We start from the raw sequence: 56,241 nt of genomic DNA, 5'->3' as shown, positions 1-56,241 counted from the left end.
CACCGCGCGAAAGACGCGCAGCGCCGTGAGCGACACATCGGTGAAGTCCATGACGATTGCGCATACTAGCGGTGCCGGACTTTCGTTGGACTCATGCCAGGTGGGTTTCTAGCGTGGCCTGCATGAATGCTTCGCGAATCGCCCTCGTCACGGGCGCCAACCAGGGGCTCGGCCGTGCGCTCGTCGAAGGGCTTGCGGCCCGTATGGGCCCCGACGACCTGGTGCTGCTCACCGGCCGCAGCCCGCAGCGCGTGGCCGAGGCCGCCGACGAGGTGGCCCGACTGCCCGGCACCCGCAGCCAGGTCCGGGGCCGGGTCCTGGACGTCACCGACACCGTCGCCATCGATCACCTGGCAGGCGAACTCCACAGGCAGTACGGCGGGGTCGACGTGGTGATCTCCAACGCGGTCGCCCGGGTACTGCCCGAGGAGTCGCAGGCCGAGCGCGCCGACGAGTTCATCGACGTCTCCAACACGGCCACGCACGCGGTCCTGCGCTCCTTCGGGCCTGTCCTGCGCCCGGGCGGCCGGCTGCTCGTGGTGGCCAGCAGCCTGGGCACCCTCGGCCATCTGGATCCGCGGCTGCACCACCTGTTCGACGGCGCGAGCCTGGAGCAGGTGGAGTACGCCGTCGAGTCCTGGCGCGGCGCCGTCCACAACGGGACCGCGGAGGATGCGGGCTGGCCTCGCTGGCTGAACGTGCCCTCCAAGGTGGCTCAGGTCGCCGCCGTCCGCGCGGTCGCCGCCGAGCGCCGCGAACACGACCTCACCACCCACACCCTGATCGCCGCCGTCTGCCCCGGCATGGTGGACACGGCCACCTCCCGCCCCTGGTTCAGCGACTACAGCCAGGCCCAGTCGCCCGCCGAGGCCGCCCGCGCAGTGCTCGACGTGGTGTTCACCGACGGCGTGGATCCCGCGCTCTACGGCGAACTGGCTCGCTTCGGCAAGCCCCTGCCCTGGTACGGCGGCACGCCCCCGGTGGAGCAGGACCGGATGCTCAGGCCCTGAAGGCGGGGTCATGACTGAAGCCCCGCCCACCGGATCGGGACCGGGCCGGGTGAGTCAGGGTTCGCGGTGCTCGTGTGCCGCCTGCTCCAGTGCCTCGGCCTCGGCCTCGGCCACGCGTGTCTCCGCCTCCACGTCGATCTTGCGCGTCAGCCACCAGTACAGCGCCGCGGAGACCGGCAGTCCGACGAACAGGGAGATGTCCGCTCCGCCGAGCGCCTTGGCGGCGGGGCCGACGTACAGGGTCCCGACGGAGAAGAACGGGACCATGGCGGCGAAGCCCACCAGGTACGCGATAATGCCGTGCCAGCCCCAACGCCCGTAGATGCCGTTCGGATTGAAGATCTCGGCGATGGCGTAGTGCCCGCGGCGCACGACGTAGTAGTCCATGAGGTTGACCGCGGTCCACGGGATGAACAGGTAGAGGACCAGCAGCAGGAAGCTCTCGAAGCTGTTCAGGAAGTTGGAGGTCGCGGCCAGCGCGCCGACCAGGGAGAGCGCCGCGGTCAGGCCGATGGTCACGAGGCGTACGCCCAGCGTCGGCCGCACCCGCTTGAACGAGTCGATGCCGCTGATGAGGGTCAGTGAACCGCCGTACATGTTCAGCGCCGTGACGGACACCAGGCCCAGTGCGGAGAAGAGCAGAACGATCGCGCCGAATCCGTCGAACACCTTGTCGCCCGCGGCGTTGATCGACGCGATCGTGTCGAAGTTCTTGCCGGCCCAGGCGGCCAGCAGCGCGCCGAGCACCATCAGCCAGATGCCGCCGAGCGCGGAGCCGAAGTACGTCCAGTAGAAGGTCTTGCGGACGGTCACGTCCGGCGGGAGGTAGCGCGAGTAGTCCGAGACGTAGATGGCCCAGCTGATCTGGTAGCCGGCGACCACGCCGAACTGGGCGAGGAACGGGGTCCATTTGAAGGCGCCGAGGTCGAAGGAGCCGGGCGGGTAGTGCAGGGTGAGCAGGACGCCGACGGTGAAGATCCCGAAGATGACGAGGAAGGTGTAGGTCAGGATGCGCTCGGCCTTGTGGATGATGTCGTAGCCCACCAGTGCGATGACCAGCGCGATCACGGTGACCACGATCACCCACAGTTTGACGCTGCCGTGCACCGTGGTGTGCAGGGCGTCGGCGGCGAGGATGCTGTTGAAGACGTTGAATCCCGCGTACTGCACATAGGCGAAGAGCCACACCAGGAGGGCGCCGACATAGCCGAACTGCGGCCGCGACTGGATCATCTGCGGCAGGCCCAGCTGGGGGCCCTGGGCCGAGTGGAAGGCCATGAAGAAGGTGCCGATGAGGGTGCCGGCGACGATGGCCAGCAGTGACCAGATGAGGTTGCCGCCCTCGGTGATGCTGACGAGCCCCACCGCCAGGGTGGCGATCTGGGCGTTGGACATGAACCACAGCGGGCCCAGATGCCAGAGCTTGCCGTGTCGTTCGTCCAGGGGAACGTAGTCGATGGACCGGACCTCAAGGCCGGACACCCTCGGCTCCGCTGATGTGCTCATGACGCCTCCCGAGCCCGGTGTGCCTCTCTGGTCACATTGTCCCCCCGTGGCTGCGACTGGGCCGCAGATGTGCAAGGGGTGATTTCCTGACCGGGCATCCCCCGGTCTGTCGAGCGGGAGCGTCGTCGGAACGCCCGGCGCCGGGCGCCGGCCATGGTCGTCCCCTGAGGAGCCGTACCGGTGTCACGTCGCGCGAGGATCGGTCACGTTCGGTTTCTGTCGTTCTGCTCACATTTCAGGCCCAAAGGGGTCCGCCGTGGCACCGGTCACTTCGCGGCGCGGGTGTTTTGTTTACGTTCGCAGTTCTGTGTCCCCTGTCCCCGAACTGCCGAGGCCCCTCACGATGGCGTACCGAACCCGCCCCTTGTCGCACCCGCGAAGCCCGGGACGGCGCGGCCCCCGGCGCAGGCGCGCGGCGGTCTGCGGCCTGCTCGCGGCCGCGGTGTCGACGCTGCTCGGGGCCGGCGCCATGAGCCCCGTGCCGGCGGCCGCGGCGTCGACGCCGTCCGGCTCCAGCGCGGCGGGCTTCCTCGCGTCGGTGCAGGCGAAGGGCAAGGAGCGGGTGACGGCCGCCGTGCTCGACCTGGACGGCACGGGCCGCATACCCGCGGTGTACGGCGACGACATGCCCTACGACACGGCGAGCATCATCAAGGTCGACATCCTCGCCTCGATGCTGCTCCAGGCACAGGATTCCCGCCACGCCCTCACCGCGCCGGAGCGCGCCCAGGCGGAGGCCATGATCGAGCACAGCGACAACGCGGCGGCCAACGCCCTCTGGCGGCGCATCGGTCTCGCGCCGGGCCTCCAGGCGGCGAACAAGCGGCTGGGGCTCACGTCCACCAAGGGCGGCCCGGGTGCCAAGTGGGGTCTGACCAGGACCACGGCGAGCGACCAGATCCGGCTCCTTGGCGCGGTGTTCGGCACCGGGCAGGCCCCGAAGGCGGACTCCACGCCGGCGCTGAGCGACACGTCCCGCACCTACATCCGCACGCTGATGAGCCGTGTCGCCGCCGACCAGTCCTGGGGCGTCTCGGCGGCCGCCGGCTCCGGGTCGGCGCTGAAGAACGGCTGGCTGCAGCGCAACACGACCGGGCTGTGGGACGTCAACAGCGTCGGCCGCATCACGACGGGCGGACACCAGTACCTCGTCGCGGTCCTCTCCGACGGCAACACGTCGATGAAGGACGGCGTCGCGCTGGTGGAACGCGCGGCCCGAGCCGCCGTGTCCGCCACGCCGGCCCACTGACGGAGCCGTCAGGTCCGCCACGCCGGCCCGCTGACGGCACGCGTCGGGGGTGCCGCCCCCGGCGCTCGGCGGGGGCGGCGTGCTCCAGGGGCAGGGGGCAGGGGTCAGGAGGGCTTCGCCGCCGAGACCGCCGTGGCGGTGACCGTGTCGTCGCACTCGGCGACCTCACCGTCCGACAGCGCGACCTGATGAGCCCCCGACCCGGGCAGGCCGACCACCAGCGTCGGGTACACGACGGGGTTGGCGCCGGACTTGCAGTAGCCGTCGGCCTCGCCCTGCACCTGTACGAAGGTCAGCTTCACCCATGCCTTGCGGCCCGGCGCGAGCCGCACGCTCGACGCGGATCCCGTGGGGGTCACCGACAGCGGGCGGTTGTGCTCGGGGGAGCCGTTGCCCGCCCCGGCCACGGACGGGTGGCCCTTGAGCGTGCACGCCTTCCCGGAGGTGTTGGTGAACTCGACGATCGCCGCGCCGGTGCCGGTGCCGGCCGGACGGTTGGCTGCCTGGTACGCCGACGCCTCCAGGGACGTGCCCGGACACGTCGGCGCGGTGCCGCCCGAGGTGTCGGACGCCGGGGAGGCCGGGGCACCCGTAGGGGTCGACGTTCCGCCCGTGGAGGGCCGCGAGGTCTCGGTGGCCGGGGCCGTGGGAGAGCTCGCCGTGGGGGAAGCGGCGGCCTTCGTCGGTGCCTTGGACGACGCCTCGGCCGCCGGTTCGCCGCCTGCCTGGCAGGCCGTGAGCGACAGCGCGGCCGCGATCGCGGCCATCGCCGACGCGGTGACGCGGATGGTGTTTCGGTGCTGCATGGGTCCCCCGATGTCGGAAGTGCGTTGGGTCGACCGGCTTCGAGCCGGTGCTCACGAATGGAGACAGAGCCATCTGACCAGGGGTTCCGCTGTGGATCACCTGTGACGTGCCCGTGACCGGAACCGGGCCGGATCGGCACGGAAGCCCGCGGCGGGGCCGGGCGACGAGCCCCCGCGGCGTGGCTGCGGGGCGCAGACTGGGTTCCTGGTGAGGATGGCACTCCGGGCGAGCCGGCTGGGAGGCGGATATGACGGTGAACCGTGTCGGCCTGGTCGTTCACGGCGGACGGGCGGAGGCCGTCGCTGCCGCCGGCGCCGTACGTGAGTGGTGCGCCGAGCACGCCGTGGGGTGTACGGACATCGACGTGTGGCAGGAGGGCGAGCGGCACAGCGCCCGGGAGGAGCTCGACGCCGGCGGCGATCCGGACCTCATCGTCACCCTGGGCGGCGACGGAACCTTCCTGCGCGGTGCCCGGCTGGCGGCCGAGAACGACGCCCTGGTCCTCGGTGTCGACCTCGGACGGGTCGGCTTCCTGACGGAAGTACCCGCCACGGCGGTGCGTGCGGCGCTGGACGCCGTACGGGAGGAGCGGATCACCGTCGAGAGCCGGATGCTCCTCACCCTGCGGGCGTCGTGCCGACTGGAGGTGCCCGAGCACATGGAGTCGCTGATGCGCTACGGGCGCGGACCGCTCCTGCCGCCGCCCCGCGTGCGCATGGAGTGCGAGGTCGGCAACGACTGGGGTGTCGCCCTGAACGTCACCGCGCTGAACGACGTCGTGGTGGAGAAGCTGGCCCGGGACCGGCAGGTGTCGGTCGGCGTCTATCTGGCCGGACGGCTCCTGGCGTCGTACTCCGCCGACGCGCTGCTGGTGGCCACGCCCACGGGCTCGACCGCCTACAGCTTCGCGGCCGGCGGTCCGGTCGTCTCGCCCCGCGCGGAAGGCCTGGTCTTCACGCCGGTCGCCCCCCACATGACGTTCAACCGGTCGGTCGTGGCCGCCCCGGACGAGCCCATCGCATTCCGTGTGCTCGAACGTTCGGGGCAGGCCGCCGTCAGCATCGACGGCCAGGTGCGCGGTGTGCTCAACCCCGGGGACTGGATCGGCGTCTACGCCGCTCCGCGCCGGCTCAAGGCGGTCCGGCTGGGACCCATGGACTTCTACGGCCGGCTGCGCGAGCGCATGAACCTCACCGACGCGCCGGCCGCGCTCGCCGACGGCGAGGCCGCTCCGCTGTGGCCGGTGACCACGTCCCCGCCCGGCGATCTCGCACACCTCGCTCTGCCCACCGCACCGCGGGACGCGCCCCGTCTGCCCTGAGATCCGCCGGAAGGGCCGTCGCGGGTTTCGTAACGCGCCCTGATTCATCGCTCGTCCGAGCGATCCCGTGGAGCGTCGCACGCGCCATGGTCGCTGCATGACTGACACCCCCCACCACAACGCCACGGACCCGCACCGCGCTCCCGAGCCGGCCGTCGGTCCGGCGGGCACGACGCGCAGATCCGTCATAGCCACCCTGGGCGGCGCCACGCTCGGCGTGGCCGCACTGGGCCTCGCTGCCACGCAGGCCGCGGCCGCGGGTCCGCACACCGTGGGCCGGCCCGGGCTCGCCGCCGCCTGCGTTCTCACGCCCGAGCAGACCGAGGGGCCGTACTACCTGGACCTGGAGACGGTCCGCAAGAACATCACCGAGGGCAAGGCCGGCGTTCCGCTCACCCTCCGCGTCACGGTGGTGGACAGCACCACCTGCGCCGTGCTGCCCAACACGGCGGTCGACGTCTGGCACTGTGACGCGCTCGGGGTCTACTCCGGTTACGTCGCCGGCGGTTCCACCCCGGACACGACCTTCCTGCGCGGTGTGCAGCTGACCGACGCCTCCGGGGTCGCGGAGTTCACCACCGTCTACCCGGGCTGGTACGTCGGCCGGGCCCTCCACATCCACGTCAAGACGCATGCGGGCGGCGCCGTCTCCAACGGGAAGTACCACGGAGGCCATGTCTCCCACACGGGCCAGCTCTACTTCCCGGAGACGTACAACACCAAGGTCGCCGCCCTGTCCCCCTACCGGACCAACACGACCACGCGCACGCTCAACGCGAGGGACGGCATCTACCGCAACGGCGGATCCTCGACCCTGTTGACCATCACCCAGGTGGGCAGCGACCTGGCCAAGGGGGTGACCGGAACCGTCGTGCTCGGGATCGACCCCACCGCCACCCCCTGACGCTCGTCCGAGAGCGGTGGCCGGAACCCCCGCGACGGTTCCGGTCACCGCTCGCACAGTGCGACCGCCCACTCCCGTCGCATGGTTTCGTCGCGGGAACGGGCGGCCAGGAAACGGGGATGAGCCGGAGTCGAACGTGTGAGGTATGCGGTGCGGCGCTGATCACGAGACCGCACGGCGGTCGGCCCGCTCGGTACTGTTCCAACGCCTGCAGACAACGGGCGCTCAGGCTGCGGACTGCGGCACGGCACGCCATCGGGGCGCAGGGAGCCCCGTCGGGTGCCTCCCCGACCGCGTCGTCCGCCACCTCGACGGCGGCGGCCCGGTCCCGCGTCCTGCCGCCGGCGCTCGACTCCTTCGTCGGCCGGCAGCAGGAGATGTCGCGCCTGCGCACCCTGCTCAGGAGCACCCGTCTGCTCACGCTGACCGGTGCCGGCGGTGTGGGCAAGACGCGGCTGGCGCTGGAGTTCGCCCGGGGGTTACCCAACCGGTACGCCCCGGTCGACCTCGTGGAGCTCGACTCACTGCAGGACGGCTCGCTGCTGACGCAGTCCGTGGCCGCCGCGCTGGGCGTGGGCGAACGCGCGGGTCGCACCGGCGTCGACGTTCTGGTCCGGGCGATCGGCGACGCCTCCCGGCTGCTGGTCCTGGACAACTGCGAGCACCTGGCCGAGCCGTGCGCCCGGCTGGTGGTGACCCTGCTGGGCCGCTGCCCCCGGCTGCGGATCCTCACCACGGGCCGCGAGGCTCTGCGGGTGCCCGGAGAGACCGTGTTCCGGGTCGGCGAACTGTCCCTGCCGCCGATCGATGCCGGAGACGACGTGACGGCCCTCCTGCGGGCGGACGCCGTACGGCTGTTCGTCGAACGCGCCGCACACCGCTCACCCGGATTCGCGCTCGACCGGGGCAACGGCCCCCTGGTCGCCGAGATCTGCCGCCGGCTGGACGGCCTGACCCTCGCCGTCGAACTCGCGGCCCGCCACGTCGGCACCCTCGCGCCGAGTGACATCCTGGCGGGACTGGACGACCAGCTGTCCCAGCTGGACCTCCTGACCGGCGGAAGCAGAACCGGCCCCGGGCGCCACAGCGGGCTCGCCGCCGCCGTCGACTGGAGCCACCGGCTGCTGGATCCGGCGGAGCAGGCCGTCTTCCGGCGCCTCGCGGTCCTGGTCGGCGGGTTCGACGTGGCCGCGGCGCGGACGGTGTGTGCCGGCGACGGCATCGGAGCACGTCAGGTCTTTCCCCTGCTGTGCGCCCTGGAGGCCAAGTCACTGATCGTACGGCTGCCGGGGGATTCGTCGCCCGCACGCTTCAGGCAGCTCAGTGCCATCCGCGCCTACGCCACGGAACGTCTGCACACAGCCGGCGAGCTGGACGCCACCCTGGGACGAGCCCTCGCGTGGCTCGACGCCTTGGCCGAGCGAGGCCGGGGGGAAGTGTTCGCCGACCAGGCGAGCAGCCCGCTGGCGGCGGAACGGGACAACCTCGCGTCGGTCCTGGCCTGCGCCACCGGCCACGACAAGGCCGCGTACACCCGGCTGACACTGGAACTGGCCCGGGTGCACTACCAGCAGGAGCAGCCGTCGGCCGCGCGCGCACTGCTGACCGGACTGCTGCGGGAAGCCGACGGCCACGCCCGCGGCGGGGAGGTGCCCGCGCTCGCCGCTCGGGTGGCCTGCCAGCAGGCCGACCCGCACCGAGCGCTGTCCCTGGGCGAGCAGGCGGTGAACCTGGAGCGGATGCGGCACCAGCCCGCCGGACTCGCCAACGCACTCGACGCCCGGGCGGCAGCGCGGCTGTGCCGCGGTGAGTTCGCCGAGGCCGTCCTGGATCTGCGCGAGTGCCTGGAGGTCGTCGCCCCGCTCGGAACTCCCCAGGACGTCGCGTGGTGCACCCATCACCTGGCCTGGGCACTGCTCCAGGCGGGCGGGGAGCGGGAGGCCGACGAACTGATGGCACGGTGCCTTCCAGTGCTCAGGAAGCACGCGCCCTGGCCCCGTACCGCGGCCGCGCTGCACACCGCCGGGGCCGTACGACTGGCTCTGGGGCATCTGGAGAGCGCCGAGGCGTTGTTCGCCGAAGTGCTGCACATCGCCCCCGGGGCGAGTTTCCACGCGTTGTACCCCGTGGAGGGCCTGGCTCTGGTGGCCGCCGAGAGCGGCGACATGCAGCGCGCCCTGCGGTTGTACGAGGCGAGCGCGCAGGCACGGCGCCGGCTGGACACCGAGCCCGAGGCACCCTGGCGGCGCAGGATGGAGCAGGCGGCGGCCCGCGCGAGGACCGTGCTCTCGGCGGCGGCGCGGGAGGCCGCCGTCGTCGGCGCACACCGGCTGCGCGGGGACCGGCTCGTCGCATACGCCCTCCGAACGAGGAGCGGTGACGGCGTCCGGAGGAGGGCGGGCTCCGTAGGGGCCGTCGACGCGCGGTGGCGGCTGACGGCCCGGGAGTTCATGGTGGTCGAGCTCGTCGCGGCGGGGTTGACCAACCGGCAGATCGCGGGGGAACTCGGACTTTCGGTGCATACGGTCGCCACGCACCTGGACAAGGTCCGCGACAAGCTGGGCCTTCGCTCGCGCACACAGATCGCCCTGTGGGCCGCCGACGAGAACCGGAGGGTTTGGTTCCGTGACATCCATCACGCCGCCTCCGACGGCTGAGCGTGCCGAATAGTAGATACCGCTCTGACGACATATGGGATTTGTCCGTCTTGGCGCAGACATCTGCCACGTCCGGCATGACGACATTCCATCGGCCCGGCATTTTCGCCCGTTCTCTCGCCGCCGAAGGGTTTCTGACGGGGCGACAGCACTCGCTACGGGCTGCGCGAGCCGGGCCAGCACGCTCCCCCGCCCTTGGCAAGGGCCGTGCGGATCTACGAAGCAAAGTAGTACGAAGGGGCTTTGCACTCACTGTGAAGCCCTTCTAAGAATGACGACCCACAGGAAGTCTCCGCAGCTCAGGAGCGGAGTCCCCGCAGAGCATGCCGCGACGGGCGGCGCTCGGCGACTACCGGTGAGGTCACGCATGGCGAAGCATCGCAAGAAGCAGCACTACCGGCGGTTGGTCATGGCCGCTGTGGTCCTGAGCGCCGTGGGCGTACCCACCGTCGCCATGGCCTGCGGCGACTGGCAGGACAGTGGAGCGAACCAGGCCGAGGGCCCCGGGACCTACGCGACCCCGGACTGGCAGCAGTACGCGAATGCGAACGCCACGGTCAGCGCGAACGGCAACGCCAACGCCAACGCCAACGCCAACGCCAACGCCAACGGTGATCATCACCGGACTCACCACCGGAAGCACCACCGCGTTCACCACTGGGCTCACCACTGGAAGAACGACGGGAACAGCGAGCCCGCTCCCGTGCCGTCGAAGACGCCGACCGGATCTCCGAGCGCGCACCGGATCACCCCGCCGAAGCCCAGTGTCACGGCATCCCACAGCGCTCCCGGGGCGACCGCCCCCGCCTCCGCGACTCCCGCCGCGCCGAGCACCCCGAAGGCCACCGCCACCGCGTCCGGCGTCACCGCCCGCATCGTGGCGCTCGTCAACGTCGAGCGCGCCAAGGTCGGTTGCTCGGCCGTGACCCTGAACGCGACCCTGACCAAGGTGGCGCAGGCACACAGCCAGGACATGGCGGACCACCAGAACATGTCGCACACGGGGTCCGACGGTTCCTCTCCCGGCGACCGGATCACCCGCGCCGGCTACACCTGGAGCACCTACGGCGAGAACGTCGCCTACGGCTACTCCACTCCCGAGCAGGTCATGGCGGGCTGGATGTCCAGCCCCGGCCACCGGGCCAACATCCTCAACTGCGCTTTCAAGGAGATAGGCGTCGGCCTGGCCCAGCCCAACAGCTACTGGACCCAGGACTTCGGGACCGCTCGCTAGGCCTCGATTCGAGGCGCATGCCGGACACAAACGTATGCACCCCACCCCCATCCCGGTAGGCCCGGGACGGGGGTGGCTCCGTTACTGGCCAGAGAGGTGCGGCCGTCCGGCTGGACCACCTGGCGCTCCCGTGACTGTCGCCATCAGGACGGCCTCCGTCATGACGGCCTCAGCGATCTGCACTCGGCTCGGCAGTGCCGCCTGAGGCCGTTTCGGGTTTCATGGAGAGGACTTCGCGGGCCTGCTCCGCGGCGCGGGTGATGCTCTCGCTGATGAAGTCGCTGAAGCGTGCGATGTTCTCGAGGCGGGCGCCGGCCGGGGTGTCGCGGCCGAGGATGCCGACGCCCTGCCGCGCGGTCTCGGCGACCTGGGCGACGCCGCGGGCGCCGGCGATGGTCGACTGGAACAACGGATGGCTCGCCGTCGCCTGGTGCCTGGGCCTTGCGGTGCTCGGCTACCTCTGGTCGACCTCGAAGTTCAACCGCGACCCGAAATAACCGCCACGACAGCGGACGACCTCCCGCAGCGCGTTCCACCCCGGGCGGCGTACACCGACACCCCGTCGGCGTACGCCGCCCCGTTCGTGTGCGGGGCCTACGCGAGTCCCCGGGCGCGCGTTGCCGCCCCGGCCGGTCTCCGTTCAGTTGTCGGAGTCGGGCTTGCCGCGCGCCGCCGTGTACGCCTGGGCCGGTGTCATGGCGACCCCGTGGAGAGAGACCGTCTTGTAGGGGCTGACCTTGGCGCAGGTCTTGGCCTCGTCGGCGGTCTGGGCGTGGGCGTTGGAGACGGCGGCCGCGGTGTCGGTGGGCGTGGGCGAGGACGTGCCGCCCGGGTAGCTGGTGCCGCTCGGCCAGTCGCTGCCGATCACCAGGGTGAGGCCGCTGCCGGTGCCCTGCTTCAGATGCGCGGCGGACAGGCCGAGCGCCTTGACCACGGTCTTGGCCTCGGCCTTCTGCCCGGTGCCGTAGGTGAGTGTGGTGGTGGTCGCGGGGCTCGGGGCGTTGGCCGTGGTCGTAGCGGAACTGAAGCCCTTGTCGGTGAGCGCGGTGGCGACGGCGTAGGCGCGGCCGCTGACGGCGGTGCCGTTCTCGACCGTGACGGCGATCTGCGAGGCGGGCACGGCCGCCGCGGTGGCCGTGGCCTTCGCGGTCGCGGAGGCCGCCGCCGACTTCTTGCCCGAGCCGGTCGTCAGCGACTGGTCCTGGACGATGGTGGAGAAGAGCGTCCTGGCGCCGGCGCCCACCACCACACGGTCGCTGTTGTTCGGATCGGGCGCCGTCTGCATCGTCGTGAACGTCATCCGCTTCGTGGGCACCTTGTTCAGATCGTCCGCGAGCCCGATCAGCTTCTTCACGCTGCCCAGGCCGTCGTCGACGGTCAGCGCCCTGGTGGCGGCGTCCGCGAGACCGTAGACGGCGGTGGGATCGGTGAGCGTGCCCGCGCTCTTGAACTTGCGGATCATCGCGCTGAGGAAGATGTGCTGGGAGATGGTACGGCCGAGGTCACTGCCGTCGCCGAAACCGTGCCGGGAGCGCACGAACTCCAGGGCCGCCACGCCCTTGAGGGTGTGGGTGCCCCTGGACAGCTTCAGGTGCGAATAGGTGTCGTAGACGTCGTCGCTGACGCACACGGAGACGCCGCCGACCGCGTCGGACATCTTGACCACGCCGGAGAAGTCGAGCTTGACGAAGTGGTCGATGGGGATGCCGGTGAGCTGGTGGACGGTGGCCACCTGGCAGGCGGGGCCGTACTGCAGGGCGCTGTTGATCTGGCCGTAGTAGCCGGGCGTGGACTGGCCGCTCGCCCGGTCCTTGCAGGCCGGAACCCGGGTCATGGTGTCGCGGGGGAGGCTCATCACGGTGGCGTTCGAACGGTCGGCGGATATGTGCACCACCATCTGCACGTCCGCGTTGCTGCCGGTCTGCACGCCGGTCCTGGAGCAGCCGCCGCCCAGCTTGCAGTCCGCCTTGCTGGTGCGGCCGTCCGATCCCATCACCAGGATGTTGATCGGGGTCCGGCCGAAGGCGTCGGCCTTCTCCGTGCCGCCCTTGCCGTCGAGCGAGACGCTTTGGATGTTGCCGTTGAGGTGCTGGTAGAACCACCAGCCGACCCCCGCGGTGACCACGACGATCAGGGACAGGCTGATAGCGACGATCTTCAGCACTCGCCTGCCGCGGCCCACCGGGCGGGCCCGGCGCCTCGACCGCGTGCCACCGCCCGAGCGGGAGGCGGCCCTTGCCGCGGCCCGGCTGCCCGCGGGGCGCGCTACGTCGGGCTCGGCCACACGCTGTCCGGGCACCCGGGCCCCGCGGCTGCGCGTGGCCTGGCCGCCCCGGCCGTCCCACGGGTCGCTCATCTCCCACTCCCATGAACGGTCGGGCTCGACAGGCCCGGCCATTGGGTGTGCGGCCGGGCGTGCGCAGCGGTATACGGGCGGCCCGACGAGCGCGGGCTCCACCCGGGTTGCGTAGTTGCGCAATCTAACAAACCCATGGCCCGAACAGTCCAGATCCTGTGGCAATTCACAGGTGAGCGATGTCATGGAACCGAGCCGACCTCGGGAAGCAACCTCCGGTGCCGCCCCACCGCCGGGCGGCGGCACCGAGCGGGGATCCCACGAGGGCCCGGCAAAAGCAAGGGGAAAGGCAAGGACATCAAGGACATGGAGAAGGGCAGGCGCGGCAAAGGCTGTGGCCTGGCTCGCGGTGACGGTCGTATCGCACTCGCGATCGCCGCCACTGCGGTCGTCGCCGTCCGGACCACCCCGGCCGCCCTGTCGCCGGTCGTACCCGGCAAGGGCAAGCCGGGCGTGGCCGGCGTCTCCCTCACGCTGCGCAGGGGCACGATCCTCGCGCTCGTCGGCGGCTCCTACGACGACCTGCTGCACGCGGGCGGCACCTGCGCCGAACTCCTGGAGCTTTCACATGATCGCTGAACGACGGGCGCCGGGGCTTTTCGATCGTGGCAAAAGGGGCACGCGGTCCGGGTACGCATTCCGACCGGAGGGGCGGTGCCGCGATGGCCGAGTACGAACGTTCCCGCACGATGCCCGCACAGCCCGAACATGTCTTCGATCAGGCAGCGAACATCCACCAGCTCGACGCCTGGCTGCCGGACGAGCTGCATGTCCAGGCCGAGGATCCGCCGGCCGTCACCGTCCACGAGGACGACACTGACCAGGACACCGCCGCCCTGCTGCGCGCCGAGAACGACCAGATGCGGATCGAGTGGGGCACCCGCGAGCAGGGCAGTTACGCGGGCTGGCTCCAGGTGGCGGGAATCGGCAGCGGCGCCAGCGAGGTGACCGTGCACCTGTCCTTCTTCGACGAGAGCCACGACCCGGGTGAGCAGAAGGTCTGCGACGCCCTCGACCACAGCCTGCGGCGTCTGGAGGAGCAGGTGCGGCTGCGCGCCGACAACCCGGCCGGCTGAGTTCCCGCGAGCGGTGGTGCGCCCTCGGTACGCCTGACCGGGACCCCGGCCAAGAAGTCGGCGGCCCGGTCAGTCACTGCGCGGCGGTGGAGCCAGCGCCCAGCGGATGGTCCCGATGAGCAGGTGACCCGCTGGGCGCACCGTGAGGTTTTCCACGAGCGGGACATGGGGCAGCCGCAACAGGCTCCGGGCCCAGGACGGCAGAAGCGTCACGGCGTTGGCAGCCAGGGCTCCGTACAGGGGACGGACCGGCAGCGGCAACGGGGGTTCGAAGAGCAGGAAGCGTGTTGCGGCCCGAGCCTCGGGGGTAGCCCTGAGTTCGGGCCGGTACTCGGCCAGCCGCTCGGACAGAGCACGGCGATCGCGGGGCGGATCGGTGACCCCCAGAGCCTCGGCGACCCGCGCGGTGTCGGCGACGTAGCCGTCATAGCCGGCAGGGTCCAGCGGGTGGGCACCGTAACGCTCGTGGGCGCCCAGGAAGCACGCCGTCTCGGCCGCGTGCACCCAGCCGAGCAGGTGGGGATCAGCGGCGTGATACGGCTCTCCGTCCGGCGTGGTCCCGCGCACCTTCTCGTGCATGCCCCGGACCCGATCCACGGCCGCCTGGGCGTCGGCCGCCGTGCCGTAGGTCGTCACCGCCAGGAACGTGCTGGTGCGCTGCAGCCGTCCCCAGGGGTCCCCTCGGTAACCGGAGTGCGCGGCCACGGCCGCCATGGCGAGGGGATGCAGGGATTGCAGCAGGAGGGCGCTCACCCCGCCGACGAACATGGAGGCGTCGCCGTGGACGACACGGATGGCACGGTCGGGCCCGAACCATCGCGCGCCGGGTGTGTCATGGATCCGCGCGCGCACGGCCCGCGCGTCGGGGCCCGCCACCCGACGGAGGAGCAGGGCGCCCAGGTGGGCGCGTACGTCCGGCAGCACGGTTCCTCCCGTCCGTCGCCCCACCCGCGCTTCAGCGGCGGGCGGGCGCGTCCTCACGTTCCCGGTCGGACTGCGGCCACACGTACGGCAGGTCGTCCGGTGTTCCGGGGAACGCGTCGGCGTAGGCGTCGCGGTCCTTGCGGACGAGCGCGGACCGGTGGCTTCGGTGGAAGGCCTCGTCACCGAGCCAGGGCGGAAGTTCTCCGGCGGCCGCGAGGGCGGGCTGGCCGCGTACGGGAGCGCCCGGGTGGGCGCCGGCGAATCCGGCGACGAGCGAGGCGGCACAGCTGTCCTGGTGCCCCTGCTCCCGCCAGACCCGGCAGATCTCCAGGCCGTAGCGGACGAGCGCCTCCTCGTACCCGGTCCACATGCGCACGGCGGGATGCCGCCGCCACCCGTATCCCGGCACGGTCAGACCGCGCAGGACCTGGAGCGCCTCGACGCGCTGTTTGCCGAGGCGTCGGCGGTCCAGGAGCAGGGCGGAGCGCCGGAAGTCGGGATCCGGCAGGAACGTCTGCATGGCGGCCTTCCTGGAGATCGGTGTGTGTGCTGTCCGTTCACTTCCTGCGCAGGGCCGACGGTTTGTGGACCGCCGACCTGCCGGACTTCGCGCTGCGGACCTCGTACTGCGAGTCGTCGGGCGCGGCGTCCACCGTGCGTCCGGCGGCCTTCGTGCGTTGGGTGATCTTCCGCTCGACCTGCCCCTCCGTGCGGGTTCCGTGCCTCTTCCAGGCCACCTTGTCGCGCTTGGACAACCGCTGGCCGGAACCACCCGGCTCCTTCCTGGCCATGATCATCGGTTTTCCTTCCGGAGGTCTTTCGGCATCGGGGGTGCTCCGAGCTCACCGGTGGCGCCCGGTCGCCGCACGGTCTGCCTCGCCCCCCGCGCCCAGCAGTCCCGTGGGGAGGAAGGGCTCCTCGGCCTGAAGGCGGGGCAGCTCGCGACGGGACACCCGCAGGACCACAGCGGGCAGGGCCGCGCGGACCGGCTGGACCAGCCGCAGCCAGGGCGGCGCGTACACGGCCGTGCGACGGCGTTCCAAGCCGCGGACGACCTGGGCGGCGACCACGCCGACGGGGTGGACCCGGCGGCCGGGCGAGGGCATGTGCGCGCGGAGTTCCCGCAGGACGGCGTGCCGGTCGGCGTCGCGCACCATGTCGGTATCCGTCCAGTTGAGATAGGCGATGCCCACGCCGACGCGCTGGTGGGCCACTTCGGCCCGCAGTGCGTGCGCGAAGGCTTCCACCCCTGCTTTCGAGGCGCAGTAGGCGCTCATCAGGGGCGCGGAACCGAGGGCCGCCAGGGAGGCGATCTGCAGGTAGTAGCCGGCCGTGACGACCAGATCCGGCAGGAAGGCCCGGGCCGTCTGGGCGCTGCCGGTGAGGTTCACGTCGATCACGCGGCGCCAGTCCGCGGGATCCGAGGAGGCGAACGGACCGCCCTCGGCGATACCGGCGTTCGCGATGACGGCGGACGGAGGCCCCAGACGTCGGCGTACCTCGCACGCGGCGGTCCGCAGGGCCGAGGCATCGGTGACGTCGACCCCGACCGCCAGTGCCGGTCCCGGCACGCGGGCGGCGACCTCCTCCAGCAGGTCCGGCTCGTGTCCCAGGAGCGCCGGCCTGCCACCGCGCCGGGCGATCTCGTACGCGAGTGCGGCGCCCACTCCGCGTGCGGCACCGGTCACCACGACCGTCCGGCCCTTCAGAGGGCTGCTGCGCACCGGGTCCCTCCCTCCTGCCGGTGGTGATGGATTCCTTGGGAACCGTTTCTTTCCGGGGCCCGGATCAGGGGCTTGCCGTGTGGTCGGGGTGCCCGCGGGTGCGGCGGGCCTCCTTCATCTCGGCCTCGTACAAGTGGTCGCGTCCCTGCGCCAGTTCGCTCACCGCACTCTTCTCGAGCTGTTGGAACGGCTGGTAGTAGGTGCGGTCGTAGGCCTCGACGATCTGGAAGGTCCAGTGCCCGGGGATGACGTTGCGGCCCAGGATCTCCGTCTCGACCTTGTCGGCCCATTCCGGATGGCCGGCCTCCCTCAGGAGGCGCACCGCTCGGTCGAGTTGGAGGTCGGCGCCACCGGTCAACTGGTGGAAGTCGTAGAGGCGGCCACGTGCCCGTTCGGTCGTCTCCAGCGCTTTGGACAGTGCTCCGAGGGCCTCGACGGTCTTGTCGTCGACGCCCTCGGGGCGTCGGTGCCGGCGGTCGGGGCCGTCCTGGTACTCGCTCATGCCGCTCCCTGTCGTGCTCGCCGGGTGCCCGGACCCGGCACGGCGGGTGCCCTTGCTCCGGGCTCTTCGCTGTCTTCGGCCTCGTGTCGCTGTCTTCGGTCTCGTGCTCCCGGTTCTCTCTCCTCGGTCTCCGGTTTTGTCGGTCTCCGGTCTTCTCGGTCTCCGGTCGTCGCGTTCGCTGGTCTCTTCTCGATCCTGCGGGTGTCCGGATGCAGTCGTCGGCCGGCGGGCTGGTCAGCGCTTGCGACCGGTCCGGTCGCGACGGGTGAGGACGCGCTGAGCGCGCGCCAGGCCCGGGACCCGCCGACCGCGCAGCGCGGCCCGCGCGGCGTTCGCACCTGGTGCGCCGTGCACACCGCCGCCGGGGTGGGCGCCGGCGGAGGCCAGGAAAAGACCGCGCACGCACGGGGGTCCGGGCGCCCGGTTCCGGGTTTCGGCGCAAGACGAGCTGCTGGTGGACGGCGGTCGTGCCACCGTGGATGGCGCCGTCGAGAGGTTGCCGTCGAGCGCTTGCAGGGTGGGGGCGCCAGGATGCGCCGACCGCGGATGCGGGACCGGAAACCGGGCGCGAAGTGCTCGACCTGACTTTCGACACGGTCGGCCACGCGTTCCCGTCCGCAGGGCCCCAGCCCCCGGTGATGCCTTCGGCGCGGCCGGGCCGGCTTTGATCAGTCGATGCCGAACCGCCACGGGCGCCTCCCGGGTGCTGGGTCCTCGCTTGCGTCATCCGTCATCGCCGAGTGCCCTGGCCGGCAGCCGCCCAACCGCGCGACAGATCGTCCCAGGGGCGTCAGGAGGTAACGCGCCGTGCTCGGATGCGCCCGCGGCCGATCCGGCAGACCCTGGAGCCATGACCGGCAAGCGCCCCGTGATCGTGCACCTGCCCTGCCCGACCGGTGGCCGGCGGGTGCGGGTGGACGGTGAGATCCTCGGTTTGGCGCACAGCGTGCGCGACCTGGTCGAGTTCCTGCGCCGGGCCGGGCTGGAGATCGAGCCGGAGGAAGTGGCCGACTCGCCGCTCATCGACTGGCGCGGCGTGGGACCCGACCGGTGGGAGGCGGAGACGCGGACCTGAGGGAACCCTCCGCATCTCGGCGAAGCGTTCGGGAGCCTCAGTGGCCGCCTCCGCCGTGCGGCTCGTCCGGGCCGTCAGCGGCCGGCCGGCACAGCACGGGCAGGTCGGCGGGCCGTACCCGGACCGTCACCGGCAACGTGGCCTCCACCTCGCCGTCGGCTCCGTAGGGGACCGGTCGGGACGCCTCGATGCGGAGTTCCTTCCCGCGCAGGACCCGCACTTGGGGCCGGTGGACGTGGGCGCCCGTCTTCAGCTCGTTCATCAGGGCGAAGAAGAGCCGGCGCGGCGCCTCCCGGATCATGACCACGTCGAGCAGTCCGTCGTCGACCCGTGCGCCGGGGGCGATGAGCCGGCCGGAGCCGTAGTAGGGGGAGTTGGCGACCACGACGGTGTAGCCGCGGTGTGCGTGTTCCTCACCGTCGACGGTGACCCGGTAGTCCGCCGGCCGCCAGGTGGTCACGGCGCGCAGGCCGCCCGCGTAGTAGGAGGCGGCTCCGCGCAGCAGCCGGGCATGGTTGGCGTGCCGGTTGGCCAGCGCGTCGACCCCCGCGTAGACGCTGCCCAGGACCACGGTGCCGCGGTGGACGGCCGACTCGACCTCGATGGTGTCGACCTGCCGGGGCTCGGCGTGCAGCAGGATGTCTGCGAGTGCGGCGGGCTCGCCGGGCAGGTCCAGCGCCCTGGCGAAGTCGTTGCCGCGTCCGGCGGGTACCAGGCCGAGGACGGTCCCGGTGCCGCTGAGCGCTCCGCCGATGCCGCCGGCCATGCCGTCGCCGCCGACCGCCAGCACCACCCGGCCGCGTTCCCCGGCCTGCCGGGCGATGTCCTGGGCGTGCGCGAGGCTGTTGCTGTACTCCGTCTCCAGCTCGGCCCCGGCCTCGCGGAGCAGGCGGGCCACGTGGAGCAGTGTCGCCGCCCCGGTCGAGTCGCCCGCGGTCGGGTTGACGACGGCGGTGAACTGTCGCATCGGTGTGCCTCCGGGCGGTGACGGTAGGGGCGGAACGGCCGGGTGGGGTGGGTCAGTCGGTGGGCAGCAGGACGCCGGGGTTGAGGAGGCCGTCGGGGTCCAGCCGCCGCTTGACGGCTCGCAGGGTTTCCACGCCGAGCGGTCCGGCCTCCCTGACGTACCAGTCGCGGTGGTCGGTGCCCACCCCGTGGTGGTGGGTGATGGTTCCGCCGGCGGCGAGTACGGCGTCGTTGGCGGCGTGCTTGGCCGGTGTCCAGTGTGCGACGGGGTCGTCGCCCTGGGCGCTGACGACGGTGAAGTAGAGCGAGGCACCGTTCTCGTACACGTGGGAGATGTGGCACATCACCAGGGGCGGGGTGCCGGTCCGGGTGAGGGTGTCGGTGAGGGCGGCGCGGACCGCGGTGTACAGGTCGGGGATGCGGGACCAGAAGGCGGCGGTCTCCAGTGTTTCGGCGAAGGCTCCCACATCGAGCAGGGCGTCGCGCAGGTAGGGCGCGGAGTAGCGGCCGTGGGCCCAGCGCTCGCCGGGTTCGGCTCCGGCCAGGGTGCCACCGCAGGCGCTCAGTACGGCCGCCGCCCGCTCACGACGCTGCGCGGTGTCCTCGGCCGTGCCCTCGTAGCCGGTGATCGCAAGGCAGCCGGCGTCGCTCTGCGCCAACCCTGCGCCGATGGCCTCGGGCTGGGCGAGGCCGATGAGCGTCTCGGTCTCGTCGGACAGGCGCAGCACGGTCGGCCGTGGTCCGTCCTGGGCGAGCCGGCGCAGGGCCGCGGCTCCCTCCTCGAACGAGGCGAACCGCCAGCCTTCGTAGACGCGTACCTCCGGCAGCGGGCGGATGCGTACGGTGACGGAGGTGATGACACCGAAGGCGCCCTCGGAGCCGAGGATCAGTTGACGCAGGTCGGGTCCGGCGGCGGAACGGGGAGCGCGGCCCGTCTCGATGGTTCCCTCGGGGGTGGCGAGGGTGAGGCCGAGGACCATCTCGTCGAAGCGGCCGTATCCGGCCGAGGCCTGTCCGCTGGATCGGGCGGCGGCGAAGCCGCCGATGGTGGCCCACTCGTAGGACTGCGGGAAGTGGCCGAGGGTGAAGCCCTGTCGGGCGAGCAGGGCTTCGGCGTCGGGGGCGCGCAGGCCAGGCTGGAGGACGGCGGTGCGGGAGACCGGGTCGAGGTCGAGCAGGCCGTTCATGCGGCGCAGGTCCAGGGCGACGAAGGCGCTCCGTTCGGGGGCGAGTCCGCCCACGACGGAGGTGCCGCCGCCGAAGGGCACGGCGGCCAGAGCGTGCGCGGCGCAGGCCTTCAGTACGGCGATGACCTCGTCGTGGGAGGCGGGCAGGACCACGGCCTGCGGGACGTCCGAGACGTCTCCGGCGCGCAGGCGCAGCAGGTCGGGCGTGGACTTGCCGCGGGTGTGCCGGATGCGGCTCTCCGCGTCCGTACGGACGTGTTCGTCGCCGCCGACGGCCTGGGCGAGCGCCTTCAGGGCGGCGGGGTCGGCCGTGGGCTCGGGCAGGCGGATGTCCTCCAGGGCGAGCGCCGGCGTGGTGCGGGGTTTGACGCCGAGCAGGTCGCGCAGCAGTCCGGTCACCGTGTCGGGCAGCGGTGCCGCCTTGGCCGGGTCGCCCCAGCCGTTCCACAGCATGTCCATCGAAGGGTCGTCCTCACAGGTCGGTGTGCTCGGTTCGCGCGGCGTCGTCTCCGCCCGGCCCCCGGGGCGTTACACTGTGACACATGACGCCTATTCGTCACAACGGCTCGGACAGCGATCACGTACTCGACGCGGTGCGCGACTGTGTGCTGGCCGTCGGGGTCCGCCGCACCACCCTCGCCGACGTGGCCCGCCGCGCCGGCGTCTCCCGGATGACCCTGTACCGGCGCTGGCCCGACCTGCGCACCCTTGTGGGCGACCTGATGACCCGCGAGTGGATCGACGTGGCCACCCGCGCCATACCGGAGCCCGCCTCCGGGACGGACACGCGCACCCGGATCGTGGAGGGCCTGGTGGCGGGGGTGGAGGCGTTCCGCGCACACCCCCTCTTCCGCAAGATCGTCGACGTCGATCCCGAACTGCTGCTGCCCTACGTGCTCGACCGGCGCGGGGCGAGCCAGCAGGCGCTGCTGGCGCTGCTGACCGACGCGCTGCGCGAGGGCCACGCGGACGGCTCGGTGCGTACCGCCCACACCGAGCGGCAGGCCCGCGCGCTGCTGCTGATCGTGCAGTCCTTCACCCTGTCCCTGCGCACGATGACCGACGAGGACGACCCTGAACTGGACTCCTCGGCCTTCCTCGGCGAGCTGCGCACCCTTCTGGAGAGGACCCTGACGCCATGAGCCACACCGAGGCAGTACCCGGCTCGTCCCTCGGCCCGGGTCGCCGTACCCGGGAACTGGCCGAGGCGGTGGACGGCAGGATGGCCGACGTCCTGGTCGTCGGGCTCGGCGCCACGGGGGCCGGGGCCGCTCTGGACGCGGCCGCCCGCGGACTGGACGTCGTCGCGGTCGACGCCCACGACCTGGCCTTCGGCACCTCCCGCTGGAGCTCCAAGCTCATCCACGGCGGGCTGCGCTATCTGGCTTCCGCGCAGTTCGACGTCGCCCACGAGAGCGCGGTCGAACGTGGGGTGCTGATGACCCGCACCGCCCCGCACCTGGTGGTCGCCCAGCCGTTCGTGCTGCCGTTGACGCCACTGGTGTCACGGGCTCAGGCCTCGCTGGCCTGGGCCGGGTTCCGGGCCGGCGACATGCTGCGGCTGGCCGCGCGCACCCCGCGGCAGGTCCTGCCCGCCCCGCGCCGTCTGTCGGGGACCGAGACCCGGCACCTGGCGCCCTCGGTGCGCGCGGACGGGCTGCGCGGCGGGCTGCTGTCCTGGGACGGCCGGGTCACCGACGACGCCCGGCTGGTGACCGCCCTGGCGAGGACCGCCGCCGCGCACGGTGCGCGGGTGCTGACCCGGATCCGGGTACTGGAGCTGACCGGGGCCGGCGCCCGCGTCCGTGACGAACTCACCGGCGAGGAGGGCGAGATCCGCGCCCGCGCCGTGATCAACGCCACCGGGGTATGGGCGGGCGACCTCGTCGACGGCATACGGATCCGGCCCTCCCGCGGCACCCATCTGGTCCTGCGCTCGGAGCGGCTCGGCCTCCTGCCGGCCGGCCTGCACATCCCCATCCCCGGCGAGACCAACCGCTTCGTCCTGGTCCTGCCCCAGGGGGACGGCCGGGTCTACGTCGGCCTCACCGACGAGCCGGTCGACGGGGCGATCCCCGACGTCCCTGAGGTTCCCGAGACGGACATCGGCTTCCTGCTGGACGTGCTCGGGTCCGTCCTGGACACGCCGGTACGCCGCGACGAGGTCGTCGGCGCCTTCGCCGGGCTGCGCCCCCTGCTGGACACCACCGGGCACGACGGCCCGGGTGGCGCGCCGGCCCGCACCTCCGACATCTCGCGCCGGCACGCGGTCCTGACCTCGTCCGACGGCGTCACCACGATCGTCGGTGGCAAGCTCACCACCTACCGGCGGATGGCGCAGGACGCCGTGGACGCCGCCACCGACGCTCGTGGCCTGCCCACCCGCCCCTCCCCCACCACCGCCCTGCCGCTGGTGGGTGCCGCCGCACCCGCCCGGCTGCGCGCCCTGCCGGCGCCCCGCCGTCTGGTGCGCCGCTACGGCACCGAGGCCCCGGCCGTCCACGCCCTCGCGGAGCGGGACCCGGCCCTGGCCGAACCGGTCCTGCCGGGACATCCGGTCACCCGGGCCGAACTCGTGTGGGCCGCCCTGCACGAGGGCGCCCTCGACGCGGCGGACCTCCTGGACCGGCGCACCCGGATCGGCCTCGTCCCCGAGGACCGCACCGAGGCGCTCGCGATCGCCCAGGAGATCCTGGCGCAGGCGACTGCCGACCTCATGTGAGCGAACCGGTGTTGACCAGATCGCCGGAGCGCGGCCGGGGGACGGTCCCGCCGGCCGGGGGCTCCTCGTGGCGCTCCACCCAGGCCGTCAGCGCCGTGAAGGCGGCGCGGTAGCAGGGCAGGATCGGCCGCAGCCGGTCCGGGTAGGTGTCGTAGAGGCTGTCGACATGGGTGCCGCCCTCGATCCGGTAGTAGCGGTGCAGGGCGGACCGGCCCTGCTCGGCGACCATCCGTGCGTAGACGTCGGACTGGACGGCGATGGGCACCAGTGCGTCGAGGGTGCCGTGCAGCGTGATCATCGGTTTCCCGATGCGGCCGGTGAGCGCGATCCGGGCGACCGCGTCGTGGACCGGGCGGGGCCGTGCGGCGTAGTCGTACGCGGCGTCGGAGGGGCAGGGGGCGAGGATCTCCTCGGGGGTCGCACCGGCCGAGGCGCCGGGACAGCCGGGGTCGTAGCCGGGGTCGAGCTCGGCGCGGTAGATCTTCTGAGTCAGGCCCCAGTACACCTTCTCGTGGTAGGGCCACAGGAACTCCGAGCCGCGTGCGAAGCCGGCCGCGTACATGTCCGCGTCGTCGGCCCGGCCCAGTTGGCGGGCGACGGCGGTGGGCAGGAAGGTGAGCAGGTTGGGGCCGTCGGGCCGCCACAGCGGGCCCTCCCAGTCGACACCGCCGTCGTAGAGCTCGGGGTGGTTCTCCAGCTGCCAGCGGGTGAGGTAGCCGCTGTTGGAGATCCCGGTCATGTAGGTGCGGCGCGGGGCGTGTCCGTAGTGCTGTGCCACCACCGCCTTGGCCGCCCTGGTCAGCTGGGTGGTGCGCCGGTGCCATTCGGTGAGGGCGTCGCCGGGACGGTCGCCGTCGGTGTAGAAGTCCGGGCCGCAGTTGCCCTTGTCGGTGGCGGCGAACGCGTACCCCTGGGCCAGCACCCAGTCGGAGACGAGGGTGTCCATCGAGTACTGCTTGCGGACACCCGGGGCGCCGGTGACGACCAGCTTGCCGTTCCAGTGCTCGGGCAGCCGGATGACGAACTGGGCGTCGAGGTTCCAGCCGTGCGTGGTGTTGAGGCGCGAGGAGCCGGGGAAGCAGCCGTCGATCTGCACGCCGGGCACGCCGGAGGGGTTGCGGGTGCCCTGGGCCGTGAGTCCGGCCCAGTCGGCGGCGTCGGTGTAGGGCGTGCCGACGAGGGCGCTCGTCGTCAGGTCGTCGTGGCGGGAGATCTGCTGCCGGTCGGCACCGGGCACGGTGAGCCGGCGCCGACCGGGGGGACCGTCGTCGGAGCGGGCCGCGGTCGCGGGGGTGACAGCGGCCGCTGCCAGCAGGGCGGCGGACAGAAGAGTGGTTCGTCGACTGGGGCGCATGACGCACATCGTTGGCTCCCCCGGCCGGCTCGGCCATGGGGGAAACACATACACCAGCGGCATCCGCAGTAGAGCCCATGCACATGCTTGCCCCGGTCGGGCACCACCTGAGGCGGGAGGGGCTCCGGCGTGCGGGCCCTCGGCGCCTGCGGCACGCTACGGAGAAGGACAGAGAAGGGACAGAGCGTGGCCGACGGTGGCAGGCCGCTCCGGCCGTCCGGACGAGGCAGCGGAAACGACGACGGGCGAGAGCACGAGCCGAGGACCCGACCGGGCGGGGACCACCCGGCGCCACGGCTGGAACGCGTGCTCGTACGGCGGACACACCCGCTCGCGAACGGATCTCCGCCCGGGTTCACCGGTGTGGAACACGGGACCTGCTGACGCACGGCCGCTCATCCCGGGCTCCGCACTCGGGAAACGGGACATTCAGGAGTGATGCGCCATGACCCTCGGCCCCCCGTCCACACCGCCCGACCCGCAGGTGAGGTCCTGGCCCGTCGACGACCTGCCCGCACTGGAACCCGATCCCTTCCTGGACGACGTGCTCCGCGACGAGCCGATCACCCGGATCGCGCTGCCGTACGGCTCCGGGCACGCGTGGCTGGTCACCCGCTACGAGGACGTCCGCTTCGTCACCTCCGACCCGCGCTTCTCCCGCGAGCAGGTCGTGGGGCGCGAGGTGACCAGCATGGCGCCGCAGGCCGTGGCGTCGCAGACAGCCGGTCTGCAGTACATCGACCCGCCCCGGCACACCCGGCTGCGCAGGGTCGTGGCCCGGGCGTTCACCGCCAGGAGCATGGAGAGGCTGCGCCCCATGGCGGAGCGCACGGCGCAGCGGATGCTCGACGCGATGGAGAAGGCCGGCCCTCCGGGCGACCTCATGGAGCATCTGCACACCCCCTTCCCGATCGCCGTCGTCTGCTTCTTCCTCGGCGCGGACGAGGACGACTGGCACCAGTGGGCCGGGAACTCCGAGGCGCTGCTGTCCAAGGCCGCCGACGGGGGCGAACGCCATCAGGCGGCGCGCCGGGCGACCCGCGGCCGTGTCGTCGAGCTCCTGCGACGCCGCCGCGCCGAGCCCCGGGACGATCTCGCGGGGGTGCTGGCCCAGGCCGCCGCCGCGGGCGAGATCACCGAGGACGAGGCAATCTCCCTGGCCATGGCCATCTACGTCAGCGGCGGTCACGCGGTGCGCAACAACAGCGGCTCCATGATGTACGCGCTGCTGACCCACCCGGAGCAACTCGAGCAGCTGCACCGTGATCCCGCGCTGCTGCCCAGAGCCGTCGAGGAGCTGTACCGCTTCGTTCCCCACCGCAACGGTGTCGGGATCCCCCGCATCGCCACGGAGGACGTGGAGATCGGCGGCCATCTCATCCGCAAGGGCGAGGTCGTGTACAACGCCTATGTCGCCGCGAACCGCGATCCCGAGGTCTTCCCCGAACCCGACGTACTGGACTTCCGCCGGGAGGGTGCCGCGCATCTCGCCTTCGGCCACGGCCCCCACTTCTGCCTGGCGGCCCTGATGGCCCGCATGGAGGCCGAGGTCATGATCAAGGCCGTGCTCGACCGGCTCCCCGGTGTCCGGCTCGCGGTACCCGCCGACGAGATCGAGTTCCAGCGCGAGGGCCTCATCCGCGGGCCGAGGACCCTGCCGGTCACCTGGTGGCCCTCCACCGATCAGGCAGGGTCGAGTCGACGTACCCGCCGTCGATGAGCCGCGCCCCGGTGCGGGGGGCCGATGCCTGCTTGAGCGACTTGCGTGCGCCGACCCGGGTGAGGACGATCGCGATGGCGGCACCGATGCCCTGCGTCGAGCCGGTGACCAGGGCGGTGCGTCCTGTGACATCGATGCGCATGGGTGAGTTCCCTTCGCCTGGTCCGGGGATGCGCGACGCCCTGGCCCGGGGATGCGCGACGCCGTCACGTCCGTGCGATGTCGACTGCCCGGACACGGGAACGGATACTCGGTAATCGGTGGACGCGCGGGCACTCCCGGACGGAAGGTCGCGGCGGATGCAGGCAGCACCTGGCTCCAACCTGCTGGGAAAGGCTCCGGCATGGCTGCGGGCGCACGACCCCGAGCTCGCCGCCACCCGCAGGGCGGCCCGCACCGCCGTGGTGATGCCGACGCTGTTCGCGCTGTCCAATCAGGTGTTCCACTCGCCGCCGATGGCGACCTACGCGGCGTTCGGCTCCTTCGCCATGCTGCTGCTGGTCGAGTTCACCGGGCCGATGGTGCAGCGGCTGCGCGCCCATGTGGGCCTCGCCGTGGCCTGGCTGGTGCTCATCTGCCTCGGCACCCTCGCGTCCCACGAGAACTGGATCGCGGTCACCGCCACGGTCGTGGTCGGCTTCCTCGTGCTGTTCGCGGGGGTCGTCAGCTCCGTGCTCGCCGGGGCGTCGACCGCGCTGCTCCTCGCCTTCGTGCTGCCGGTGACCACGCCGGCGCCGCTGTCGCAGCTGCCCGAGCGGCTGGCCGGCGCGGGACTCGCCTCGGCCGGCGCCCTGCTCGCCGTCTCGCTGCTGTGGCCGCGCCCCACCGCGGATCCGCTGAGCGCGCCCGCCGCCCGGGTCTGCCGGGCGGCCGCGGCACAGCTGCGCACCGACGCGTCGCACCTGGCGGAGGACACCGGCGCGCCGAGCGTGCGGACATGCAAGGAGGCCGCCGACGCGACCGCCGTCGCCACGGCCGGCCTGCGCAGCGCCTTCGAGGGGACCCCCTACCGGCCCACGGGGCTGTCCACCAGCTCGCGTGCGCTGGTACGCCTGGTCGACGAGCTGACCTGGCTCAGCGCGATCGTGGCCGACAGCGCTCCCCCGTCGGACGGTCATCCGCTCTGCGACCCCGAGGCCCGCGCGGTGCGGCTGGCTGCAGCCTCCGTGCTGGAGCGGACCGCCGACCTGCTGGACGCACCGCGCGGCTCTCCCGACGCGCTGCGCGCGGCGACGACGCGGTTGCGTACGGCCATGAGCCGCATGGAGCGCAGCGCCACCGCCCTGCTTCCGATGCGCCTGCCCGGTCCGAGCACGGAGCCGGAGGTCCGCGCCTTCATCGCGACCCTGGATCTGTCCTTCCGCGCCCAGGAACTGGGTTTCGCGGCCCTCCGGATCGCGGACAACGTGGATCTGGCGGCAGCGGCGGAACGGCGCAACTGGCCCGAGCGGCTGCTCGGCCTGGAACCGGGCGGCCCGGCCCAGCCGCTGGCCGCGGCGCGCGAGCGGGCCTTCGCCCACCTGCGGCCCAACTCGGTGTGGCTGCACAACAGTTTGCGCGGCGCGGTCGGTCTGGGCATCGCGGTCACCCTGGTGGAGCTGACCGGCGTTCAGCACTCGTTCTGGGTGCTGCTCGGAATCCTGTCGGTGCTGCGTTCGAACGCCCTCAGTACCGGGCAGAACGCGATCCGTGCGCTCGGCGGGACCATCGTCGGTTCCGTCATCGGCGCCGGGCTGCTGCAGCTCATCGGCCACCATGGCACCGCGCTGTGGTTCCTGCTGCCGGTGGCGGTGCTGATCGCCGGCATCGCACCGGCCGCCGTGTCCTTCGCCGCCGGTCAGGCGGCCTTCACCGTCACGCTGGCGATCCTGTTCAACATCGGCCACAACCCCAACTGGCACATCGTGCTGCTGCGGATCCAGGACATCGGGATCGGCTGTGCCGTCAGTGTGCTCGTGGGCCTGTTCTTCTGGCCGCGTGGCGCCGCTGCCGCCATGGACCGGGCACTCGCCGAGGCCTACACCGGCAGCGCCCGCTATCTGGCGGGCGCCGTCGAGTACGCCGTGGGCCGCTGCGGTGCAAGGCCCTCGGCGGCGGACGCTCCCCTGGAGGAGGGACGCGAGGCGGCGGCCGCCGCGCGCAGGCTCGACGACGCCTTCCGCAGCTTCCTGGCCGAACGCGGCGCGAAACCGGTCTCCTTGGCGGACATCACCACCCTGGTCACCGGCATCGTCGGGCTGCGGCTCGCCGCGGACGCGGTGCTCGGGCTGTGGCAGCGCGCGGGCGAGCTGCACGCGGGCACGGACCGGGCCGAGGCGCGCCTGGTGCTGCTGGGCGCAGCGGGCCGGGTGTCCGGCTGGTACCGGGATCTCGCCGTGAGCCTGACCGGTCACTCCGCGGTCCGGGATCCGCTGCCGCGCAATCCCGCGGCCGAGGCGAGCCTGGTCGACTCGGTCCGCCACGACCTGCGCGACGACGACGGACGGGCCTCCGACACGGCCGTACGCATCATCTGGACCGTCGACCACCTCAACGCGGCCCGGCGGCTTCAGCCGAGCCTGGCCGCCGCGGCCGGGGCCGGTGATGCACTCGGGATGCCCCTCGGGTGACCACGGTCCGCGACGCGACCACCGGACCGCTCACGCATCGCCGAGCCGGCGCACGTCCTCCTCGTCCCAGGTGCGCGTGTCGCGCGGTTCGACGTACGGCTCCGCCTCGGGCGGGTACCCGCCGGCGATCGCCCGCTGGCGCACGGTCTCCGCGTCGAACTCCAGGCCCAGCAGGATCGCCAGGTTGCTGATCCACAGCCAGACGAGGAAGACGATGACGCCGGCCATGGTGCCGTAGGTCTTGTTGTAGGAGGCGAACCCGGCGACGTACAGCGCGAATCCGGCGGACGCGATCATCCAGATGAGCAGGGCCAGGAAACTGCCCGGGGTGATCCAGCGGAATCCCTTCACCTTGGCGTTCGGGCTGGCCCAGTACAGGATCCCGACCATCACCGTGACGAGCAGGACCAGGACCGGCCATTTGGCGATCGACCACGCCGTCAGCGCGGTGTCGCCGATCCCGATCGCCTGACCGGCCTGGTGGGCCAGGCCACCGGTGAACACCACGATCAGCGCGCTGATCACGGCGAGGACCATCAGCACGACCGTCACGCCGAGGCGTACCGGGAGGATCTTCCAGACCGGCCGGCCCTCGGGGACGTCATAGACCGCGTTGGCGGCGCGGATGAACGCGGCTACGTAGCCGGAGGCCGACCAGATCGCGAGCGCCACCCCGACGACGGCGAGGACGGATCCGGTGCCGGAGCTGCCCTGCAGCTGCTCGACGGCCCGGGTCATGATGTCGCGGGCCGGTCCGGGGGTGAGGTGCTTGAGATTGTTCAGCACCTTGTCCGTGGCGGACTTCCCGGTGATGCCGAGCAGGGACACCAGCACCAGCAGTGCCGGGAAGAGGGACAGCACGGCGTAGTAGGTCAGCGCGGCGGCCCGGTCGGTCAGCTCGTCGTCCTTGAACTCGCGCAGCGAGCCCTTGAGTACCTTGCCCCAGGCCTGTCTGGGCAGCTTCGTCGGCGCGTCCGGGGCCCGCCGCTCGACCTCGGGGCCGGGCCCGGCCTCCTCCGGCGCCGGTACCGCGGGCGCCTGCGCCTCGTCGTTACCGTGATGATCCTTGTGCCCTGGAAGATGCAGCTTCGCCATGTCCGTCGGGTACCCCGGGTCGCGCGCCTACACAGCCGGGAGCGAGGCCATCACCCGGTGCGCACGACCGGGCCCTTCCGGGATGTGCCTGCGGGCACCACCGCGACCGACGGCGCCCGGTCCACACCCTCCGGAGACGGGTGCGTCCGAGGTCGGGGAAAACGCCCGGACCCGTGTACGCGCGACTCGCGCGCCGGCTCAGGTGGAGCGGCCCGACAGCCCCTCCAGGACGGCCACCGCCCGCTCGGCGTGCACGTACGGCACGAAGAGGTGGTCGTGATGGAAACCGGCGACGACGTTGCAGCTCAGGCCGGCGTCGGCGAGTTCCCGCGCGACCGCGGCGGTGAGCCCCACCGCCTCCAGCGCGGAGTGGACCCGCAAGGTGATCCAGGCCGCGACGTAGTCGTACGCCATCCCCGCCGCGTCCGCCTCCTCCAGCCGTGCGACCACCGTCAGGCCCTCCGGTTCGGCGACCGTCACCACGGGGTCCACGCCGGAGGGCACGCTCCCCTCGACGGTGGTGAACACATAGCGGCCCGGATTCAGCTCCGGACGCATGCCGTTCAGCAGTTTCTGCAGCTCTTTCTCGCCGGTCATGATCGTCACGTTAGGGGACATGGCGTCGGCGTCGCCCGAAGCGGCTCGGCCTGTCGTCGCGGTGGACCGGACGGCCCAGCCGGGCGGCCCCGGCGCGGGACATGAGGATCCGGCGCCGTCGGTGCGGTACGGGGCGCCCGAGTGCCGCGGGGTGGTCCAGGCGTTCGGTGCGTAGAGCAGACGGACGCCGAACCGGGAGCGCCGAGGGTGCCGGCCGTTTCCGGGGGGCACGGCACCGTCGGCGCGGACTCAGGCCACCGCGGCGGCGGGCTCGTCCTCCTCCGGTGCACCGAGGACGTGGGGGTTGCCCGCGGCGTCCAGCAGATCGATCAGCGTGGCGCGTGCCCGGGCCACCCGGGAGCGGACCGTGCCCACCGGGCAGCCGCTGGCCTCGGCCGCCTCCGCGTAGGGCAGGCCGGCCAACTGGGTGAGCACGAACGCCTCGCGGCGCTCGTCCGGCAGCGCTGCCAGCAGATCCAGCAGGACGATGCCCTCGTCGAAGCCGGGCAGGTCGCGCGGCTGGGCCAGTTCCACGGCCAGCTGCCAGTCGGGGACGTCGGACAGCCGGGGCCGGGCGGCGGCGTACCGGTAACTGTCGATGACAGCCCGGCGCGCGATGGACAGCAGCCAGGCGCGCGCCGAGGAACGGCCCTCGAAGAGGTGCAGGCTGCCGAGCGCACGCAGAAACGTGTCCTGGGCCAGGTCGTCCACGGCCTGATGGTCGGCGCACAGATGGGCGACGTAGCGCTGGACGTCGCGGTGCAGGGCGCGCACGAAACGCTCCACCGCACACGGGTCGCCGCCCCGGGCCGCAAGGGCCCACGCGGTGATCGACTCGTCGGTCGACGCCGGTTGGTCGCTGCTGGCGAGGTCCTCACGCGAGGTGGGCAGGGCAGGAGTGATCACCTGGTGTCCTTCTCGGGTCATCCGGGATCCGGGCCGCGGGCACGGTGGGGCGCCGGCGGTCCGGGTGGAGGGGGTCCGGCCGTACGGCGCCCACGCGGGGGTGCGGCGGGCGCGCGTTCGACCGACGCCCGAGGCGCGCAGGGCGGCCTCGGGGAACCGGCTGTCGTCAGACGACAGCGATCCCGGCGGGCGGACCCCGAGAGATGATCGAGTGGACGAGGAGCAGGAGACGCGGCGTCCGCCGCGAGTGCCGGCGGCGGACGCGCGGACGTGGCCGGTCGGGTGTGACGGGCAGGGCGAGCAACAGCCGCAGCGGAGCGGCGAGCCGGGCGGCCATGGCTCGCAGGACGCGGAACGCGGCCCTCTCGCCGTGTGCCAGCCACAGGCCGCACAGCAGCGCGGCGAGCAGGTGGGCGGCGAGCATCGCGAACGAGGTCGACCCGCCGCCCAGGGAGTGCCCCGTGTGAGGCATGTGGTCCATGGCGCCCGTGGACATGCCCCCCATGGAACCCATGGCATCCCTGGCCGCGGAGTCCATGTGCATCGGCCCCATGTCCATGGCGGCCGGGCCCGTGGCTGCCGGCTGGGCGAGCGAGAACGCCTCGTGCAGCACCGTCTGCGCGGCGACCACGACCGTCACGATGAGCGGGAGCCCGCGCTCACGGCCCGCCAGGGACCACCCGGCGGCACCGGTCACGGCCAGGCCCCCGGTCAGGACCCACCCGGGCACATGCTGACCGGACATCACGACGTGCCCCAGGGCGGCGAGCAGCACGCATACGGCCGCGAACACCGCGGCCCGCACCGTGCGAGAACACCACCCTGCGGTCATGGTGCCTCATCTTCGCATCCGGGCACTGGTCGTCACGCCTCGGTACCGGAGGTGCCCCACCCCGGGACTCAAACGACGCCACGTGATCCAGAACACCCCAACTGGCGGGAACCGGCCGGCCGTTGGCCCCGACCGGTGGGTGAGACCGCTGCCGTGCTACAGACCGGCCATGGTGGTCTCGGTGCCGCGGTCGCCCGTCGGCTCGGCCTCGAGCACCCGGGCGAGGTCCCCGCCGGGCACGGTCGCCAGCCGCGGCAGCAGACAGGTCCAGAACTCCACCATGCGCTCCTTGGAGAGCCAGTCCCTCTCCCTGCTGCCGAGCACCTCGAAACCGACCGTCGCGGCCACGACGGCCCCGGCCACGCAGTCGGGTGAGAGACCCTCCGTCAGCTCCCCGGCCTGCTGGGCCTGGACGACGACGTCGCGCACCCAGCCGTGCCACGATTCCAGCACCGTGGCACCGCCGTCCCGCCCGGGGTCGCCGCCCAGTGTGAATCCGGCCCGCATGACCGGGTCGGCCGCGAACGCGACGACCAGCTGGCGGATCCCGGCCACGAGCACACCGAGCGCGCTGCCGTCCGTGGACCGGCAGCGCTCGGTCATCTCCTCCACCGTGCGCGCGGCAGCACTCTCGATCTCACCGGCGAGGGCGTCCTTGCTCGGGAAGTGGAAGTGCAGAGCGCCGGCGCTCACCCCGGCCCGCTTGCTGATCGCGGGCAGGGACGCACGGGCGTATCCGTCGTGGGCGAAGGCTTCCGCCGCCGCGCGGATGAGTGCCTGCCGCGTGCGAGCCGCCCGTACCTGTTTGACCATGACGCTCTCCTCCTGGGCCTGCGCGGCGCCCGAGCCCACACCCCTCGGCCCTCTCTAACCGCGTGTTCAGTATGTTTATGGGCCTCCGATGCGGCAAGACCTGACGAGCCGACAGGAAGAAAACACCGAGGGCTGCTCAAATTCCCCGCCCCACCCGGCCGGTGAACCCCGAAGGGCGTCTGGCAAACCGCGTGCCTGGTTTGACCGTCGAGGGTGAGAAGGGCCGGTGAACGCACGGAAGTCCGCCGCCCTCGGCGGGCAGCGGACTTCAGCCGTGCACCCCCGCCTGCGCGCCTCAGGACGCCGACGGCCGCAGCACCACGGGCAGCGAGCGGTATCCGTTCAGCATGAAGGTGGGCAGGGGAGCCAACTCCTCAGGGAGGCAGGCCAGTTCCACGTCGGGGAACAGGCCGAAGAGCCGGGATAGGGCGGAGGCGGCCTCGATCTCGCCGAGCGGTGCGCCGAGGCAGCGGTGAGGTCCGTGGCCGAAGCCGAGGATGTCGCGGTCGGTTCCGCGCAGCAGGTCGAAGCGGTGCGCGTCCAGCCCGTGCCGGTCGGTCTCGTGGCCTCCCGCCGCGAAGTTGACCAGGATGCAGTCTCCCTTGCGGATCCTCACACCGTCGAGGTCGATGTCCTCGACGGCGAACCGCATCGGCGCGTACGCCCCGGGCGTGTGCACCCGCATGGTCTCGGCGACCACGTCCGCCCAGGTCGCCCGGCCCGCACGCACGTGTTCGAGCTGCTCGGGGTGGGTCAGCAGGGCGCCGGCCGCATTGGTGATGAGGGTGGCGGTGGTGTCCTGGCCGGCGGCGATGAACATGAAGAGGGAGCCCAGCAGTTCGTCCTCGGTGAGGCGGTCGCCGTGGTCACGGGCCGCGATCAGCGAGCTGGTGAGGTCGTCGCCCGGCCGCTCCCGCTTGGCCTTCACCAGGGCGGCGAGCCGCCCGAAGGCCTCCAGCCGCGCCGCCTCCATCTCCGCACCGGTGACGGTGGAACTGAACACCGTGCTCAACGCCGCGGACAGGGCGTCCGTCTCGGCCCCCTGCGGGACACCGAACAGCTCGCAGATGACCCGCAGCGGCAGCACCTCCGCATAGGAGGTACGCAAGTCGACGAGCGTACCGGGCGGGAGGGCGGCCAGCTTGCCGAGCAGTTCGGCCGACAGTTCCTGCACGCGCGGACGCAGTGTCTCGGAGCGCCGCGCGGTGAACGCCCCGGCCACCAGCCGGCGCAGCCGGGTGTGGTGCTCCCCGTAGGCGAACAGCATGTTCTCGTTCGCGACCCACGGGTAGAGGGGCCACTCCTCGGTTATCTTCCCCTCGATGAACGGCGGCCAGTGCAGGCGGGCGCTGCGCGAGACACGCGGGTCGGTCAGCAGCCGCTCCACGCAGCTCTGCCGGACGACGGCCCAGGCGAGCACCCCGCCGGGCAACTCCACCTGTACGGCGGGTCCTTGCGCGCGCAGCAGCGCGGCCTCCCCCATGTGGTCCTGACCCGTGAGGTCCAAGGCGTAAGGGCACGCGGTCTGTTCCATCGGTGTGCTCCCTGGGTCGGTCCTGCATCACGGTGTGGCGTGGCGACGCGCCCAGGGCAGCGATGTCCGCCGCCCCGGCGCCCGGCGGGTGCCGACGGCCGTGGCCCGCGGACAGACCCCGTTCAGCCGACGGCCGGAGCCTCCTGCGGTTCCCGGCGCAGCTCCATGGCCTCCTCGTAGACGCGCCTGCCCCGGTCGAGGGACATGTCCAGGCGGACGAGCACCGCGGGAACCGCGATGCTGGTCATCAGGTGCCGATAGAGGTCGACCACCCGTTCGACCAGGTCGGCATGATCGTTCATGATCTTGGAGAGCACCTGCGCCCCGGTGAACGCGGCGACGAACGCCTTCGCCGCCGCCTCGACGTCGACCTGGGGCAGCAGTTCCCCGTTCACCTTCGCCCGCTCGAGCAACGCGGCGTTGTGCTCGACCCAGGAGGCCATCGGCACCCGCCGGTCCAGCCCGTCGTGCGGTGAACCCTGGTCCACGGTCAGGCGGATGCTGCCGCGCACCATGGGGTCGCCCGAGCCGAGCAGGTGGGCGAGCAGGAAGCCGGAGTCCAGCCCCTCCTGCAGCACCAGTTCCCGTGGCGGCAACTCCGGCACGGACTTCAGCTGGCCGGCCAGCACCGCCTGGGCGAGCTGCTCCTTGGAGGCGAAGTGGAAGTAGAGGGCGCCCTTGGTGACGTTCGCCCGCTGGAGGATCTCCGAGATGGTCGCGGCCTCGTAGCCGACGTCGGCGAACACGTCGGCGGCTGCGACCAGGATGTTGCGCCTCGTCCTGATCGCTCGCTCCTGCAGGGCCACGGCACATCCTCCGCACTGGCTTCACGGACCGGTCGGCCACAAAAAGAAACCGACAGGTACGTATCCTGCCAGCCGAATAGATGGCCTTTCAAGCATGCGAGCGCCCCCTCCTCAACCCCTGCGCGCGGGAACCGCCGAGCCGTCGCCGACCGCCACAATAAAACCTGTCGCCCGGTATCTCAACGTGCGAGAAGCGCCCGCCCGCCCCGGGGAAGGCCGGTGCGACGGACCGGAGTTGAGCGAGTCACGCACTTCCGAGGTCGAGGAGGTACCACCAAGACACCACAGTTCGGCCACCGTTGGCAGAAATTTGGCTTGATTAGCAAACCGGGAGGTCCGTATCTTCTGACTCCACGCATCCCCGCCCTTCCGGATCTGCGACTACGGGAGAGGGTCATGACCCTTCTGACACCCCTGGAAAATCTCCCCTCTGTGCCGGAGACCGGGCACTACGACAGGTATGAGTCTCTTCATCCGGACAAGTCCCCGACAGACGGTCCGGTTCTCGGTTCCGGCGGCGCTCATGCCGGTACCGTCGCCGAGTTGACCCGGCTCCTCTTCGACGGCGAAGACCGGGAACGCAGCCACGGGATGTGGCGCGACCTCATCTCGAAGGACACGTTCCGCCACCATCCGGGGCTGGACGCCGGCGAACGCGCCGCCCTCTCCTACGAGTGGCTGCGCCTGGTGAACGACACGGCCGGGGACGCCGCGCGGCTGGCGGAAGACCCGGGGCTGCTGGCAGCCCTGCACGAGTGGGCGGCGATCGTGGACGGCGGCGGAGGGCTGTGCACGGTGGCGAGCATCCACTACAACCTCTTCCTCGGCAGCCTGCTCGATCACGAGGGCGCCGAGCGCCGGGATCTGTCCGACTTCACGACCCTGCGCCGCACCGGCACGTTCCTGTGCACCGAACTGGAACACGGCAACGACGCCTCGGCCCTGGAGACCACCGCCGAACTGGACCCGGCCACCGGGGGGTTCGTGCTGCACACACCGCACGACGGCGCCCAGAAGTTCATGCCCAACACCAGCACGACCGGCGGGCCCAAGACCGCCGTGGTGGCCGCCCGGCTGATCGTCGAGGGACGGGACGAGGGCGTCTTTCTGTTCCTGACACCGCTGAGCGACGACAACGGCCTGCTGCCGGGCGTACGGGTCCGCCGGCTGCCTCTGCGTACCGGCGCCCCGGTGGACCACTGCCTGACCGCGTTCGACCGGGTACTGCTGCCCCGCGAGGCCCTGCTGGAGTCCGCACACGGCCGTCTGGACGCCGACGGCCGCCTGCACAGCAGCCTCGGCAACCGGCGCAAGCGGTTCCTGCAGTCCATCGGCCGGGTCACGATGGGCAAGCTGTGCATGAGCGGCGCCGCCGTCGGCGCGACCCGGGCCGCGCTCGCCATAGCGGTCCGCTACGGCGATCACCGGCAGGTCAGCGGGCCGCGCGCCGGCGAGCGCATCCCGGTCAACGCACACCGCTCGCACCACGGACGGCTGCTGAAGGGCCTCGCGACGGCCTACGCCATGACTTTCCTGCACCGCTCGGTCCTTGGCCAATGGACCGCCCAGCGCGCCGGCCGGGACGCCGGCCGGCGGGCGGAGACGGAGCGGCTGATCGCGATCGCCAAGAGCTGGATCACCTGGCAGGCACGGGACATCACCGTCGAGTGCCGGGAACGCTGTGGCGCGCAGGCCCTGTTCGCCGCCAACGGCCTGTCCGAATTCCCGCAGTACGTCGAGGGCACCATCACGGCGGAGGGCGACAACCTGGTGATCTGGGTGAAGGCCGCAGCCGAGATGCTCTTCGAGCACCAACCGCCCCGCGAGGCCCCTGAACCGCCCGGCCCCGTGGACCGGTTGGCCGATCCCCGGCATCTGCGCGGACTGCTGGCCCGGGCCGAGGCCGTCTGGCAGGACCGGGCACGGGCTGCGCTGCGCCGGGGGCCCTCCGGGGATCCGGTGGAGCGGTGGAACGGCGCTTCCTCCGCCGCCCTGGAGATGGTCTCCGTGCACGCCCGGCAGCGGGCGGCCGACGCCTTCCTGGACGCGGCCGCCCGGGCGACGAACCCCGGCGCCCGCGCCCTGCTGGAGCGGCTCTGCATGTTGTTCCTGCTGCAGCAGATCACGGAGCACACCGGTGATCTGCTGGCCGACGGCCATCTGTCCGCCGACCAGGTGCGTGCCCTCCCCCAGCTCCTGGACGACGTGCTGCGCGACCTCGCCCCGCACATGACGGACCTCGTCGAGGCGTTCGACCTGCCCGCCGCCTACCTGGAAGGCATCCCTCTGGCCAACTCCGGCGGCGTCTCGCTCGCCGCCCACTCCACCGCGGCCGAGTAGCCGGCCGCCTACGGGTACTCGCGGTGGACGGGGCTGGTGTCGGTCTCCACCGGTACGCCGGGGACGGGGCCGTCGTTGGAGCCTCCGCCGACGTACACGGCGCTCACCCAGCCGAGCCGGCCCTGCGGCGAGACGATCTCCGCCCAGTAGTGGTTGTAGGAGGGTCCGTCGGCCACGCGGTCGCCCCAGCGCTGGCAGTAGGCGTAGACGTCGACGTCGGTCAGCCGTTCACTGGTCGCCCGCGCCGGCACCGAACACAGCAGGGGCAAGCCCGCCGCGGTCGCCACGGCGCCGGCCGGCACCGCGCGGCGCAGTGCGCGCATCGTCGTACGCAGGCCGGTGGTCATCGCTCTCCTCTGTGCGCCGCTCCGCGGTCGGCGACGTCGGCGGCCGGGGTGCGGTGCCCTGTCGGTGCTGTGACGCTCTGGGCGGCCCCGCCGTATGACTGCGCCGGCCGCGCGTTTCGAGAGCCTTCTCCGGCCGCCCACCGGACGGCGTTGCCGTCGCCGTGGACGGTCGGACGTCCCGGCCGACCGGACCGGATCGCATCGGGGAGGAGTGGGGCGATGACACGAGGCGGCGGAGGTGCGACGGCCCCGGCCGTGCCGACGGTGCCGACCGCGGCGGCCGCTGCGGGGCCCGGGGCGGCGGCAGGCGGGTGGCGCGCCGGTCACCAGTCGCACCGGTGCCGGCGGGCGCGCTACCACCCGGCGGTCGGAGAGGGCCTCCGTGGGGGCTGATCCCGGATCAGGGGTTCCCGAGACCGTCGATCCAGGACTGGAGGCGTTCGCCCTGCGCGGCCATGATGCCGGGGTCGCGCAAGGTGTTGGTGAGCACCGACATGCCCTGATAGGCGGCGACGAGTTCGACGGCGAGGGCGCGGGCGTCGGGTCGGCCGAGCTCGGTGAACTGGTCCTCGGCCCAGTCGATCAGGGCGCGCATGACCTGGGCCGCGGCCAGGTCCAGGCCGTCGTCGCGCTTGTCGAGTTCGGTGGCCAGCGTGCCGAAGGGGCAGCCGAAGCGGGCCGCCGTCTCGCGCTCCTCGACCCAGCCGGCGATCAGGGCCTTCAGCCGAGCGGCCGGATCCGGGAGCGTCTCCAGGCGGCCGGTGAGCATGGTGAGACGGTCGCGGTGGGCCTCCACGGCCGCCTCGACCAGCTCGTCCTTGGTCTTGAAGTAGTAGTACACGTTGCCGAGGGGGACGTCGGCGGCCCGGGCGATGTCCGCGAGGGTGGTCTTCTCCACGCCCTGCTCGTGGAAGACCCGCACCGCCGCCTCGACCAGGCGTTCGCGTTTGCCGCCCCGGCGGGCAGGGGCGGCCTCGACCGCAGCACCGGCTTTTGAGTCAGTCACCTGACTAAGGATAGACAGCACCCCTGTGATCCCCTAGTGTAGCGACTTAGTCAGTCAACTAACTCAGCGGGGAGGCACGGCATGATCGTGGTAACGGGAGGCACGGGGAACGTCGGGCGGGCACTGGTCGCCGAGCTGGCCGGCGAGGGAGAGGCGGTGACCGCCGTGGCCCGGCACATCACTCCCGCCGACGTCCCGCCCGGCGTGCGGGCCGTCGCCGCCGACCTCGGTCGGCCGACCGGACTCGCCCCCGCGCTGGAGGGGGCGGCGGCCCTGTTCCTGCTCGTCGCCGGCGACGATCCGGAAGGCATCCTGAAGCAGGCCGCCGCGGCCGGCGTCACCAAGGTGGTCCTGCTGTCCTCGCAGGGCGTGGGCACCCGGCCGCACGGCTACGCGCACGCCGCCCGCTTCGAGGCGGCCCTGACCGGCTCGGGACCGGCCTTCACCGTGCTGCGCTCCGGTGGGATGGCCTCCAACGCGCTCGCCTGGGCCGAACCCGTCCGGCAGCACCGCGTCGCGGCGGCCCCCTTCGCCGACGTGGCGCTGCCCTTCGTCGACCCGGACGACGTCGCCGCGGTCGCCGCCGCCGTCCTGTGCCAGGACGGGCACGACGGCATCACGTACACGCTGACCGGCCCCGAGGCCACCACCCCACGGCAGCGGGCCGCCGCCATCGCGCACGCCCTCGCCGAGCCGGTGACCTTCCTGGAGCAGAGCCGCGAGGAAGCCCGCGCGCAGATGGCGCGGTTCATGCCGACCGCCGTGGTGGAGGCAACCCTGGCCATCCTCGGCGAGCCGACCGCCGAGGAGCAGGCGGTCACCGAGGACGTGCGGCGTGTCCTGGGCCGGCCCGCGACCCCCTTCGCGGTCTGGGCGAAGCGCAACGCGCCGGCGTTCCGCTGACCGGAGTGGGACGGGACCGTGCACCACGGGCAGGGAAGCACGACGTAGCGCTCAGGGGATCTCCTGCTCCGCCCAGATGATCTTCCCCTCGGCGGTGTACCGGGCGCCCCAGCGGTGGGTGAGCTGGGCCACCAGGAAGAGTCCGCGGCCGCCTTCGTCCGTGCTGCGGGCGTGCCTCAACCGGGGGGCCGTGCTGCTGCCGTCGGCGACCTCGCAGGTCAGGCGGGCGTCGCGGAGCAGCCGTAGCCGGATGGGGAGTTCGGAGTAGCGGACCGCGTTGGTGACCAGTTCACTGACGATGAGTTCCGTCGTCATGGCCAGCTCTCCGAGACCCCAGGCCGCCACCTGGCGCGTCGCCTCCGTCCTGACCCACCTGACGGCGGCCGGGTCGGCGGGGACGTCCCACGATGCCACCCGGTCCGCACCCAGGGCGTGGGTGCGTGCCAGCAGCAGGGCGATGTCGTCGGGCTGCGGCACGGGCACCAGTTGCTGCACGGCCGACGTGCACAGCGTGCGCAGGTCCGTCCCGGTCGCGGCCAGCACCTGGCGAAGCCGGGACATGCCCGACTCCACGTCCTGGTCGCCGCCCTCGATGAGCCCGTTGGTGTAGAGGCCGAAGACGCTGTTCTCGGCCAGCTCGATCTCGGCGGCCTCGAAGGCCATGCCGCCGAGCCCGAGCGGCGGCCCGGCCGGGATATCGGGGAAGTAGGTGTGCCCGTCCGATGCGACGACGACGGGGGGCGGATGTCCGGCCCGGGCCATGGTGCACCGCCGGGTGACGGGATCGTAGACGGCGTAGAGGCAGGTCGCGCCGATGAAGGTGGCCGTGCTCCGGGTGGCCGCGTCGCGATCGGCCTCCTCGTCGCTCAGCCGGAGCACGAGGTCGTCGAGGTGGGCGAGCAGTTCGTCGGGGGGCAGCTCCATGTCGGCGAGGGTCTGTACCGCCGTGCGCAGCCGGCCCATGCTCGCCGCCGCGGTGATGCCGTGGCCCACCACGTCACCGACGACGAGACCCACCCGCGCACCGGACAGCGGGATCACGTCGAACCAGTCGCCGCCGACCCCGCCCGACGGGTCCGCCGGAAGGTAGGAGGAGGCGACCTCGACCGCCGTACCGCCGGTCAGGGCGTGCGGCAGCAGACTGCGTTGCAAGGTGACCGCCGCGGTGTGCTCCCTGGTGTAGCGGCGGGCGTTGTCGACGCACACCGCCGCGCGCGTCACCAGCTCCTGGGCCAGCAGGACGTCGTCGGGGCCGAACGGGGCCGGGTTGAGCGACCGGGCGAAGGTGGTCAGGCCCAGCGCGGTGTTGCGGGCCCGCATCGGGACGGAGATGAGGGAGTGCAGGCCGAACTCGCGGATGCGGGCCGCTCTCGCGGGCTGTTCGGCGACCCACGCGGCGTCGGACGGGTCGAGCAGCGGGATGAAACTCGGCTCCCCGCTGATGAGGAGGTTGACGTCGCTGGGTGGCGGCAGGAAGTCCACCTCGTCGCCGACCCGTGCCACCGCCTCGGGGCAGCCCTCCCGCACCGACTGCAGGCCCGCGCGGCGCATCGCCGGCCGTGCGGGGGCCGGTCCGGCGTCGGTCAGCCATGCTCCGTGGCCCTCGCTGCTGAGCACGGGCTCCAAGAGGTCGACGATGACGAAGTCCGCGAAGCGGGGCACCGAGAAGTCGGCCAGTTCCTGAGCCGTCCGCAGGACGTCGAGACTCCTGCCGATGCTGGTGCCGGCCTCGTTGACCAGGGACAGGAGCTGGCGGGCGTTCCACCGCTCGGTGACGTCCAGGACCATGTAGCAGACCCCGGTGACGGCGCCGTGGGCGTCGACCAGGGGGAAGAAGGACGTGGAGTATGCGTGCTGGCGGTGCGGGTCGGCCCAGCTCCATCCGACGTACTCGTAGTCGGTCACCGGGTCCCCCGTCGCCAGCACCTTGCGCATCAGCCCCTCGAGGGTCTCCGCCTGCAGACCGGGCAGCACTTCGCTCAGTCGGCGCCCCAGCCTGTGCTCCCTTGGCACACCGCCGAACCGTTCCAGGGTGTCGTTCAGCCATACATAGCGCAGCTCGAGATCCATGACGGCCATGCCGACCGGTGACCGGGTGAGGAACCCGTCGAGGACCGACTGGCCCACCGCCCACTGCGGGCGCTGCTCCCGCGCCGAGACGAGAAAGCACTCCCACTCGCCCATGCGGAAGGCCGCCGAGACCCGGAGATCGATCTCCATCCGGCGGCCGTCACGGTGCCGTACCGGGATGAGACCGTTCCACCCCGTTCCGGTGCGGCACCGCTCCGCGATGGCCGCGGCACGGCCCGGGTCCTCGGGCATGGCCAGCAGGCGTGCGGCGGGGCGGCCGACGATCTCCGGCGCGGGGTGCCCGAGCAGTGCTTCCGCGCCCCGGGTCCAGCCGACCACGACGCCGTCCGCCGAGATGACCGCCGCCGCATCGCTGGACGCGTCGAAGACATCACGCGATTCCACGGACGCGGATGCGTGGAGGCCCTTTCGCGCAGGTTCCATCGGTTTCCATCCTCTGTCTCCACCATGGTCCTGCTAGTCCGCCCGGTGCGCACGGTCCGGCCCGGGGGTTGGGGCGGGCGCGGGGCTGGATGCAGCATGGAGGTACCGGTCATCAGGGCTCGGACAGGCGTACCGGTACCGATGGGTGACCGGCCGGTGGAGGTGGAACTGGCATGGCAGTGGACTCCTTGCACGCCGGTGACGACGATTCCGACCCCGAGCGGCCCCGGCCGACCGGCCTGCTTGACGTGCTGAGCGTGGCCGCGGTGGCGCTCGACACCAACGGGCGCATCGTCTTCTGGACCCCGCAGGCCGAGGAACTCTTCGGGTACGCCGCCGAGGACGTGCTCGGCCAGTACGCGGCGCGGCTGCTCATCCGCCCCGAGCACCTGCAGGCCGTGGTGAGTCTGTTCACGGACGTGCTGGAGACCGGCCGTGGGTGGGCCGGCGCCTTCCCGGTCCGGCACAAGGACGGCAGCAGCCGCCTGACGGAGTTCCGCACCATGCGGCTGCTGGACGACCTGGGGGACGTCTACGCCCTGGGCATAGCGGCCGATCACACCCTGCTCCAACGCGTCGAGACCGACCTGGCGCTGTGCGAGCGGCTGATCAACCAGTCCCCGATCGGGCTGGCCCTCATGGACCCGGACCTGCGTTACGTGCTGGTCAACCCGGCGCTGGAGCGGATCGACGGCATCCCCGCGGCGGACCACATCGGCCGGCATCTGCGCGAGACCCTGCCGTTCCCCGACGTCGACACCGTCGAGGCCGCGCTGCGTCAGGTGCTCACCACCGGAACCCCGCTGCTGGACCAGTTCCACGTGGGGCATCCCCCGGCCGACCCCGAGCACGAGCACGCCTGGTCACTGTCCTTCTACCGCCTCGAGGACCCGGGCGGGCGGGTCCTGGGCGCCGCGGCCTCGGTGGTGGACGTCACCGAGCGCCACCATGCGGCCGCCGAGGCCGACCGGGCGCGGCGCCGCCTGGCCCTGATCGCCGAGGCCTCCACCCGCGTCGGCACCACACTTGAGGTGGAGCAGACCGCCCACGAACTCGCCGAGCTCTGCGCCCCCGTGCTCGCGGACGTGGTCGCCGTGGACGTCCTCGACCACGCGCTGGCCTTCCGCCGGGCCCGCCGGCCGGACAACGGCCCGGAGCTGTTCCGCGCCCTCGCCCTCAAGGCCGCCCACCCCACGGTGGCGCTCAGCGCCGCCGACTCACCCGGCGACCTCGCGGCCTATGACGGCGACCGTCTGGTCACCCTGTGCGTCCACACCGCCCGGCCGGTCCTCGTCCGCCACGTCGGCCCGCGCGACCTGCCCCGTATCGCACGGGACGCCGAGGCCGGCGCGCTGCTGGCCCAGGCCGGCGTGCACTCCTATCTCGCCGTGCCGCTGATCGCGCACGGCGAGGTGCTCGGCGCCCTCGACCTCAAGCGAACCCGCAATCCGCTGCCGTTCGACGAGGACGACATCGTCCTGGCCGCCGAACTCGCCGGCCGTGCCGCCGTGGCCATCGACAACGCCCGCTGGTTCCAGAGCGTGCGCAACACCGCGCTCACCCTCCAGCGCAGCCTGCTGCCCGACCACTCGTCACACCACACGGGCCTGGAACTCGCCTCCCGCTACCAGCCGGCGCAGGCCACCAGCGAGGTCGGAGGCGACTGGTACGACGTGATCCCGCTGGCCGACGACAAAACCGTCCTGGTGGTGGGCGATGTCATGGGCAACGGCATCGACGCGGCCGCCACCATGGGCCGGCTGCGCACCGCCACCTGTGCGTACGCGGACCTGGACCTCGAACCCGGCGCGGTGCTCCAGCACCTGGACAAGATCACCTGCGATCTGGAGCACTACATCGTCACCTGCCTCTACGCGGTCTACGATCCGCACACGAGACGGTGCACCATCGCCAACGCGGGACACATGCCGCCCGCCCTCGCGCGGCCCGGTCAGCCGCCCACGTTCCTGGACCTTCCCGCCGGGGCGCCGCTCGGTGTGGGCGGCATCCCGTTCGAGGCCACCACGACCGACCTGATGCCCGATGATCTGCTGGTGCTCTACACCGACGGCCTCGTGGAGACCCGGCAGCACCCCATCGACGACCGTCTCGAGGTCCTGCTGAGCTTTCTGGACGAGCCGCGCCGGCCGCTCGAGGAGATCTGTGACCTCCTGCTGTACGGCCTGCGCCATCCCGACGACCACGACGACGTGGCCCTGCTCATCGCACGGGCCCTGTAGCGCGGGGCCGCCCCATCCGCCTGGTGGGGGTCACCCGTTGGTGCGACGCTGGGTGAAGAGGTGTCCGAGGAGCGGAACCCAGGAGGGCCGATGGGACGGGACGTCCCGGCGCTCGTCTTCACCCGCGAGGACCGCCGCCGGTACCGGATCAAGATGCAGGAGTGCCTCGACGCGTTCGCGCAGATGCTGCGCGAGTCGCGGTTCGAGGCCGAGCGACCCCAGGTCGGCCTGGAGATCGAGCTGAACCTGGTCGACGACGAGGCCGAGCCGGAGATGCGCAACACCGATGTGCTGGAGGCGATCGCGGACCCCGCCTGGTCCACCGAACTGGGGCGGTTCAACCTCGAGATCAACGTGCCGCCCCGCGCGCTGACGGAGGGCGGCCCCGACGCGTGGGAGTCCGAGATCCGCGCCGCGCTGAACCACGCGGACGAGCGGGCCAGGTCGGTGCACGCGCACCTGGTCATGATCGGCATCCTGCCGACCCTGCGCCAGGAGGACATCGGTGAGGCGACCCTGTCCGAGAACCCCCGCTACCGGCTGCTCAACGACCAGGTCTTCGCCGCCCGTGGCGAGGACCTGCGGATCGAGGTGGACGGGGTCGACCGGCTGCGGACGTACGCGGACACGATCACTCCGGAGGCCGCGTGCACCAGCACCCAGTTCCATCTGCAGGTGTCCCCGGAGAACTTCCCCGCCTACTGGAACGCGGCCCAGTCCATCGCCGGGGTCCAGGTGGCCCTGTCGGCCAACTCGCCCTTCCTGTTCGGCAAGGAGCTGTGGCACGAGACCCGTATCCCGCTGTTCGAGCAGGCGACCGACACCCGCTCGGAGGAGATCAAGATTCAGGGGGTACGGCCGCGCGTGTGGTTCGGTGAGCGGTGGATCAACAGCGTCTTCGACCTCTTCGAGGAGAACCTGCGCTACTTCCCGGCCCTGCTGCCCCTGTGCGACGAGCAGGACCCGGCGAAGACGCTCGACCGCGGGGACGTGCCCGAACTCTCCGAGCTCACCCTGCACAACGGCACCATCTACCGCTGGAACCGGCCGGTCTACGCCATCGCCCACGACAAGCCGCACGTCCGGGTGGAGAACCGGGTGCTGCCGGCCGGGCCGACCGTCGCCGACACCCTCGCCAACGGTGCGTTCTACTACGGGCTCACCCGCGCCCTGGTGGAGGAGGACCGCCCGGTGTGGTCGCGGATGTCCTTCTCCGCGGCCGAGGAGAACCTCCACACGGCGGCCCGCCACGGCATCGAGGCGCTGCTGTACTGGCCCGGCATGGGCGAGGTGCCGGTACCCGAACTGGTCCTGCGGAGGCTGCTGCCGCTGGCCCACCGGGGGCTGGAACACTCCGGCATGGACGCGTCCTGGCGGGAGCCGCTGCTCGGCATCATCGAGCAGCGCTGCGTCACCGCGCGCAACGGGGCGGTGTGGCAGAAGGAGATGTTCCACCGCATGGAGGCCACCACCCATGCCGGCCGCCACGAGTCGCTGCGGCGGATGACACAGCTGTACATCGACTACATGCATCTCAACGCTCCGGTCCACACCTGGCCGGTCGACTGACGGGGGGCCGCGAATCGCAGGTGCCACCGGAGACGATCACCGGTTAGGCTGCTCCAGCGCTTGTCGGGGGAACGACTCAGGTGGGGGAACATGGTTGACGATTCCGCGTCCGAGAGGAGCCGGAGACCGGTGGTCCAGGCGCTCGCGGCGGTGCTGGTCTTCGCGGGGGTGGTGGGAGTCCTGCTGGCACAGAAGGAATTGCAGGGCTCCTCGGACCCGGGACCGGCCACGTGCTCGTCCGACGACAAGCCGGTGTCCAGGCGCGTGTCCGCGGCACAGTTGTGCACGGCGCTGAACCGGTCGGACCTGCCTACGCTTCTCGGGACACCGCGGGAACAGGCCGAGACCGCCTACGGGTCCGAGAGTTCGGTCAAGGACGCCGACGGCAAGGAGACCCCCTCGCCCGAGGCGGAGGTCTCGCTGAAGACGTACTCCGTGAAGCTGTGGGCGTCGGACGACGATCTGCGGGTCGGCGAGTTCTCCGGACTCCTCGGCAGGTCAACGGAGCCGAAGACGGTCCTCGGCCACCCCGCCGTCCTGTACTCGGGCCACACCATCGCGCTCAGGTTCAACCTCGGCGGCGGCAAGGTCCACACCGGCACGGGTGGCATCGCCCGGCATCTGCTGGTCGCCCGGGACGCCAAGGACGGGGGCGGTTCGTTCGAGGTCGCCCTCTGGCGCCAGGACGACGTACCGCCCGACGACACGGCGCTGCTCCGCGTCGCCGAGCGGGTGCTGCCGACGGTTCCCGGTTGGACATAGCGTGCTGCCATGCGCGTCGACTACTCACCCGAGTCCCTGGACCCTGGATCGTTCTACCGGCTGCTCACCGCCGTGGTCGTGCCCCGGCCGATCGCCTGGGTCTCGACCCTCGCCGCGGACGGCAGGACGGCGAACCTGGCCCCGCACTCGTTCTTCACCGTTGCCTGCACCGATCCGCCCATCGTCCAGTTCACCTCCGTCGGCCGGAAGGACTCGCTGCGCAACGCCGAGGAGACGGGGGAGTTCGTCGTCAACTTCGCTCCCGAGTCGCTGTTCGCGGAGATCAACGCGACCGGGACCGACTTCCCCCGGCACGAAGGCGAGTTCGACGCCGTCGGCATCGAACGCGAGCCGTCGCTGCGGGTGAGGCCGCCGCGCGTGGCCGCCTCTCCGGTCGCGCTCGAATGCACCGTGCACTCGACGCTGCGGCTCGGCAACTCGACCGTGGTGTTCGGCCGGGTCGTGCACGCCGCCGTGCGCGAGGACGTCCTGGTGGACGGCCGGCCGGACATCGGACTGCTGCGGCCCCTGGCCCGGCTGGGCGGCAACGAGTGGAGCACGATCGGGGAGGTGCGCGAGGCGGCGCGCATCCCGTACCGCGAGTGGACGGCCGACTGAGGCCGCGGTCACGCCGGCTGCCGCTCGTCCCCTTCCGCGGCCGCCCTCGTGCCCGGTACTGCGCGACCCGACGGACGTCGTACGACGACTGCTGGAGTTCACCCACCACGTGCGCGGCGCCGGCTGCTACTTCCGCGACGCCGCCGTGCGCCCCGGCGCCCGGGTCGACCCGCGCACCGAGTTCGGCTCCCGCTCCGTCGTGTGGTGGGTGAACGGCGCGCGGGCCTTCGCGGAGCCACGGGGCGTGGGGCGCGCCTGGCAGGCCTGTCTCATCGTCAGCCTTCGGACATGACGAGGACGAGCGGGATGCCGTGACATGGCACCAGGCGCAGGCCGGCGTACTCGGCGGGCCCCCCCTCGGCGAGCAGTGCAGCGAAGTCGGGGCCCTTGGTGAGGGATCCGGCGAGGTGCGCGGGGTCGGCGGAGGCGGCGACCCGGCCCCGGGCGTTCACGAGCCTGGCGGGCCGGGGAAGCTGCCGCAGCAGCGGGAGGACGGCCGCTTCGAAGTGCCGCAGGTACACGTCGGCGGCGGCGACCCCGGCGAAGCGCCCCTCGGCCTCGACCGGTGCGGACAGGGTGAGGCTGTACTCGTCGGAGCAGAGGTAGTCGACGTACGGTCCGGCCACGGCGCGGCGGCCGGTGTCGCGGGGCAGGGTGAACCAGTCCCAGTGCGTGTAGTCGGAGTACGCCGAGTGCTCTGGGTCGAGGTCGAGCAGCAGGGGTCGTACATCGCCGTCGGCGCCCGTCTGCCACCACTCCAGCCACGCGGGTACATCGGTCAGCAGGCCGGGCAGGGCCACGAAGCCCACGCCCGAGACCAGTTCCTGGCGGGTCAGCCGCTGGTGCAGTCCGGGGCGGAGGGCGGCCAGGTCCGCGCTCACGGGGCGCCGCCCCCGCGCGGCCACTTTCGCGAGCAGCGCCGTCGCGTCGGCGCTGGTGGCGGCGACGGCCTCGAACACCGCCTCCAGCGCGCCGCCCACCCGCGAGGCGGCCCGTGCCTCGGCGTCCGTGCCGACAGTCGCCGCCGAGGCGACCTGCGCGGGGCTCCAGCCCATGGTGTCCTCCAGCGGACGGGAACCGGACGCGGCGCGGTCAGAGGGTGAGGCGTACGGCGACGAGCCGTGCCGTCGACTCCCTGACGCACCGCTCGGCCAGCGTGCCGGCCGTTTCGTGAGCCCCATCCTGCACGGCAGAGATCACGGAGCGGTGACGGTCCGCCACTTCTTCACGATATTCGTCGCTTCCGAGGACCAGGCACAGCAGCGCACCCACCTCGCTCTGCAGCACGACCTGTTCCCGGGTGAGCCGGGCCGACTGCGCTGCCGCCGCGAGTTCGACGTGGAAGCGGCCGTACAGGCGGCTGCGCGCCGCCGTCTCCTCGGCCCGCGCCAACTCCTCGGCGGTACGGCGCAGCTGGTGCAGGTCGGCGGGTTCCGTGCGCTGCGCGGCGAGACGGGCGGCGGCGCCGGACAGGGCCGCCCAGTGGTCTCCCAGGTCGCGCAGCTCCTCGGTGCTCCAGCCGCGCAGCCGGGCCCGCAGCCGGTCGTCGGCGGGGACCTCGGGCAGCGAGACGAAGCTGCCGCCGCCGCGGCCGCGGCGGGTGGTGACCAGCCCCTGTTGTCTGAGGGCCATCAGCGCCTCGCGCAGGGTCACCGTCGACACGCCGAGCTGTCCGGCCAGTTCGCTCTCGCCCGGGAGCTGCTCGCCGTCGGCGAGGAGACCCAGTTCTATGGCGTCGCCGATGCGGCGGACGACCGTGTCCACGCGGGCCCGGTTGTCCACCGGGCTGAAGACGGCCCGGCGGGCACCGCTGTCCGGTACTCGGGCGCCGGCGTCCGCTGTCCGGGCGCCGCCGTCGGTCTCCTGCTGCCTCACGACCATCACCTCGTGCGTTGACTCAAGCTTTACCCCAAGAGGACCTTGAGCTTAGAACTATGACTTCATATGTTTGCGGTCAACGTAGAGCGCGCCAGAAAGGTTCCCGCATGGAGGGAAGTGCGATCCGCCTGCAGGACCTGCGGAAGTCGTTCGGGGAGACGACCGCCGTGGCCGGCGTCGACCTGGAGATCCGGGACGGGGAGTTCTTCTCGATGCTCGGCCCGTCCGGCTCCGGGAAGACCACCGTCCTGCGGCTCATCGCGGGGTTCGAGACGCCCACCCGGGGCCGGATCGAACTCGCCGGGCAGGAGGTCACCGGCCTGGCCCCGTTCGAACGCGATGTGCACACCGTCTTCCAGGACTACGCCCTGTTCCCGCACATGACCGTCGAGCAGAACGTCGCCTACGGGCTCAAGGTCCGCAAGGTGCCGAAGGCCGAGCGTCTGGTCCGGGCCCGCAAGGCACTCGCCGAGGTCCGCCTGGAGGGCTACGGCCAGCGGCGCCCCGCCCAGCTCTCGGGCGGTCAGCGCCAGCGTGTCGCCCTCGCCCGCGCCCTGGTCGGCCGCCCCCGTGTCCTGCTGCTCGACGAGCCCCTCGGCGCCCTCGACCTGAAGCTGCGCGAACAGATGCAGGTCGAACTCAAGGCGCTCCAGCGGGAGGTGGGCATCACCTTCGTCTTCGTCACCCACGACCAGGAGGAGGCCCTGACGATGAGCGACCGCATCGCCGTCTTCGACCAGGGCCGTATCGCCCAGGTCGGCACACCCGCCGAGATCTACGAACGCCCGGCGACCTCCTTCGTCGCCTCCTTCGTCGGCACCTCGAACCTGCTCGACGGCGAGGCCGCCCACCGGATCGTCGGTACCCCCGGCACGTACAACGTCCGCCCGGAGAAGATCCGGGTCCTGAAGGAGTCCGCCGAGGCGGACGTGCCGGAGCACACGACCGTGAACGGCACCGTCGCCGAGGTCGTCTATCTCGGCGACGCCACCCGCTTCCTCGTGGACCTCGACGGCGGCGGCCGTCTCACCGCCCTGCAACAGAACCTGGAGACCTCCTCCGAGGACGTCGCCGCCTACCGCGGCACCCGCGTCCGCCTCCAGTGGCACCGCAGACACGCCGTCCGCATCCCGTCCTGATCGGGACGGATCCCATCCTGATCAGACCCCGGCTCCCCACTCCCCCGCTCCACGCAGGACCCCTCACCCATGGAGAACGTCGTGCGTCTCACCCGAACCCTCTCGGCCGCGGCCGGTGCGGCCGCGGTGCTGCTCACCGCCGCCTGCGGCTCCTCCGGCTCCGGCAGCTCATCGGCCACCGGCCTCAACCCGCCCGACCTCAAGGCCCCCACCAAGCTCGGCAGGACCGAGGGCCAGGTCAACCTGGTCGCCTGGGCCGGTTACGTCGAGGACGGCTCCAACGACCCCAAGGTCGACTGGGTCGGCGACTTCGAGAAACAGACCGGCTGCCAGGTCCACTCCAAGGTCGCCGCCAGCTCCGACGAGATGGTCAAGCTGATGAAGACCGGGGAGTACGACGTCGTATCCGCCTCCGGGGACGCCTCCCTGCGCCTGATCGCCTCCGGTGACGCGGCCCCCGTCAACACCGCCCTCGTCCCCAACTACAAGGACGTCTTCAGCGGTCTGAAGAACGGCGCCTGGAACTCCGTGAAGGGGCAGATGTACGGCATCCCGCACGGCCGGGGCGCCAACCTGCTGATGTACAACACCGAGAAGGTGAGCCCGGCGCCCACCTCCTGGTCGGCGGTCTTCAACGACGCGTCGAAGTACCGGGGACATGTCACCGCGTACGACTCGCCGATCTACATCGCGGACGCGGCCCTGTATCTCAAGGCGACCCAGCCCGAGTTGAAGATCAAGGACCCGTACGCCCTGGACCAGAAGCAGTTCGACGCCGCCGTCGCGCTGCTGAAGAAGCAGAACGCGAACATCGGCGAGTACTGGAGCGACTACCTCAAGGAGATCTCCGCCTTCAAGAGCGGGGACTCCGTGGTCGGGACCGCCTGGCAGGTCATCGCCAACCTCGCCGCCGACGAGGGCGCCAAGGTCAGGGCGTTCGTGCCCAAGGAGGGCTCGACCGGCTGGTCCGACACCTGGATGGTCTCCGCCAAGGCCAAACACCCCAACTGCGCCTACAAGTGGCTCGACTGGATCGTCTCCCCCAAGGTCAACGCCCAGGTCGCCGAGTACTTCGGCGAGGCCCCCGCCAACTCCAAGGCCTGCGCAAAGACCAGTGACAAGAACTTCTGCGCGACCTACCACGCGGCCGAGGAGGGCTACTGGAAGCACATCGCCTTCTGGAACACGCCCATCGAGCAGTGCCTCGACGGCCGCAAGGACGTGACGTGCGTGCCGTACGCGAAGTGGGTGCAGGCCTGGACCGAGATCAAGGGCTGAGCGGTGACGACCGATGTGACGACCGCCGCCGGACGGGGAACCGTCCGGCGGCTCGCCGGAACGCTGCACCGCAGACCCCGGCTCCGCCTGACCCTTCTGCTCACCGCCCCGCTGCTGTGGCTGGCCGTTCTCTACCTCGGCTCGCTGACGGTCCTGCTCGTCTCCGCGTTCTGGACGACGAACTCCTTCACCTCCCAGGTGGTGAAGGTCTGGTCGACGGACAACTTCCACGCCCTGTTCACGACGCCGGTCTTCCGCCAGGTGATCCTGCGCAGCGTCGGCGTGGCGCTCGCGGTGACCGTGCTGTGCGCCGTGATCGCCTTCCCGGTCGCCTTCTACACCGCGCGGGTGGCCCGGCCGAGGTGGCGTCCGCTGCTCGTGGTGGCGATCCTCACCCCCCTGTGGGCGAGCTACCTGGTGAAGGTGTACGCCTGGCGGCTCATCCTCTCCGAGGGCGGTCTCGCCGACTGGATGCTCGCGCCCTTCGGCCTGAGCGGCCCCGGCTTCGGCCTGCCGGCCACCGTGCTGACCCTGACCTACCTGTGGCTGCCGTACATGATCCTGCCGATCCACACGGCGCTCGAACAGCTCCCGGCCGACCTGCTCGACGCCTCCGCCGACCTCGGTGCGAGGGCCGGCCGTACCTTTCGCTGGGTGATGCTGCCGATGGTGCTGCCGTCCGTCGCCGCCGGTTCCGTGTTCACGTTCTCGCTCAGTCTCGGCGACTACATCACCGTGCAGATCGTCGGCGGCAAAACACAGCTCATCGGCAACCTCGTGTACTCCAACATCGAACTCAACCTGCCCATGGCGGCCGCGCTCGGCACCGTCCCCGTGGTCGTGATCGTTCTGTACCTGCTGGCGATCCGCCGTACGGGTGCCCTGAACAGCCTGTAGGAGGAGAGCGCCATGCATCTCAGCCGCACCGCGCGCACCGCCCTGCGCATAGGCGCCGCACTCGGTTTCGCGGTGATCTACGTCCCGCTCCTGCTCGTCCTCGTCAACTCCCTCAATCCCGACCGCAGCGCGAGCTGGCCGCCGCCGGGGCTCACCCTGCGCTGGTGGTCGGTGGCCGTCGGCAACTCCGGTGCGCGCGAGGCCCTGTGGGTGTCCGTGAAGGCGGGCTTGGGCGCCACCGCCATCGCGCTCGTCCTCGGCACCCTCATCGCGTTCGCCGTGGCCCGGCACCGTTTCTTCGGCCGCGACACGGTGTCCTTCATCGTGGTGCTGCCGATCGCGCTGCCCGGCATCGTCACGGGCATCGCCCTCAACTCGGCCTTCGGTACCGTCCTGGAACCGCTCGGGGTGGGCCTCGGGCTGTTCACCGTGATCGTCGGCCACGCCACCTTCTGCATCGTGTTGGTCTTCAACAACGTCGTGGCCCGGCTGCGCCGTACGGCCGCCTCGTACGAGGAGGCGGCCATGGACCTCGGCGCCACCACCTTCCGCGCCTTCACGGACGTCACCTTCCCGCTGGTCCGCTCGGCGCTGCTGGCCGGCGGCCTGCTCGCCTTCGCCCTGTCCTTCGACGAGATCGTGGTCACGACGTTCACCGCGGGACCCGGTATCGAGACCCTCCCCATCTGGATCTTCAACAACATGACCCGGCCCCAGCAGGCACCCGTGGTGAACGTCGTGGCCGCCGTCCTCGTGCTGCTCTCGGTGCTCCCGATCTACCTCGCCCAGCGGCTGTCCGCGGACACGGCGACGTCGAGCCGGGTGTGAGCGGACGGACACGGCGACGTCCAGCCGGCGTATGAGCAGACGGACACGTAGTTCCGGTGCACAGGGAGGGGTAGCGCATGAGCGCGGGGGACGTCACGGGTCCGGCGCGGACACTGCGCACGGCGTACGAAGCCGCCTCGTCGGTGGTGGCGGGCCTGGGTGACGAGGAGTCGTGGCTGCCGACCGGCTGTACGGGCTGGGCGGTCCGCGACCTCGTTTTCCACTGCCTCCAGGACGGCCGGCGTGGCCTGGTGGCCCTGCACACGCCCTGCGACGAGCCGGTGGACCGGGATGCGGTGACCTACTGGCAGGACTGGCGACCCGACTCCGTCGGCGCGGCGAGCGGCCGGCGCCGGGTGCGGGTGAACGCGAGCATGTTCCTGGACTTCGGCCAGCTGCGCGAGTTGTATCTGGAGACCCTGGCCGCGGCCGTGCACGCCGCGGCCTCGGCCGACCCCGCCCGCCGTGTGGCCACGCAGGGGCATGTGCTGACGGCCGGCGACCTGATCACCACCCTCGCGGTGGAGGCGACCATCCACCACCTCGACATGGTCGTCCGGCTCCCCGGTGCCGCCGGGCCGTCGGCGGAGGGACTGGCCGCGGTGCGCGCCACGCTCGACGGACTCCTCGGCCGCCCCGCCCCTTCGGAGTGGAGCGACACCCACTACGCGCGTGTGGGCACCGGGCGCGCGACGCTCACCGATGCCGAGCGTGGTGCGCTGGGCGCGGCGGCGGAGCGCTTCCCGCTCTTCGGCTGAGAGGCCGGTGGGCGCCCGGCGCCGACTCGCCCGGACCGGCCGGCCCCATGGTGCCCGGAGTCGACACCATGGCCGCGCGACGTCCACCACCCAGGGCCCACGGCCCAGGGGTCCGCACCGTTCGCCCGGCCGACGCCACGACGCGGGCCGACGCGGGCTTTCGTAGGCTGAAAGGGCCCGAAGCTCCTTTGGGAGGTGCCCGCAGGCGGGAGACCGGACGTGATCGAACTGGCTGCGGGATTCGCCGTCGCGGGAGCGGCGAGCAACGCCATGGGCACCGCGTTCCAGCGCAAGGCGGCGTCCACGAGCCGCGGCGGCGGGGTACGGATCCTGGCGGAACTGATGCGCCGGCCCGCCTGGGTGGTGGGCATGGCCGGGTGATCGGCGCCGCGGTGTGCCAGAGCCTGGCCCTTGTCAACGGGCCGCTCGCGCTGGTCCAGCCGCTGTTCATCCTCGAGCTGCCGTTCGCCCTGCTCGTGGCCGGCCCGCTGATGCACCGCCGGCTCCCCCACTCGGGCTGGTGGGGCGTCGGCGGCGTGGTGATGGGTCTGGCCGTCCTGCTCGCGGCGGCCGCGCCGCACGGAGCCACCAGCCAGGCACCGCTCGTGCGGTGGGTCCCGGCCGTGGCCCTGTGCCTCGGCGGGATGGCCGTGATGATCCTGCTGGCCGGCCGGGGGCGCCCAGCGGCGCGCCGCGCCGCGCTGCTCGCGGCCGCCTCCGCCACCGGCAACGCCCTGACCGCCGCGCTGCTGAAGTCGGCCACGGGAACCTTCGCCGACCACGGGTTCCTGGCCTTCCTGCGGTCCTGGCAGACGTACGGCTTCGCGCTGGCCGGCGCGGCCGCCGTGGTCCTGCTGGAGAACGCGCTGCAGGCCGGGCCGCTGGCCGCGGCACAGCCCGCGCTGACCATCGGTGACGCGATGGTGAGCCTGGCGCTGGGGATGACCCTGTTCGGAGAGCGGGTCCGCACCGGCTGGTGGCTGCTGCCCGAGGCGTGCGGTGCCGCGCTGATCGTTGTCGGCGTACTGGTGCTGAGCCGGGCCGTGCAGCGCATCACCGAACGGCCGCCGGGCCGTCACGGACGGCGCTGAGCGCCGGTCGGGGAGCCGCGACGAGGGGCGGCTCCCCCACACCGACACCGAGGACGGAAAGCAGGAAGTCCGACAAAGAGCAATCAGTCCGGTATGACGCCGAATAAATACCCGGCACGGTCGGCGCGGGACCCCCGCATCCAATCAATGGCTTCCATGGCGATCGTGTTACGGCTACCGGCCGTTCATTGAAACGTGTACAGCGGCGCATATCATGCAACCGCCGTGCGCGGCAGCATCTTTGGGCCCATCGCGTCGCGACCATTCCCCTATGTCAGTGATAGCATCCCCGCGTCTGTGACCTTGGTCCACTCGACTCGGGCGCTGTTTTGAGATCGGCCCGGTTCTCGACGCGACGACGGTCGAGTCGCTCCCAGGGGTTGCGCCACGGATTCCCACGAGGTCCGCCGCCGACGGCTGCAGGCTACACATAGGAAAGGTTTCCATGATTCGAGACGCACTCGTTTGGTGCCTGGCCGCGGGGGCGGCGGGGGCCCGCGCCCCCGCCCCGGGGGGCGGGCGGGGCCCCCCAGGCCAACCCGCGCGCGAAAACCCCCCCCCCGGCCCCCCCCACCCCGCGGGGGAGG

The 56,241-nt window shown here is 72.0% G+C and carries 48 protein-coding genes and 6 pseudogenes (1 of these 54 only partly in view); 27 read left to right on the top strand and 27 right to left on the bottom strand.

The features are described 5' to 3' along the window. Positions 1-51 carry the 5' portion of a LysR substrate-binding domain-containing protein gene (locus ACFZDC_RS24400; protein ID WP_391327039.1) on the bottom strand. 894 nt of this gene lie to the left of the window's left edge, so 51 of the gene's 945 nt are visible here — the first part of the coding sequence; it begins with the start codon at positions 49-51; its stop codon lies beyond the left edge, outside the window. 71 nt (positions 52-122) lie between these two features. Here ACFZDC_RS24400 and ACFZDC_RS24395 point away from each other — a divergent pair, with 71 nt between their 5' ends. Next, entirely contained in the window at positions 123-1,010 is an 888-nt protein-coding gene (locus ACFZDC_RS24395) for an SDR family NAD(P)-dependent oxidoreductase (protein WP_391327037.1), read from the top strand. 54 nt (positions 1,011-1,064) lie between these two features. Here the strand turns inward: ACFZDC_RS24395 and ACFZDC_RS24390 are convergent, their stop codons facing one another. Beyond that, a complete protein-coding gene (locus ACFZDC_RS24390; RefSeq protein WP_391327036.1) occupies positions 1,065-2,516 on the bottom strand; it encodes a cytosine permease in 1,452 nt (483 codons plus the stop codon). Positions 2,517-2,859: 343 nt separating this feature from the next. Between ACFZDC_RS24390 and ACFZDC_RS24385 the strand changes: the two genes are divergently transcribed. Next, positions 2,860-3,765, top strand: coding sequence for a serine hydrolase (locus ACFZDC_RS24385; protein ID WP_391327034.1), 906 nt, complete (start codon positions 2,860-2,862; stop codon positions 3,763-3,765). A 104-nt stretch (positions 3,766-3,869) separates the two neighbouring features. On the opposite strand, the gene ACFZDC_RS24380 is transcribed toward ACFZDC_RS24385, so the two are convergent. Then, entirely contained in the window at positions 3,870-4,571 is a 702-nt protein-coding gene (locus tag ACFZDC_RS24380; protein ID WP_391327033.1) for a DUF4232 domain-containing protein, read from the bottom strand. Positions 4,572-4,819: 248 nt separating this feature from the next. On the opposite strand from ACFZDC_RS24380, the gene ACFZDC_RS24375 reads away from it, so the two are divergent. The 4 genes from ACFZDC_RS24375 (at position 4,820) to ACFZDC_RS24360 (ending at position 10,688) form a co-directional block, all read left to right on the top strand. Then, a complete protein-coding gene (locus ACFZDC_RS24375) occupies positions 4,820-5,893 on the top strand; it encodes an NAD(+)/NADH kinase (protein WP_391327031.1) in 1,074 nt (357 codons plus the stop codon). A 97-nt stretch (positions 5,894-5,990) separates the two neighbouring features. Continuing rightward, positions 5,991-6,797, top strand: coding sequence for an intradiol ring-cleavage dioxygenase (locus tag ACFZDC_RS24370; protein WP_391327029.1), 807 nt, complete (start codon positions 5,991-5,993; stop codon positions 6,795-6,797). Between the two features lie 377 nt (positions 6,798-7,174). Next, on the top strand, positions 7,175-9,454 hold the full coding sequence (locus ACFZDC_RS24365) for a LuxR C-terminal-related transcriptional regulator (protein ID WP_391327027.1): 2,280 nt from the start codon (positions 7,175-7,177) through the stop codon (positions 9,452-9,454). A gap of 367 nt (positions 9,455-9,821) precedes the next feature. Further along, complete coding sequence (locus tag ACFZDC_RS24360) at positions 9,822-10,688, top strand: CAP domain-containing protein (RefSeq protein WP_391327025.1); 867 nt, start codon at positions 9,822-9,824, stop codon at positions 10,686-10,688. Between the two features lie 169 nt (positions 10,689-10,857). On the opposite strand, the pseudogene ACFZDC_RS24355 reads toward ACFZDC_RS24360, so the two are convergent. Then, positions 10,858-11,094 (bottom strand): annotated as a pseudogene (locus ACFZDC_RS24355) (MarR family transcriptional regulator); the annotation flags it as partial. On the opposite strand from ACFZDC_RS24355, the pseudogene ACFZDC_RS24350 reads away from it, so the two are divergent. Then, positions 11,093-11,185: pseudogene (locus tag ACFZDC_RS24350) on the top strand (ABC transporter permease); the annotation flags it as partial. The pseudogenes ACFZDC_RS24355 and ACFZDC_RS24350 overlap by 2 nt on opposite strands. Before the next feature lie 143 nt (positions 11,186-11,328). Here ACFZDC_RS24350 and ACFZDC_RS24345 read toward each other — a convergent pair. Beyond that, positions 11,329-13,044, bottom strand: coding sequence for an LCP family protein (locus ACFZDC_RS24345; protein WP_391327024.1), 1,716 nt, complete (start codon positions 13,042-13,044; stop codon positions 11,329-11,331). A gap of 331 nt (positions 13,045-13,375) precedes the next feature. Between ACFZDC_RS24345 and ACFZDC_RS24340 the strand changes: the two are divergent. Next, a pseudogene (locus tag ACFZDC_RS24340) lies at positions 13,376-13,557 on the top strand (ABC transporter ATP-binding protein); the annotation flags it as partial. A 149-nt stretch (positions 13,558-13,706) separates the two neighbouring features. Then, positions 13,707-14,120 carry an SRPBCC family protein gene (locus ACFZDC_RS24335; protein WP_391327022.1) on the top strand — a complete coding sequence of 138 codons (414 nt, stop codon included), beginning with the start codon at positions 13,707-13,709 and terminating at the stop codon, positions 14,118-14,120. A gap of 69 nt (positions 14,121-14,189) precedes the next feature. On the opposite strand, the gene ACFZDC_RS24330 is transcribed toward ACFZDC_RS24335, so the two are convergent. The 6 genes and pseudogenes from ACFZDC_RS24330 to ACFZDC_RS24305 all read right to left on the bottom strand — a co-directional run. Beyond that, positions 14,190-15,044 carry an oxygenase MpaB family protein gene (locus ACFZDC_RS24330; RefSeq protein WP_391327020.1) on the bottom strand — a complete coding sequence of 285 codons (855 nt, stop codon included), beginning with the start codon at positions 15,042-15,044 and terminating at the stop codon, positions 14,190-14,192. Between the two features lie 31 nt (positions 15,045-15,075). Next, positions 15,076-15,564: an MSMEG_6728 family protein gene (locus ACFZDC_RS24325; protein ID WP_391327018.1), complete on the bottom strand. Its 489-nt coding sequence runs from the start codon at positions 15,562-15,564 to the stop codon at positions 15,076-15,078. A gap of 37 nt (positions 15,565-15,601) precedes the next feature. Beyond that, a complete protein-coding gene (locus ACFZDC_RS24320; RefSeq protein ID WP_391327016.1) occupies positions 15,602-15,835 on the bottom strand; it encodes an HVA1 family protein in 234 nt (77 codons plus the stop codon). A 51-nt stretch (positions 15,836-15,886) separates the two neighbouring features. After that, entirely contained in the window at positions 15,887-16,768 is an 882-nt protein-coding gene (locus ACFZDC_RS24315) for a short-chain dehydrogenase/reductase (protein ID WP_391327015.1), read from the bottom strand. Between the two features lie 64 nt (positions 16,769-16,832). Then, the gene (locus ACFZDC_RS24310) at positions 16,833-17,270 is read right to left on the bottom strand and encodes a hypothetical protein (RefSeq protein ID WP_391327013.1); all 438 of its coding nucleotides are present in this window, start codon (positions 17,268-17,270) and stop codon (positions 16,833-16,835) included. A gap of 234 nt (positions 17,271-17,504) precedes the next feature. Continuing rightward, positions 17,505-17,916: pseudogene (locus ACFZDC_RS24305) on the bottom strand (NAD(P)/FAD-dependent oxidoreductase); the annotation flags it as partial. Positions 17,917-18,120: 204 nt separating this feature from the next. Between ACFZDC_RS24305 and ACFZDC_RS24300 the strand changes: the two are divergent. After that, positions 18,121-18,345 (top strand): hypothetical protein, encoded by a 225-nt coding sequence (locus ACFZDC_RS24300; protein WP_391327011.1) that lies wholly within the window; start codon positions 18,121-18,123, stop codon positions 18,343-18,345. 37 nt (positions 18,346-18,382) lie between these two features. Here the strand turns inward: ACFZDC_RS24300 and ACFZDC_RS24295 are convergent, their stop codons facing one another. Together ACFZDC_RS24295 and ACFZDC_RS24290 are read right to left on the bottom strand one after the other, a co-directional pair. Beyond that, the gene (locus ACFZDC_RS24295; protein WP_391327009.1) at positions 18,383-19,312 is read right to left on the bottom strand and encodes a YegS/Rv2252/BmrU family lipid kinase; all 930 of its coding nucleotides are present in this window, start codon (positions 19,310-19,312) and stop codon (positions 18,383-18,385) included. Positions 19,313-19,364: 52 nt separating this feature from the next. Then, positions 19,365-20,957: an FAD-linked oxidase C-terminal domain-containing protein gene (locus tag ACFZDC_RS24290; protein ID WP_391327007.1), complete on the bottom strand. Its 1,593-nt coding sequence runs from the start codon at positions 20,955-20,957 to the stop codon at positions 19,365-19,367. Between the two features lie 83 nt (positions 20,958-21,040). On the opposite strand from ACFZDC_RS24290, the gene ACFZDC_RS24285 reads away from it, so the two are divergent. Continuing rightward, a complete protein-coding gene (locus tag ACFZDC_RS24285) occupies positions 21,041-21,640 on the top strand; it encodes a TetR family transcriptional regulator (RefSeq protein ID WP_391327005.1) in 600 nt (199 codons plus the stop codon). Next, a complete protein-coding gene (locus tag ACFZDC_RS24280) occupies positions 21,637-23,220 on the top strand; it encodes an FAD-dependent oxidoreductase (RefSeq protein WP_391327004.1) in 1,584 nt (527 codons plus the stop codon). Before ACFZDC_RS24285 ends, ACFZDC_RS24280 begins: the two co-directional genes overlap by 4 nt. On the opposite strand, the gene ACFZDC_RS24275 is transcribed toward ACFZDC_RS24280, so the two are convergent. Then, on the bottom strand, positions 23,213-24,574 hold the full coding sequence (locus ACFZDC_RS24275) for a tannase/feruloyl esterase family alpha/beta hydrolase (protein WP_391327003.1): 1,362 nt from the start codon (positions 24,572-24,574) through the stop codon (positions 23,213-23,215). The two genes, ACFZDC_RS24280 and ACFZDC_RS24275, sit on opposite strands and share 8 nt — an antisense overlap. 445 nt (positions 24,575-25,019) lie before the next feature. Here ACFZDC_RS24275 and ACFZDC_RS24270 point away from each other — a divergent pair, with 445 nt between their 5' ends. Further along, positions 25,020-26,294: a cytochrome P450 gene (locus tag ACFZDC_RS24270; RefSeq protein WP_391327001.1), complete on the top strand. Its 1,275-nt coding sequence runs from the start codon at positions 25,020-25,022 to the stop codon at positions 26,292-26,294. Between the two features lie 13 nt (positions 26,295-26,307). Here ACFZDC_RS24270 and ACFZDC_RS24265 read toward each other — a convergent pair. After that, positions 26,308-26,436 (bottom strand): annotated as a pseudogene (locus tag ACFZDC_RS24265) (oxidoreductase); the annotation flags it as partial. 157 nt (positions 26,437-26,593) lie between these two features. On the opposite strand from ACFZDC_RS24265, the gene ACFZDC_RS24260 reads away from it, so the two are divergent. Then, entirely contained in the window at positions 26,594-28,903 is a 2,310-nt protein-coding gene (locus ACFZDC_RS24260) for an FUSC family protein (RefSeq protein ID WP_391326999.1), read from the top strand. Between the two features lie 30 nt (positions 28,904-28,933). Here ACFZDC_RS24260 and ACFZDC_RS24255 read toward each other — a convergent pair whose 3' ends face one another. From ACFZDC_RS24255 to ACFZDC_RS24225, 7 genes are all read right to left on the bottom strand, one after another. Beyond that, positions 28,934-29,998: a YhjD/YihY/BrkB family envelope integrity protein gene (locus tag ACFZDC_RS24255; protein ID WP_391326997.1), complete on the bottom strand. Its 1,065-nt coding sequence runs from the start codon at positions 29,996-29,998 to the stop codon at positions 28,934-28,936. A gap of 198 nt (positions 29,999-30,196) precedes the next feature. Then, on the bottom strand, positions 30,197-30,595 hold the full coding sequence (locus ACFZDC_RS24250) for an ACT domain-containing protein (RefSeq protein WP_391326995.1): 399 nt from the start codon (positions 30,593-30,595) through the stop codon (positions 30,197-30,199). A gap of 249 nt (positions 30,596-30,844) precedes the next feature. Further along, complete coding sequence (locus ACFZDC_RS24245) at positions 30,845-31,501, bottom strand: sigma-70 family RNA polymerase sigma factor (RefSeq protein WP_391326994.1); 657 nt, start codon at positions 31,499-31,501, stop codon at positions 30,845-30,847. Positions 31,502-31,667: 166 nt separating this feature from the next. Further along, positions 31,668-32,333, bottom strand: a complete 666-nt coding sequence (locus ACFZDC_RS24240; RefSeq protein WP_391326992.1) for a hypothetical protein — start codon at positions 32,331-32,333, stop codon at positions 31,668-31,670. Positions 32,334-32,489: 156 nt separating this feature from the next. After that, positions 32,490-33,146 carry a ScbR family autoregulator-binding transcription factor gene (locus ACFZDC_RS24235; RefSeq protein ID WP_391326990.1) on the bottom strand — a complete coding sequence of 219 codons (657 nt, stop codon included), beginning with the start codon at positions 33,144-33,146 and terminating at the stop codon, positions 32,490-32,492. A 295-nt stretch (positions 33,147-33,441) separates the two neighbouring features. Further along, entirely contained in the window at positions 33,442-34,680 is a 1,239-nt protein-coding gene (locus ACFZDC_RS24230; RefSeq protein WP_391326988.1) for a cytochrome P450, read from the bottom strand. A gap of 122 nt (positions 34,681-34,802) precedes the next feature. Continuing rightward, a complete protein-coding gene (locus ACFZDC_RS24225; RefSeq protein WP_391326986.1) occupies positions 34,803-35,486 on the bottom strand; it encodes a ScbR family autoregulator-binding transcription factor in 684 nt (227 codons plus the stop codon). Between the two features lie 543 nt (positions 35,487-36,029). Between ACFZDC_RS24225 and ACFZDC_RS24220 the strand changes: the two genes are divergently transcribed. Continuing rightward, on the top strand, positions 36,030-37,826 hold the full coding sequence (locus ACFZDC_RS24220; protein ID WP_391326984.1) for an acyl-CoA dehydrogenase: 1,797 nt from the start codon (positions 36,030-36,032) through the stop codon (positions 37,824-37,826). Positions 37,827-37,834: 8 nt separating this feature from the next. On the opposite strand, the gene ACFZDC_RS24215 is transcribed toward ACFZDC_RS24220, so the two are convergent. Both ACFZDC_RS24215 and ACFZDC_RS24210 read right to left on the bottom strand, forming a co-directional pair. Next, complete coding sequence (locus ACFZDC_RS24215) at positions 37,835-38,173, bottom strand: hypothetical protein (RefSeq protein WP_391326982.1); 339 nt, start codon at positions 38,171-38,173, stop codon at positions 37,835-37,837. A 400-nt stretch (positions 38,174-38,573) separates the two neighbouring features. Then, positions 38,574-39,179 (bottom strand): TetR family transcriptional regulator, encoded by a 606-nt coding sequence (locus ACFZDC_RS24210; protein WP_391326980.1) that lies wholly within the window; start codon positions 39,177-39,179, stop codon positions 38,574-38,576. 81 nt (positions 39,180-39,260) lie between these two features. Between ACFZDC_RS24210 and ACFZDC_RS24205 the strand changes: the two genes are divergently transcribed. Further along, positions 39,261-40,082, top strand: coding sequence for an NAD(P)H-binding protein (locus ACFZDC_RS24205; protein ID WP_391326978.1), 822 nt, complete (start codon positions 39,261-39,263; stop codon positions 40,080-40,082). Between the two features lie 51 nt (positions 40,083-40,133). Here the strand turns inward: ACFZDC_RS24205 and ACFZDC_RS24200 are convergent, their stop codons facing one another. After that, positions 40,134-42,596 (bottom strand): SpoIIE family protein phosphatase, encoded by a 2,463-nt coding sequence (locus ACFZDC_RS24200; protein WP_391326976.1) that lies wholly within the window; start codon positions 42,594-42,596, stop codon positions 40,134-40,136. Between the two features lie 173 nt (positions 42,597-42,769). Between ACFZDC_RS24200 and ACFZDC_RS24195 the strand changes: the two genes are divergently transcribed. The 5 genes from ACFZDC_RS24195 to ACFZDC_RS24175 all read left to right on the top strand — a co-directional run bounded on the left by ACFZDC_RS24195 (position 42,770) and on the right by ACFZDC_RS24175 (position 48,077). Continuing rightward, on the top strand, positions 42,770-44,836 hold the full coding sequence (locus tag ACFZDC_RS24195) for a SpoIIE family protein phosphatase (RefSeq protein WP_391326974.1): 2,067 nt from the start codon (positions 42,770-42,772) through the stop codon (positions 44,834-44,836). A 90-nt stretch (positions 44,837-44,926) separates the two neighbouring features. Further along, entirely contained in the window at positions 44,927-46,405 is a 1,479-nt protein-coding gene (locus ACFZDC_RS24190) for a glutamate--cysteine ligase (protein WP_391326972.1), read from the top strand. Between the two features lie 90 nt (positions 46,406-46,495). Then, a complete protein-coding gene (locus ACFZDC_RS24185) occupies positions 46,496-47,167 on the top strand; it encodes a DUF6215 domain-containing protein (RefSeq protein WP_391326970.1) in 672 nt (223 codons plus the stop codon). A 9-nt stretch (positions 47,168-47,176) separates the two neighbouring features. Continuing rightward, on the top strand, positions 47,177-47,785 hold the full coding sequence (locus ACFZDC_RS24180) for a flavin reductase (RefSeq protein ID WP_391326968.1): 609 nt from the start codon (positions 47,177-47,179) through the stop codon (positions 47,783-47,785). Positions 47,786-47,894: 109 nt separating this feature from the next. Beyond that, the gene (locus ACFZDC_RS24175) at positions 47,895-48,077 is read left to right on the top strand and encodes a hypothetical protein (protein ID WP_391326966.1); all 183 of its coding nucleotides are present in this window, start codon (positions 47,895-47,897) and stop codon (positions 48,075-48,077) included. Here the strand turns inward: ACFZDC_RS24175 and ACFZDC_RS24170 are convergent. Both ACFZDC_RS24170 and ACFZDC_RS24165 read right to left on the bottom strand, forming a co-directional pair. Further along, a complete protein-coding gene (locus ACFZDC_RS24170) occupies positions 48,061-48,840 on the bottom strand; it encodes a cache domain-containing protein (RefSeq protein WP_391326964.1) in 780 nt (259 codons plus the stop codon). The genes ACFZDC_RS24175 and ACFZDC_RS24170 overlap by 17 nt on opposite strands. A gap of 37 nt (positions 48,841-48,877) precedes the next feature. After that, on the bottom strand, positions 48,878-49,660 hold the full coding sequence (locus ACFZDC_RS24165) for a GntR family transcriptional regulator (protein ID WP_391326962.1): 783 nt from the start codon (positions 49,658-49,660) through the stop codon (positions 48,878-48,880). A 110-nt stretch (positions 49,661-49,770) separates the two neighbouring features. On the opposite strand from ACFZDC_RS24165, the gene ACFZDC_RS24160 reads away from it, so the two are divergent. The 6 genes and pseudogenes from ACFZDC_RS24160 to ACFZDC_RS24135 all read left to right on the top strand — a co-directional run bounded on the left by ACFZDC_RS24160 (position 49,771) and on the right by ACFZDC_RS24135 (position 55,654). Then, positions 49,771-50,802: an ATP-binding cassette domain-containing protein gene (locus ACFZDC_RS24160; RefSeq protein ID WP_391326960.1), complete on the top strand. Its 1,032-nt coding sequence runs from the start codon at positions 49,771-49,773 to the stop codon at positions 50,800-50,802. Positions 50,803-50,883: 81 nt separating this feature from the next. After that, entirely contained in the window at positions 50,884-52,080 is a 1,197-nt protein-coding gene (locus ACFZDC_RS24155; protein WP_391326959.1) for an extracellular solute-binding protein, read from the top strand. A gap of 3 nt (positions 52,081-52,083) precedes the next feature. After that, positions 52,084-52,977 carry an ABC transporter permease subunit gene (locus ACFZDC_RS24150; RefSeq protein ID WP_391326957.1) on the top strand — a complete coding sequence of 298 codons (894 nt, stop codon included), beginning with the start codon at positions 52,084-52,086 and terminating at the stop codon, positions 52,975-52,977. A 12-nt stretch (positions 52,978-52,989) separates the two neighbouring features. Further along, a complete protein-coding gene (locus tag ACFZDC_RS24145) occupies positions 52,990-53,805 on the top strand; it encodes an ABC transporter permease subunit (protein ID WP_391326956.1) in 816 nt (271 codons plus the stop codon). A gap of 77 nt (positions 53,806-53,882) precedes the next feature. Next, entirely contained in the window at positions 53,883-54,563 is a 681-nt protein-coding gene (locus tag ACFZDC_RS24140; RefSeq protein ID WP_391326954.1) for a maleylpyruvate isomerase N-terminal domain-containing protein, read from the top strand. A 219-nt stretch (positions 54,564-54,782) separates the two neighbouring features. Beyond that, positions 54,783-55,654: pseudogene (locus ACFZDC_RS24135) on the top strand (DMT family transporter). Positions 55,655-56,241: the final 587 nt, after the last annotated feature.

The sequence above is a fragment of the Streptomyces sp. NPDC007905 genome, from assembly GCF_042959345.1.
GTDB lineage: Bacteria > Actinomycetota > Actinomycetes > Streptomycetales > Streptomycetaceae > Streptomyces.
Note: the sequence above shows the minus strand (reverse complement) of the source record. Positions and strands in the feature narration are given on the sequence as shown.

Excerpts from the sequence above, each read along its gene's own strand:
- ACFZDC_RS24180 (WP_391326968.1), top strand. The coding sequence starts at position 47,177 with ATGCGCGTCGACTACTCACCCGAGTCCCTGGACCCTGGATCGTTCTAC.
- ACFZDC_RS24205 (WP_391326978.1), top strand. The coding sequence starts at position 39,261 with ATGATCGTGGTAACGGGAGGCACGGGGAACGTCGGGCGGGCACTGGTC.
- ACFZDC_RS24310 (WP_391327013.1), bottom strand. The coding sequence starts at position 17,270 with ATGAGCGAGTACCAGGACGGCCCCGACCGCCGGCACCGACGCCCCGAG.
- ACFZDC_RS24285 (WP_391327005.1), top strand. The coding sequence starts at position 21,041 with ATGACGCCTATTCGTCACAACGGCTCGGACAGCGATCACGTACTCGAC.
- ACFZDC_RS24255 (WP_391326997.1), bottom strand. The coding sequence starts at position 29,998 with ATGGCGAAGCTGCATCTTCCAGGGCACAAGGATCATCACGGTAACGAC.
- ACFZDC_RS24170 (WP_391326964.1), bottom strand. The coding sequence starts at position 48,840 with ATGGGCTGGAGCCCCGCGCAGGTCGCCTCGGCGGCGACTGTCGGCACG.
- ACFZDC_RS24235 (WP_391326990.1), bottom strand. The coding sequence starts at position 33,146 with ATGGTCAAACAGGTACGGGCGGCTCGCACGCGGCAGGCACTCATCCGC.
- ACFZDC_RS24145 (WP_391326956.1), top strand. The coding sequence starts at position 52,990 with ATGCATCTCAGCCGCACCGCGCGCACCGCCCTGCGCATAGGCGCCGCA.
- ACFZDC_RS24320 (WP_391327016.1), bottom strand. The coding sequence starts at position 15,835 with ATGGCCAGGAAGGAGCCGGGTGGTTCCGGCCAGCGGTTGTCCAAGCGC.
- ACFZDC_RS24360 (WP_391327025.1), top strand. The coding sequence starts at position 9,822 with ATGGCGAAGCATCGCAAGAAGCAGCACTACCGGCGGTTGGTCATGGCC.
- ACFZDC_RS24260 (WP_391326999.1), top strand. The coding sequence starts at position 26,594 with ATGCAGGCAGCACCTGGCTCCAACCTGCTGGGAAAGGCTCCGGCATGG.
- ACFZDC_RS24370 (WP_391327029.1), top strand. The coding sequence starts at position 5,991 with ATGACTGACACCCCCCACCACAACGCCACGGACCCGCACCGCGCTCCC.
- ACFZDC_RS24380 (WP_391327033.1), bottom strand. The coding sequence starts at position 4,571 with ATGCAGCACCGAAACACCATCCGCGTCACCGCGTCGGCGATGGCCGCG.
- ACFZDC_RS24280 (WP_391327004.1), top strand. The coding sequence starts at position 21,637 with ATGAGCCACACCGAGGCAGTACCCGGCTCGTCCCTCGGCCCGGGTCGC.
- ACFZDC_RS24345 (WP_391327024.1), bottom strand. The coding sequence starts at position 13,044 with ATGAGCGACCCGTGGGACGGCCGGGGCGGCCAGGCCACGCGCAGCCGC.
- ACFZDC_RS24365 (WP_391327027.1), top strand. The coding sequence starts at position 7,175 with ATGTCGCGCCTGCGCACCCTGCTCAGGAGCACCCGTCTGCTCACGCTG.
- ACFZDC_RS24140 (WP_391326954.1), top strand. The coding sequence starts at position 53,883 with ATGAGCGCGGGGGACGTCACGGGTCCGGCGCGGACACTGCGCACGGCG.
- ACFZDC_RS24395 (WP_391327037.1), top strand. The coding sequence starts at position 123 with ATGAATGCTTCGCGAATCGCCCTCGTCACGGGCGCCAACCAGGGGCTC.
- ACFZDC_RS24300 (WP_391327011.1), top strand. The coding sequence starts at position 18,121 with ATGACCGGCAAGCGCCCCGTGATCGTGCACCTGCCCTGCCCGACCGGT.
- ACFZDC_RS24385 (WP_391327034.1), top strand. The coding sequence starts at position 2,860 with ATGGCGTACCGAACCCGCCCCTTGTCGCACCCGCGAAGCCCGGGACGG.
- ACFZDC_RS24190 (WP_391326972.1), top strand. The coding sequence starts at position 44,927 with ATGGGACGGGACGTCCCGGCGCTCGTCTTCACCCGCGAGGACCGCCGC.
- ACFZDC_RS24325 (WP_391327018.1), bottom strand. The coding sequence starts at position 15,564 with ATGCAGACGTTCCTGCCGGATCCCGACTTCCGGCGCTCCGCCCTGCTC.
- ACFZDC_RS24270 (WP_391327001.1), top strand. The coding sequence starts at position 25,020 with ATGACCCTCGGCCCCCCGTCCACACCGCCCGACCCGCAGGTGAGGTCC.
- ACFZDC_RS24240 (WP_391326992.1), bottom strand. The coding sequence starts at position 32,333 with ATGACCGCAGGGTGGTGTTCTCGCACGGTGCGGGCCGCGGTGTTCGCG.
- ACFZDC_RS24160 (WP_391326960.1), top strand. The coding sequence starts at position 49,771 with ATGGAGGGAAGTGCGATCCGCCTGCAGGACCTGCGGAAGTCGTTCGGG.
- ACFZDC_RS24375 (WP_391327031.1), top strand. The coding sequence starts at position 4,820 with ATGACGGTGAACCGTGTCGGCCTGGTCGTTCACGGCGGACGGGCGGAG.
- ACFZDC_RS24215 (WP_391326982.1), bottom strand. The coding sequence starts at position 38,173 with ATGACCACCGGCCTGCGTACGACGATGCGCGCACTGCGCCGCGCGGTG.
- ACFZDC_RS24295 (WP_391327009.1), bottom strand. The coding sequence starts at position 19,312 with ATGCGACAGTTCACCGCCGTCGTCAACCCGACCGCGGGCGACTCGACC.
- ACFZDC_RS24335 (WP_391327022.1), top strand. The coding sequence starts at position 13,707 with ATGGCCGAGTACGAACGTTCCCGCACGATGCCCGCACAGCCCGAACAT.
- ACFZDC_RS24185 (WP_391326970.1), top strand. The coding sequence starts at position 46,496 with ATGGTTGACGATTCCGCGTCCGAGAGGAGCCGGAGACCGGTGGTCCAG.
- ACFZDC_RS24290 (WP_391327007.1), bottom strand. The coding sequence starts at position 20,957 with ATGGACATGCTGTGGAACGGCTGGGGCGACCCGGCCAAGGCGGCACCG.
- ACFZDC_RS24250 (WP_391326995.1), bottom strand. The coding sequence starts at position 30,595 with ATGACCGGCGAGAAAGAGCTGCAGAAACTGCTGAACGGCATGCGTCCG.
- ACFZDC_RS24230 (WP_391326988.1), bottom strand. The coding sequence starts at position 34,680 with ATGGAACAGACCGCGTGCCCTTACGCCTTGGACCTCACGGGTCAGGAC.
- ACFZDC_RS24390 (WP_391327036.1), bottom strand. The coding sequence starts at position 2,516 with ATGAGCACATCAGCGGAGCCGAGGGTGTCCGGCCTTGAGGTCCGGTCC.
- ACFZDC_RS24195 (WP_391326974.1), top strand. The coding sequence starts at position 42,770 with ATGGCAGTGGACTCCTTGCACGCCGGTGACGACGATTCCGACCCCGAG.
- ACFZDC_RS24200 (WP_391326976.1), bottom strand. The coding sequence starts at position 42,596 with ATGGAACCTGCGCGAAAGGGCCTCCACGCATCCGCGTCCGTGGAATCG.
- ACFZDC_RS24275 (WP_391327003.1), bottom strand. The coding sequence starts at position 24,574 with ATGCGCCCCAGTCGACGAACCACTCTTCTGTCCGCCGCCCTGCTGGCA.